Source organism: Ruegeria sp. CE9 (genome assembly GCF_056537425.1).
The window spans coordinates 1-57,671 of sequence record NZ_JBQFRO010000016.1; the positions used below are offsets into that span (position 1 = coordinate 1).

Consider the following 57,671-nt stretch of genomic DNA (forward strand, 5'->3'; position numbering starts at 1 on the left):
AGCCCAGTTTTTGCAGCTGCAAAGCCGAGTCCGGCGTCATCGCAACCCGGTTCTCGCCCTTAAACGTTTCCTTCGGCGTTCCTATTTTCACAATATCACTTCCCTATTTTCGCAGCTCTCTGGTTTCAGCGTGACGCAGCGCTGGCCATGTCTGGTCGAACCTCAGATTAGTGCGGTCTCTCTTTGTTGGACAAGACACCTTTCATGGCTCGACTTCAGTCACCCCTTTGCAAGGCTGTCACCAACACGGTTGTTCTGTTATTTAGCATTGATTTTTAATTTTAGAAAGAATAAATCTTATTCAAATCGCGAGAGGAGCGCGAAGTAAATCGAAACCCGACGGGAGGAATCAATGAAAATTACCAAAGCCGTCAGCGCGTTGGCGCTGTTCGCCGCATCATCGACACTGGCTGAAACCACGGTCATTCACGAAGGAGCCCTCTTTCCCGAGGGTGCTTTGCATAAGGACGGAACCCATTTTTTTGTTGAACTTGTCGCTGACAAGGTGATGAAAATTGAGAATGGTGAAGTCTTCGCTCTTTGGAACGGTGACGGGTGTGCTCCGGCGTCAGTGATTGACCGTGCCGAGGGGTTTCTTGTCGCTTGCAACGGTGGGAGCAAGATTGTTCAGCTGGATGCAGACGGCAACCAGCTCTGGGAGAAAGGCGAAGATCAAAACGGCGTCGCTTTGAACCAACCCAACGATCTGGCCCATGGCCAAGAGGGAACCCTGTGGATCACCGCGAGTGGTGCCCCGGATCCCGCACAACAACCAGGCGGTCAGGTGTTTTACATGGCTGCAAATGGTGACGTAAGCCTGGTGGCTGATGGGCTGTCCTACGCCAACGGCTTGGCGCTGGCACCGGATGGTGAAACTCTGCTGGTCGCCGACATGTTCAACAGTCGTATCCTGGCTTACCCGGTGGATGGTGACCAACTGGGTGAATCTTCTGTTTGGGCCAACATGGCCGAAGTTGCGCCGAACCCTGAAGGGGGATTGCCGCCATTCCCTGATGGAATGGAGTTTGGCGCAGATGGCAAACTTTATGTGGCTGTTTGGGGAGGCCAGAAGATAGTCGTTTTCAATCCGGACGGCAGCGTTGCCTCGGAAATGGAAACGCCTCTACTGGGCACTACCAACCTTACCTTCATCGACGACAACACTCTGCTTGTGACCGGTGTCGATGATATTTCTGGGCCTCCGTTCGAGGGCCGGATATTGGAAATGAGCCTCAACTAAGCTTGAAGCAACCCTGGCAACACGTCAGCAGGTTGTCAGGGTCAAAGGGCTTGGGTGTCACGCCTCTTGAAAAGAACCAGATTTACGGGTTAAAACTCCTTGTTTACTTGAACTGGTGAGCAGGGAACTTACCTGTAAAACATGGCAAATCTGGTCGCAAAATCGGCAAGACTTCCAGCGGGTGGTGGTTCTTACGCGCTTTCAGAGTTGACGCTGGGTGTATTCCTTAACGATCAACCGCAACACCGGTTTTCCGTGGGTTCAGATAGAACCGTTCTTTCCCCTTTGAAAAAGCATCAAGGCTGGATTTTACCGGCGGGTAGTCAGGGAATATGCAATTACCAAGAGGACTTGGAATTTCTGTCCGTATCCCTCGACAACGAGATTCTTTCGGAAGTCGGGTTTGACCCAAGAAGCGAATTTGAACCGGTCATCGGGGCATTTAATCCGCTTCTTCTAGAGCTTTGCCTTGGGGCTGAGAGGTTTCTATCCGGCCCAATGCTGTACCGCGAAACAATGCAACGGGCCCTTGCTGCGCAACTGAAGGCTTCGATTCTGCCTGAAGAGCTCAATGACCTACCCGATTGCGACAATCGGTTGCGTCGCGTTTTGAGCTACGTGAAGGATGAACTTCATACTGATTTGAGCCTGACAAAAATGGCGAGTATCGCAGCAATGAGCCCGACAAGCCTGTCCCGGTCATTCAAGAAGGAACTTGGGGTTTCGCCTTTGCAGTTTGTAATCGCGCAACGTCAGGAAAAAGCTGCGTTTCTTTTGCGTTCAACACAGAAAAGTGTGGCTGAGATAGCCGCGCAAGTTGGCTACAATGATCTGGGCCGCTTCGGCCAACACTTCAAGCGCCGGTTCAAAATGGCACCAACGGACTATCGCAAGCAGTAAACAACTGCCCTAGCGATAGAAATGTTGGCGAACGTGGTGCTTGGGCTTTCTCCTATTTTGAAAAGATTCGCATAGCAGTTGGTAGGAATCGCAGATCAACAGATGATCCGCCGCGCTTATTCTAAGGGCGTAACTTGATAGCCCATTCAGGAGGACATCAAAATGACTGATGACGCAAAGACAACTCGCCGTGCCATTCTGACCGGAGGCGCAGCCGTTGCCGCAACCGTTGCCGCGACCGCCGCAACCGCGAACAGCTTGAACCCGCAACCATTCGCGGATGAAGTGAACCCCAATGGCCGCTTCAAAGGCAAGGTCGTGGCCGTCACCGGTGGCAACTCTGGTATCGGTGCAGCGACTGTGCGCGCCTTTGCCATGGAAGGTGCGCAGGTAATTTTCTGTGCCCGCCGTGACGAGCTGGGTAAAGACGTCGAAGCTCAGATCCGTGAGCGCGGCGGGGACGTCACCTGGATGCAGGCTGACGTGCGTGATCCGGCGCAGGTTGAGGCGTTCATTAAAGCCGCTGTCGATACTTATGGTAAGTTGGACGTTCTGTTCAACAACGCAGGCATCTTTATGACGCCTAACCTGATCGAAGACATCGACATCGATAACTTCGACGACATGATGAAGACCAATACCTATGGTGTCTTCTATGGCATGAAATACGCCGTGCCTGTCATGAAGGCTCAGGGCAATGGTGTGATCGTGAACATGGCCTCGGTCGCGGCCCATCGTGGTTTTCAGAACACCGCGCATTACAACGCGTCCAAGCATGCCGTGCTGGGCATGACACGCGCGGCTGCACAGCTGGCCAAAGACAACATTCGTGTCACGTCGATCTCGCCGCTGGCCGTTGACACACCCATGCTTGAGGAAAGCTTTGATCACCAGGGTCTGACCTATGAAGGCATGGCCGGGTTCTTTGTAACTCCGCGCGTCATGGATGCCAACGAGATCGCAGAAGGCGTGATGTTCCTGGCATCGGATGCTGCCACCGCATTCAATGGCATGGACTTTGATGCCACCGGAGGCCAGTTGGCCTAAGCAAACCCAGCGAGTAAACGACAATGAAGCAATATTTTACAACCGCACTTGTCGCTTTGGCGTTGACCGGTGGATCAGCTTTTGCAGATCCCACTGAAATCAGCAGGTCAATCACCGACATCGCTGCAGGCGCAGATCGCGGCGACTGGGATCGTGTTCGCGGAGCTTTCGCAGACACCGTGACCACGGACTATACCGGTCTTTGGGGCGGTGATCCCGTCACTCAGCCCGCAGATGAACTTGTCGGTATCTGGTCCAGCTTCTTGCCAGGCTTCGACATCACGCATCACATGGTGACCAATCACACCATCACTCACGGATCTGATGCGACCGCGGTTGCAGAAGCCGACTTTACGGCGACCCACCGCATCGATGACGGGCTCTGGGTCCTTGGAGGCCGCTACACCTATGAGCTGGTGCAAGATGGAGACCGCTGGCTGGTCACGTCTCTTACGATGACGCCACTTTGGGAAACCGGAGATCGGGGTCTCGTCGCCATCGCTGGTGAGCGCGCCGCGCAGAACTAAGCGCATGGGCAGAGCGGAAACATGCGTTTTTCGCTCTGCTTTTTCAAACTTCAGATTGGAATTCGGCAGCCGACTCCACTCGGCCGCCTGAATCAGGCATCTTCAAATGATCATAAATGTCGTCAAGGGATGGGTTAAGCCCGAGTTCAAAGAGGTCTTTCTTAAGCATATGGCCGAGTTGGCTCCGATTGTGCGGGCCGAAAAGGGGTGCATTGCTTATGAACAGAACATCTCTGCTCAAAACGGACTTGAGCTGCTTCTCTACGAAGAATGGCGAAGCCGCGAAGACATCATCGCGCACATAAACTCGCAGCATATGCAGGATCATCTTGCCGAAGCGCGGCCATGGTTCGATGAAATTGAAATGAAAACCTACGAAGCAACCCAGTCAAAACTGTTCGAGGACTGACATGGATAGCCAGATCATTGGAAGCTGGGCGCTGATCGGCTTTAGGCTGATCGCAACTGCCGACGGCAAGATCGTTCATCCCCTTGGGCAAAAACCGGATGGGATGATCACCTATACCGCTGACGGGTATATGAGCACCGTTCTCCACAGCCGGGACCGCGCCAGATTTGCGACCGACGACATTCAGTCGGGAACCGAGGCAGAGCTTGCCGCGGCCATGCAGACATACAGCCACTATGCTGGTCGGTTCGAAACCGAAAACGGCACCGTGCGCCACATCATCGAACATTCGTTGTTTCCGAATTGGGCCGGTCACACGGAAGAACGAAAATACAAAATCGCGGACGGAATTCTGACTCTCGAAACACCGCCGTTCTACGTTGCAAATGCTGAAAACGTAGGCATCGTCGAATTTCTCCGTCGAAGCTGAAAAACAAGGGAAGGAAAGTTCATGACCTCTGAACGTATCACTCTTCAGAACTCCACAAATCCGGACGTCAAAGAACGCGCAGTCTCATTCAAAAGTGGCGACGCGATGCTGAAGGGCGTCTTGTTCACTCCTGTTGATGCCGACGATGCCCTTCCTGCCGCCGTGGTTACGGGTGCATGGACGACCGTAAAAGAGCAAATGCCGGGGACTTATGCGCGGGAGCTAGCTGCGCGCGGCATGGCAGCGCTGGTGTTCGACTTCGCAGGTTGGGGCGAAAGCGATGGCACACCACGCTTTGTCGAGGATCCGGTAAGGAAAACACGCGATATCAATGCTGCGATTGATTTTCTGGCGAAGTTGGACGAGGTCGATCCCGAGCAGATAAGCGGACTGGGTATCTGCGCTTCGTCCGGCTACATGGCCGCCGCAGGTGCCGACAATCCAAAGGTCAAGAAAATCGCTCTGGTTGCGCCCTGGCTGCACGATCCAGCCTTGGCCGAAGGTATCTATGGTGGTGCTGAAAGCGCCGCGAGTTTGATTGAGTCTTCTGAGGCGGCCGGAGCTGCGGACAAAACTCTGGTCGCGGCCAGCGCGACTGACGACTCTTCGCTTATGTACCAAGCGCCCTACTATACTGAAGAGGATCGCGGCCTGATCGAGGCTTATGACAACAAATTCAGCCTGGCCAGTTGGAAGCCCTGGCTCACTTATGATGCCATCGCTTCGGCTGATCGGCTGGACAAGCCCATGCTGATGGTTGGATCACCTTCGATCGCCCTACCAGATGGAGTTCCGGCTTACGAAGCACGCATGCATGCACCCTTGGAAAAACTCTGGCTGGGCGACGACGTCACGCAGTTTGACTTTTATGATCGGATTGATGCGGTGACAGCTGCGTCTGACGCCGTTGCAGAATTCGCCAAAGGCTGACCTGAGGCATTGCTTGCCGGATTAAATGATATGAGCGACACAGTTCAGATTGCCAATACAGTGGCTCAATACTTTGGTGCAGTCGACAAAGGGGACTGGCAGACGGCGCAGTCCTTAATGTCCAACCCTTATCATCTGGATTATTCCAGTTTTGGCGCGGGTCCTGCAGCAAACCTTGAGCCAGAGAACATTCTTAATTCCTGGCGAGATTTCTTGCCGGGGTTCGACGCAACACACCACCAGATCGCGAACCTCAACATTACGAAAGATGGTGATGTTGCGGTTGTGGACTGCTACGGAACTGCGTCGCATTTCATTGCCGATGCTCCTGGGGGTTCGGTTTGGAACGTCATTGGTACCTACACACTCAGCCTTGCACGTACGAACGGCGTCTGGACACTGACTGGAACGGTCTTTCACTTCAAGTTTCAGAATGGCAACACGGATTTGCCTACGCTGGCTTCGGAACGTGTCGCACAAGGTAAATAGGAGAACAAAGATGCTCAGAAGTTTTGGTTTTCTGACTGCAATTCTTGCAACGCAGGCCGCTGCTGAAGGCGCCATACCAACGGCTATCGACTGTTATCAAACAGCGACCAACGCAAAGAATATCGACGCCTATATGGGATGCTTTTCGGATAACCCCGAAATGATTGATGTCCGACGCACTTTTAAGGGCCAAGATGCCATTCGTGTATGGGCTCAAAGAGAAGTCATTCCAGGCGGTGAGAGCTTTAAACATCGCAAGATTTTGGAGTCTGACACAGGATACGCAAAGACAGAGGTGAATTGGTCTTCTTGGGTCGCACACTATTACTACTGGTGGGACGAAGAAGGGAAGATCACCAAGATGTCCTTGCAATATGCGGACTAAGTCAGCCTAAGTGAAAGAAAGCCCGCAGTTACAGCTGCGGGTTTTCTTTCACTTGTCGCTCTAAATAGCTTCAGCGACCTCATGGATGTAAGCAGGTTTTATCACTGTGCGGCTGATCCGCCAGCCGCCTACAGTTCGCTCAAACCCCAGATCGTAATGGGCCCCTATCTGCCAAAAATAGGTTTTGCCTTGGTCGTCGATTTTTTTATGCGTCGAAATCCCGGCAGCCCCTCCTGAGGCAGAATCCCCGTCCAAATCGACAAAAACATTGCTGAAGTGATGATGAAGCGCAGACACGTCCGACATTCGACTGCTCCACTCATTAACAAGCTCTTCAGCCGTAATCTCTTGTCCTGGCGCATCGGGCCTCAGCGCCGAATAGTCCGCAAAAACTCTTTCTGCGAGGCACTTATCTAGCAAAGCGCGCCATTGTTTAGTGTCGATGTAAGTAACGTATCGAGCGACCAGTTCGTGAATCTCGATCCGATCACTCAGCAGCTGAAGCTTTTCTGTCATGGACGAATGCCTGATTTTGTTGGAATACACCCCGGGTTATCCTTGGGGTGTATTGGTTGATTAACCGTACATTGAGTAAGGAAGCCACAGGACCAGCGCTGGGAAAGCAACGATCAAGGCGACGCGTATGAAATCGGTGAAAACGAACGGCCAAACGCCTTTGTAGATTGTTCCCAATGACATATCTGGCGCCACGCTTTTTAACACGAAGACATTCATCCCGTAGGGCGGCGTGATCAGGCCGATCTCAATAACCATGACCAGTAGGATACCGAACCAGATCGGATCGTATCCCAGCCCTGTCATGACCGGATACATGATCGGCACGGTGAGCAAGATGATGGCGAGGCTGTCGAGGAACATACCCAGCAGCAAATATCCCAGAATGACGACCCCTAGAATTGCCAGCGGTGTCCAATCCAGCATCGAGACATAGTTTGCCAGGTTCTGCGGCATGCGGGTGACTGTCAGAAATCGACCAAACAGCACTGCGCCTATAGCAATCACAAAGATCGCGCCGGTCATCCGGGTGCTTTCGATCAAAGCCTCTTTCATCAGCGAAAATGTCATCGTGCCGCGCAGGATAGTCAGGATCAGCGTTCCACCTGCTCCCATTGCTGCAGCTTCAGTTGGGGTGAACATACCAGCGTAGATCCCGCCGATTACGAAGACAAAGAGGAGTGTAACAGCCCAGATGCCGCGCAAAGAGCCAAATGCTTCGCGAAGGTTGAAAGTACCGACGCCGGGCGCTGCATCAGGGTCCAGCTTTGCCATGCCCAGAATGATAATCAAATACAGAAAAACTGCCAGCAAACCGGGTATCAGACCCGCCATGAACAGCAGTGCGATGTCTTGTTCGGTGATAATGCCATAGATCGCCAGCACGACCGACGGTGGGATCAGGATACCTAGCGTACCACCGGCCGCGATTGTCCCCGTAGCCAACGAAGTTTTGTACCCAAACTTTTGCATCTCTGGCAGCGCAACTTTGCCCAAGGTGGCGGCAGACGCGACCGAAGACCCGCAAATTGCTGCGAACCCACCACAGGCCAGGATTGTTGCCATTGCCAGGCCGCCCTTCTTATGGCCCACCCAAGCGTGAGAAGCGCGGTACAGTTCGGTGCTCATCCCTGTTATCGACGCGAACGTCCCCATGAGGATGAACAGTGGCACAACGCCAAATACTTCGTCGGTGGCGACCCGAAGGGGTACAGTGGCAAGTTGGCTGAGCGCAGGTTTAATGCCAATGATCATTGCAAAACCGGCTGAGCCGACGAGGATCATCGAGATACCAATCGGCACCCGCATCAGCATGAGCGCGAACAGGGAAACAAAGCCTAGGAGAGATGCGATTTCACCAGACATCACTCAGTCTCCTCGTGATCCGCGTCATTTTTTAGGGTGAGAACGGCCTGGCCAATTGCGATACAGACCGCCAGGAACAGAGCCAACGTCGCGACGCCGTAAAAGGGCCATAGTCGCAATCTGAGGTCGCTTGTGCTGACCTTGTTGCCGAATGCGTCAAATACGGCCGTACCTGCCTGCCAAGCAACAAATCCAAGTACAACGGCCGTCACTGTGGCTGCAAAGGCGTTTATGAGGCGGCGTCCGGTCGGACCCGCGATGGCGAACAGTGCATCCACCTTGATCATCGAGTTTTCAGCGACCGCAAGTGCGATACCCCAAAAGATCAATATCCCAAGAAGCATGCGTGAAAGATCATAGGCGTCGGGAATAATGATACTGAAAAAGTACCGGAGCATAACGGCGGCGAAGACCAATGCCATCACACCGAACAAAGCAGCGGCCCCAATAAAGCCTGAGATCGAAACAAGCCTTTTCAGCATCGAAACCTCCCAAGTAGTAGATTTGGAAAACTCTTGGCCGGAGTCAGCAAACCCCGGCCAAGTCATTGTTCATTGATATCAGTAGCGAACGCCTGCTTCGTCCATTGACGTAAGCAAAGAGTCCAGCGCCTCATCCGCATTGGGTACGCGGTCCTGAACAAGTTCAACCCAGCCGTCATGTAGGGGTTTGGCTGCGTCCAACCATTGCTGACGCTCTTCATCGGTCAGTTGGTAAATGACGTGGCCGTCGGCCAGAAGTTGAGCCCGACCCTCTTTCTCCCAATCATACCACAGCTGGTTGATCTGCTGGCTCCACTCCGGGCTGCAATGCTCGTCGATCACAGCCTGATCTTCGGGCGCCAGACCTGCGTAGGTATCTTTGTTCATCACGATCGTCGCGGCGACAGCGTAGATGATCATATCCTGATGGTGTGTCGTCGAGCGGTCCAGCCCCCAAGGATACAACGTGCGCCACGGGAATGCGATGCCTTCGATCAATCCACGGTCAAAGGCTTGCGGTGCCTCAGAAGCCGGAATGGCAACAGGAACAGCACCTAGGTCCTTGACGTATTGTGTCAGGAAAGTTCCAACCGGGCGAATCTTCAATCCCGCCATCTGATCGGGTGTGCGAATTTCCTTGTCTTTGAAGTTCAATGTACCTTCCGGTGCCATTGTAATTGCGCACAGCTTCACCTCGGACATCTCTTCGGGTGCATAGTTGTTGTACCAGCTATGCACGACGTTCGAGGCCTTGACGGCGTCGTTTGTCAGGAATGGCAACGAAGTGACTTCGAAAATCGGGAAGCGATCAGGCTCAAACGCGGGGACCGACCAGGTAAAGTCAGCAATGCCGTCGCGCGCCATGTTGTAGTGGTCGCGCGCATTGCCCAGCTGACCCGAGTGGAAGAACTCTACTTTCAGTCGGCCGTCAGATGCTTCTTCAATTGATTCACCCCAAGCTTGGAAACCGGGCGAAGGATGGGTCGTCTCTGGAATCCAGCTCGAAAAGCGCAAAACGGTCTCTGCGCTCAAGGTAGATGATGTTGCAAGAAGGCCAGAGACGCCGACGGCGATCCCAGCAATGGTTGAAAGGCAACGTGCCATGGTTTTTCCTCCTCAATGTTCTATATAACAGGATACATATCTAAAATTAGAAAACAAGAAAAATGATCTAGCGCGCTAATTTTTGCTATTCTCATGTCATAGAATGAGGAATCATGTCCCCACCTTTTGTGTGCATATGTTTGAAAAATCAGTATATTTCAGGCAGCACCGGTTTGTTTAGCGTTTATTTTCAGCTGCCAAACTCAAGAGGCAATCATCGATGCCAGCTTCTCGGCAATCATGATCGTTGCTGCATTCGTATTGCCGCCAACTAATGTGGGCATGATTGACGCGTCCGCCACGCGCAGGTTTCCGACGCCGTGGACACGCAAGCTGTCGTCCACCACCGCTGTTGAGTCGCTTGCCGGGCCCATCTTGCACGTCCCGACCTGATGGTGGCAGCTGCTCAGGCTTAAGCGCACATAATCTTCGACTTCATCATCGGTTTTGACCTCCGAACCGGGCGCAAGCTCCACATCCCGGTAGGGCGTGAATGCGGGTTGTTGCGCAAGGAAACGTGCCTGATGAAATACGCGCTTGAAGAACGTCATGTCGTCTGAATGCGACAAGTAGTTTGCCATAATCTTTGGCGCTAGAACTGGGGTTGGCGATCGCAGAGAAAGGCTGCCGACGCTGCGCGGCCGCAGTAAACACGGGGCGATTGTATATCCGTCCCGGTCAAACTTTCCACCGCCGCCAACGAACGGAAAGCGCATGCGCTGCAATCCGAGCGCTGTCGCAAAATGCCATTGCGTATCTGGCACTTCCAAGTCGGGACTAGACCTGGTGAAACCGCCGCATTGCACCGGAAATTCAGAGAACACACCTCTTCGGAGCAAAACCGCTTGTATCATTGCCATCGCCGCACGATCGAAGCGGATCGCCTGATACATCGTGATCGGTTCTTTGCAGCCGTACATGAGCGCAATTTGAACATGGTCCTGCAAGTTTTGACCGATCCCCGTCAGGTCCTGGACAACTGGAATGTCGTGTTCAGTTAAAACGGCTGAGGGACCTATCCCAGAAAGCATCAACAAATGAGGCGAGCCGATCACTCCGGCACACAATATGACCTCCTTTTCTGCAAGAAACACTTGATCCTGCCCGCGAACTTGCGCCTTGACGCCCACAGCGCGGCCATCTTCGATGACCAACCCTGTCGCTGTCGCATGTTTTATTATTCTCAAATTCGAACGGCGCTTGGACAAAAACGCGCGCGACGTACTTTGTCGGCGACCGCCAGCAGTTGTGAAGTCGAACCGGCCAAGTCCTGACGGTTCGCTTGCATTCAGATCGGCTGCCCGCCCAAATCCAGCTTGTTCGCCCGCCGACAGAAAAGCATCGAACAAAGGATTCTGCATCGACCCTTCGGTCACTTTGAGCGGACCCCCTTGTCCATGAAGCGGCGATTTCCGTGTCAAATGATCTTCGGACTTCAGGAAGAACGGCAGCACATCTTCATAAGACCAACCGCGGTTTCCCAATTGGGCCCAATGATCGTAATCCGATCTGTGTCCGCGGATATAAACCTGTCCATTGATGGAAGAGGAACCTCCCATAACTTTGCCGCGCGGCCAGAATAACGTACGATCCTTTAGCTCAGCTTCTGGCTCTGTGTGATAGCTCCATCCATAGGCTCCGCGACGAATCAAGTCGCCACTTGCGGCGGGAACACGAATCATTGGCGACCAATCGCTTCCTCCAGCCTCCAGCAAACACACTTTGTTTTTGGGATTTTCACTCAGTCTTCCGGCCAAAGTGGCACCAGCTGATCCGCCGCCAACCACGACATAGTCCATTTCATTCCTCCAAAAGCCCGTTTGGCCTTTTCGTTGACTATTACATTAACTGGGATTAATGTCACTATTTAGAACATTAGGGAGGAAAATCAGGTTGCCAACCAGTGTAATTCGAGAAAGAGACCGCCTCGGAGTCGGGACGCCACTCAACTTTGTGGACAACAAGTGGGTTGAAAGCGCCGAATCGACGTTCGAGCAGGTGCATCCTTCTACGAACGAAAAAATTGCCGACATTCTGGAAGCTGGCGCTGGCGGAGTAGATGCCGCCGTGCGCGCAGCGCGCCGCGCTTTAGACGAAGGACCCTGGCCGCGCATGGGCGCGCGTGAACGCAAGAAAATCCTCCAGAGTATTGTCGACCGGATCAGCGCTGAGGCTGAAGACCTCGCTTACTTGCAAACCCTGGACAACGGGATTCCGATCAATTTCGGCTTGAACACCCGTGTTTCTGCAACGACAGCAGCAGATATTTTTGACCATTATGGCGGTTGGATCGACAAGATCACTGGTGAAACTTTCCCGCAATACACGGACGCCCAGAACCTGCATATGACAACCTTCCGCGAACCGGTGGGTGTTGTGGGCGCAATCATTCCCTGGAATGCGCCTTTGATGATGTTCGCTCTCAAAGTCGCCCCCGCTCTGGCGACCGGGTGCACGATCATTCTGAAGGCCTCCGAACTGGCGAACGTCGCTTGTGCCCGGCTCGCAAAAATAGTGGCCGAGTCGGATCTTCCAGAAGGTGTTTTCAACTTTGTGACCGGTGGCGCAGCAACCGGTGCGGCAATTTCAGACCATCCTGGTATCGACAAGATCACATTTACCGGCAGCCCGGTCGTCGGGGAAAAGATTCTGGCGGTTGCCGGAAAGAACATGAAGCGCGTTACCCTTGAATTGGGAGGAAAGTCCGCATCTCTGGTGTTTCCGGATGCGAGAAACCTTGAAACCGCATCGAAAACGGTGATGGGTCTCTGCTCGACGTTCCTGTCCGGCCAAGTCTGTTCTACGCCAACTCGCGCAGTCGTTCATCGTTCCATCTATGACGAGTTTCTGGAACACGCCCAGGCGCAGCTTGAAACCGTCAAGTTCGGCGATCCGTTCGACATGAGCACAACTTCGGCCCCAATTATCTCAAAGGCTCAAAAGGCCAAGATTTTGGGATACATTGAAAAAGGCCGGGCTGAAGGTGCTAGGCTCATAGCGGGCGGTGGTGTGCCAGATGATGAGGGTTTGAAGGACGGAAACTGGATCAATCCGACACTCTTTGCCGACGTCGACAACAAGTCGACCATTGCGCAAGAAGAGATTTTTGGCCCCGTCCTGTCGGTCATTCCCTTTGAAACCGAAGAAGACGCCATCGCGATCGCGAATGACAGCGACTATGGGCTGTCAGGCGGCATCTGGACAGCTGACCTGACACGCGCATTCCGCGTTGGGAGAGCGATGCGCACCGGTTCGGTTGGAATTAACGGATACTCTGTAATGCCAAACTCGCCAGCCGGGGGGATCAAACGTTCCGGCATAGGTCGAGAAGGCGGTCGGGCGACGATCGAAGCATTTACCGAACTCAAGACCTTTATTCTGAACCTCGATGGTTAAAACCTGAGAGGCGCAGGACAAGAGATCTCACGTACCATCGAGGAGGATGACATGTACGGAAAGACGACTCTCGCAACAGTTCTGGCAATCGCATTGGGGGGACCTGCGATCGCCGAGACCACATTAGTTTACGGTTCCTGGGCTCCGGCAAACGATCCCGCATCTTTGGCAATGGATAAGTTCAATGCCGAGGTTCAGGAACGATCCGAAGGATCAATCTCCTTCGAGACGCATTACGATAGCGCAGTTGTTCAAATGCGAACTGTTCTTGGCGGCATTGGCGACGGATTGGTGGATTCCGGGTACATTGCTGGCGCAATCTATCAGGCAGAATTGCCAATTGACTCGATGATTACCCAGTATTCGACGCTTAAGGCTAATCCATACTCGATCTCAGCGGCAGTGACCGATGCGGTTCTCAACAACTGCGAGGAATGCATCGCTGAAGCGGAAGCGCATGAAGTCAAACCCTTGGCTTACGCAGGTACACCACATTTCTATCTGATGTGCAAAAACCCGATTAGCAGCTTCGATGAGCTTCAGGGCAAATCGGTTCGGGCAGCTTCGGCCAACTTGCGTCTGGTCGAACGCATGGGGGCGACGCCTGTTAACACTCCTACCGTCGAAGTCATGGACGCAATCAGTCGCGGACAGGTGGAGTGCGTTGTCGGTTCTGTTTTCTGGCTACAATCCTATTCTCTTTGGGATGCCGTAGGCTATGTGCTTGATTTGCCAGTAGGACAATACAACAACGGCCTCGTGTTCGGTATGAATTCCGGGCTGTGGGCTGACATGTCCGAAAGCGATCAAAAAGCCATTCTTGACAGTCTTCCGACGCTGATCTCAAGCGCAGCAGCCAATGGTGTTGGCAAAGCGGATGAGGTGCGCGCCCTGTCCGAAGAGAAGGGCGTCGTCTGGGGTGAACCGACTGCTGAAATGTCGGCGTTTATGGATGACTGGTTTGCGTCTGAGCGGGAAGCGGTCCAAGCTTGGGGCGAAAGCAAAGGTATCGCGACTTCAGGCGCAATTCTGGACGGAATAGAAGCATCGCTGGAAAAATGGAACGGCATCGTTGAAGAAGCCAATGGGGATGAGGCCCAGATCCGCGAAGCTATCGCCACTGAAATCTATGCAAATCAGTAGAGAATTGTGGCCTCATCGGGACGTCCGGTGAGGCCCGTTTTACCATGACTTATCTTGAAACAATTGTGGGTAAGCTCACAACTGCCACTCTGTGGCTCGCAGCGCTCGCGACCACTGCAATGATGGTCCATGTCGCCTCTGATGTTGTTGCTAAACTCATCTTTCGGCACCCGATCATTGGCACCTTGGAAACTGTTAGTCTCTACTACATGGTCGCCGTCGTCTTCCTGCCACTCGCCGCCGTACAGCGCGATCGAGCACAAGTCTTCATCGAGCTTTTTACGCAAAACCTAAATCCACGGATTGTTCGGGCATTGGACGCGTTCGCACTGCTGCTTACGTTTCTGCTGGCCGCAACGCTCTTTTGGCACGGGTTAGAAGTAGCCTGGGAGAAGACGCTGGTTCGAGAACTGTCCACGAATATCGAATTTCAGGTCGAAGTGTGGCCAGGGCGCTGGCTGCCAGTAATCGGGTTCTTTCTAACCGCAGCGTGGTGCCTCTTACACTTTGTCGGCGATCTGATCGCAATCGTGACCGGCCAGACTCTCCCCCCAAAAGAAATGGATGACGCGTTGTGACCAATATTGAAATCGGCTTTTATGGCATCGGCTTGATGCTGGGTCTGCTGGCCATCCGCGTTCCGATTGCAGTGTCGCTGGCGACGGTCTCAATTGGGGGGATCTGGTTAATGCGCGGCGAGAGGGCGGCCTTTGGAACCTTGGGAGAGGTACCCTATGATTTCGCAGCCTCGTGGACGCTTAGTGCCGTACCAATGTTTCTTCTCATGGGAACATTTGCGCAAAAGTCAGGTATGGCGACTTCCATGTTCCATGCAGCGAGGGTGTTGATCGGATTTGTCCCTGGTGGTTTGGCAATCGCTACGAACTTGGCGGCTGCTGGGTTTGCAGCAGTATCGGGCTCTACGCTCGCGACCACAGCGGTCATGGGGCGGCTCGCGCTGCCGGAAATGCTCAAGCACAAATATGACAAGGCGTTGGCGACGTCGACCGTTGCTGCCGCTGGTACGCTTGGTGCCTTGATCCCACCTTCGGTCGCCTTTGTTCTTTATGGTTGGTACGCAGAACAATCGGTCAGCAAGCTGCTGCTTGCAGGTATCATCCCAGGGCTTATGACTGCCGTCATTTATTGTTCGATGATCTACCTTCGTGTGCGCAGAAATCCTGCGCTGGCGCCCATGCCAGACGAACCGTTTTCGCGCGGTGAGAAGGTAAAAGCGATCATTGAGCTCTGGCCGTTCCCGGTCATTATCGCGTTTGTTGTTGTTGGCATCTATACAGGCACCACGACACCGACTGAGGCGGGTGCCGCCGCTGCTACTGTGACGCTTTTGGTGGCATTGTCCCGACGCCAGATGAATTGGCAGATATTCCGAGAAAGCGTCGTGGACGCGAGCAAAACAACTGCAATGTTGTTCTTCATCGTTATCGGAACTGTTTTGTTCACCAAGTTCTTGGCCTTAACCGGTGTACCATGGTTTATCGCCGGATACATCGAGGCCACCCAAACAAGCCCGCTATTGGTTTTGTTGTCGATCTGCGTTTTCCTGCTGATCCTTGGCATGTTCCTTGAAGGAATTGGCGTAATGCTGGTTTCGCTCCCCATTCTTCTGCCGGTGGCAAACACAATGGGTTACGACCTGATCTGGTTCGGCGTCGTTGTTGTGAAATTCATCGAGATCGGGCTACTGACGCCACCCGTCGGCTTGAACGCGTTTGTCGTTAAGTCAGTTGTCGGAGACCAAGTCCCCTTGGGGACCATCTTCCGCGGGCTGCTTTGGTTCCTGGGGGCGGAACTTGTCATCATGTCGCTGATACTGGGCTTCCCTGACATCTCTCTGGTGATCCCCAATAATCTGGAGTGATCACAGAGCGCCAGCGGTCGTAAACAGTTGGATCAACTACCTCCTTACCTTCGATCCATTTCTCTAACTACCGCTGGCAACTACCTTTTGTCTGAGCTTATGAAAAACTGGCAATAAAAGAAGAGCGAACGCCGATAACACGACACCTGCCCACAAAGGAGCGGCCAAACTTTGAGTGACGTCTCCGATACGGCCGGCTATGGGCGGTACAATGGAAAGGCTCGCGTAAAATATTAGGTAGAATACTCCCATTGAAATGTTGCGCCGCGTATTAGGAAACGCGGACACGATCAATGCAATCAAAGGCGGGATTGGCAATCCGCTGGCCAATCCAATCAGTATCAATGTTGGTGTAGATGTCCCGGATCGAATGAAAATGGCCAGACCCATTGCAAGAATGATACTGCAAATCGCGGTGGTTAACACTGGTCGTCCAACAAAATCGTTAATGCGGCCGGACATCAGAGTTGCCAATCCGTTGGACACCAATGCGGCCGTCATAATCAAACCAGCCTGGACGGCGCTGACTGGACCACCTTGGACATGTACTGGTCCGAAACTCAGGAACAAAATGAAGCTGCCATTGAAAACTGTCCATAAAAGCGCTGCAGCCGTAATCAGTTTGACCTCTGAACCTGTCAAATCGGTTACACGCACGCGTGAGACTGTTGCTTGGCCATACGGTGCTTGAAGTCCTCTTCTCCACAACTTCGCATAGATGAGCAGTGGAACTGCAGCGCTGAGACCGGTCAGAAAAAACGCGCTGCCAACCCCGAAAAAACTGGCTACTGAAGGGATGGCCGCCAGCGCAATTCCGATCCCCAACGGCCAGCTGAACATCGACACCGCCATCGCTCGCGACAGTGCGCCACCCGTAAACCAACGAGATAAGACTGTCCCGGTTACCAATGTGATCAAAGTGGCGCCAACCCCCGATAGAGTTCGACCCACAAGCAATACTGTGTAGTTTTCCGTCACGGCGCACAAGCTTGCCCCTGCCAACAAAAGTCCAAGTGCCGCCATCGCCGGAGAGATGTCGCCATATCGCTGACTGATGGCGCCACCCGGAAGCGCCATGACAATTGCCGGTAGCGTGAAGAGTGAGACCAGCCAACCCAATTGGCTTAGCGTCATATTGTACTCAACGATCAGTGCCGCACCCATCGCTCCGACTGCACTGTATTGAAATGCCATAGCAAACCGCGCAAGCATCGCCGCTGAAAGAACAACATTGGAAGTGTTGACATGCATACTCTTAAATCGCTCCTAAAACATTTTTAAGCGATAAGGGCGGCACTCTTCAGCGCCGCCCAACACATTCAGAATTTATGCGGTGAAGCTAACACTAACTGCGATCGGCATGCGCTTTGGCGACACATGCGCGTCGCGCGGGCGCAAACGCAGCCTGTCCAGTTTGCTTGTAGATTGCATTACTACGGTCAAAGTGATCAACAAGGCCACCGCGAAGTACGCGTTCAATCGGACCGTCCGGGTAGCCCAGCCCAAGCTTGCACGTGGTGTCTATACCTTCTGCATTTGCCAGGCCTTCATCCAGGAAACGCAGCGCGTCATTGTATTTTGGCCGCACAAGGCGATCAATAATTCGGCCCGGCTGATCGGCGCTGACAACGACGTCGAAACCTGCCGCTTCGAACACGGCCTGCGCCGCCTCCAGCGCGGTAGCGTCTGTCGCAGGCTGGCGAACAAGTTCGATCAAATTCGAAGGTGCATCAAAGCCATTGCGATAACGGGCAAAACCAACAGTGTTTGAACCTTCGTCACCGTAGCTTTCACCTGTGTGTTCACCAAGGCATTCGGTCGTCAGTTCGACCAATACGCAGGTTCGGCTGGGATCCTCTTTATAGGCCCCACCAAGATACATAAGAACCGGCGCACCCGGCGTACTTTCAACTGCAGAAGCTTGTTTTTCCGGGAAGGATTGGCTGTCTTTGCCATGAACAATTTCAACTTTCGGGCTTTCTTCTGCCTTGCTTCGCTTTTCGCCACTGAGCAGACCGCCCCCGGACTTATTGCCCAATCGGCCAGCTGCGACCATGCGGCGGACCAATGCGGGTACAGCAGCCCGGGGGTCATGAGTGATCGGGAAAAAGGCTTCGCCCAAGCGTACCTGGGTATCCAAACCAATGAGATCCAGCAGCGTGCAAGGCCCCATTTTGTACCCCAAACCCGATGTAATCGCTAGGTCGATATCCTCGGGTGTTGCGACGCCTGCATCGATCGCCCGAAGCACATCATTGTTAAAGGGAACCAGCAGCGCGTTCAGGATAAAGCCCGGCTTGTCTTTGGTCTCAACAGGTAGCTGGCCCGCAGCCTCGGTCCAGGCCCAAGCCGCTTTAAAAGCCGCATCCGACGTGCGGATACCCCGAGACATTTCGATCAGTTTCATCAGTTGGGCCGGCAGGCAGAAGTGCATACCAACCACCCGCTCTGGGATCTTGCTACCAGCGGCTAGTTCCGTGATCGACAGCGTCGAAGTGTTAGATGCGAAGATGGTGTCTTCGCGGCAGATGTCATCCAACTTACCCAGCAACTCTTGCTTGACGCCAAGGTCCTCAAACACGGCTTCGATCACCAGGTCGCAGTCGCTCAGATCACTCAGGTTCGTGGTGACAGTCATTCGCGACAGGGTCGCATCCCGATCTTCTTGACTCATCCGGCCGCGAGCGACTGATTTATCAAAGAAATTCTGGGCATTACCTAGTTGGGCGGCCAATGCGTCGGCTGAAAGATCAAAACAGATCGTTTCAAACCCCGCACGGGCAGACACCATCGCGATGCCTGCGCCCATTGTTCCACCTGCACCGCAAACGGCTACTTTGCGAATTTCACTCACGGTCACAACTCCTCAAATTCTATTGGCATCTATGGATGGTGCCGTTCACTTCTGACGAAAGCTTCGACCGATCAGTTGTCGGTGGATTTGGTTGGTGCCTTCCCAGATCTGCGTAATCTTGGCATCGCGCATCAGGCGCTCGGCACGGAAGTCGCGGCAGTATCCGTATCCTCCATGGAACTGCACGCATTCCAGCGCCATTTTCATCGCCAGATCGCTTGCACGCAGCTTTGCCAATGAAGCTTCCATACTGAAATCGCTGGCATTATTGTCGACCAGATGGGCGACATAGTCCATCCATGCTTCCAGCATGACCAATTCACCGGCAAGGTCCGCCACCGTGAACTGATTGCCCTGAAAGTCCAGAACTGCACGTCCTGATTGCTTGCGTTCATTCGCATAGGAAATCATGTCGCGGAACGCGGCACGGGCGATGCCGCGAGCGTGAGCAGCAACTGACGGTCGAGAAAGGTTCAACGACCGCAACAGAATGCGTAGGCCGTCTCCAGGTTTTTTGAGAAGATTCGCACGCGGAACACGCATGTTGTCGAAGGAGAGCGTGCAAGTATGCGATGCGTTCAGACCCATCTTCTTTTCGACACGGACGACCTCAAGGCCTGGCGTGTCTTTTTCGACGATCAGTGCAGAGATCGACGCTTTTGGGTCGTCGATTTCGCTCCACTTGCCAAAAAGAAGCATAAGATCAAAGGCGTCGCCATTGGTGATAAAGATCTTGCCGCCATTAACGACAATGTCGTCCCCGTCCGGAGTGAAGCTTGTGGTCATGCCGGTGGCATCAGAACCAGCCGACGTTTCGGTAATGGCAAGGGCGCCCAGCCCACCCTCGGCGATCCGGGGCAAAAGACGTTCGCGTTGATCGTCGCTCCCGTAGTAGATCAGGGGCTTCATGCCGTGATAGTTGGTTGCGTAAACAATCCCGGTTGACGCACATGCCTCTGAAATCAGGGTCACGACTTCCAGATAAACGGCATAGGACATCCCGACCCCGCCATATACCTCGGGAACAAACAGCGCATTCAGTCCGATCTCGTTTAGCGCGCGAACGTTATCCCACGGAAATTCGTGGCTTTCATCATACCGCTCGGCATTTGGTTCGATTACTTCTTTTACGACACGCCTGACCTGATCCAGAACCATGTGTTCTTCTTCGTTCCAATGTCGATCAGCCAGCTTTCGTTCAAGCAAATCCGTTATCAATTGTCTTTCCTCGTTTCCTGTCGGCTCTGGCTTGGTCGCGGCCGATATAGCGAGCAGAAAGCACGGCCAACCGGGGCCGCGCCAACTGCTTGGATTTCATGTCTTCAAACGTCTTGGAAAACCGCGTCGCGCTTTTCCGAAAACGCGGCCATGCCTTCTTCGGCGTCTTTAGTCTGATATGCGAGCGTCGAAAGATCCGCTTCCAGTGCCAACCCATCTGCCAGTGAGAGGTCCCCGCCCCTTTGAACGGCGCGCCGCGCCATGTTGAGCGCGGGCAGGCCAAAGCGCGTGAAACGCCGTGCGAAGGTTTTGCCTTCGGCGATTAGGTCATTCATGATAACTTTGTTGACCAGCCCGATGTCTTCGGCTTCGGCGGCACGAACCGTGCGTCCGGTCATGATCATTTCCAGCCCACGGGATTCACCAATCAACCGCGGAAGACGCTGTGTCCCACCATAACCCGGGATCAACCCCAACTTGATCTCTGGCAACCCAAAGGCAGCATTTTCGGACGCCAGCCGGAACGTGCACGCCAAGGCAAGCTCGCTGCCGCCACCAAACGCATAGCCATTTACCAAAGCGACAGAAGGAACCTCGAGTTCATCCAATTTTGCAAAGACAGTTTGCCCAAGACGGGCGCCCTGCAGCTGTTCCGTGAGCGTTCTTTCCCGCAACTCGCCGATGTCAGCGCCGGCGCAGAATGACTTTTCCCCTGCGCCGGTGATCAGCAAAGCACGGATTTCCCGCTTGGCAGCCATTTCACCGACCTGATCGAAACTCTGCCCAATTTCGCGGATCATATCGAAGGACAGAGCATTCAGTGCCGCCGGCCGATCCAGTGTTAGGACTGCAAATTCTTCGTCCTGAACGAGTTTGACAGGCATCTTCAGCTCCTCGCCTTGAAGCGAACTGGTTGGGGCACCAGCGCACCAGCTTCAACCATCTTTGTCAGTTCTCGTTTCAGGATTTTCCCGCTCGCGGTAAGGGGCAACTCTTCCACCACGATATACCATTCCGGCATATCGAACTTGGACAGGCCTTCAGCATCCAAATGTTGCAGCATAGCGTCGGCTTCTACGTTGCCAATAACCGCCAGGCACACTTTTTCACCAAGCCGGTCATCCTTTATTGGAAAGGCCGCCGCCTTTTCGATCTCGCTGTGCGCGATGGCACATGCTTCAATGGTCGAAGGATAGATATTGTGACCACCGCGAATGATGATGTCCTTGGCCCGACCCACGATGCGAAGGTTGCCTTTGTCATCAAAGGCCCCGAGGTCGCCGGACATAAGATAACCATGCGCATTGAATGTTTTTTCAGTGGCCGCTTGGTTCGCAAAGTAACCCAGCATCATGACCGCACCGCGGCCTCCGATTTCGCCAGCTTCACCTTGCGCAACTTCTTGGTCCGGGTTTTCGGGATCCCAGATCTTGACTTCATAGCCAGGACCGCCGCGCCCACAGGTGGACACCCAGGTTTCTTGGCTGTCGTCAGGATGCGTGTATTGGTGAGAGGAGCACTCGGTCATTCCGTAAATGTTCTGCGGTGTTATGCCTTGATTCACAAAGGCTTGCGCAACAACTTCGGGAATTGGCGATCCCGCCATGTAGAAAATCTGCACATTTCCCAAACGTTCGATTTTCCGGCTTTCCTGCTCGGCAAGAATGTCCATTGCGTGCGTTGGAACACCAAGGCAGTAAGTTGCTCCGGTCTCAATGATCCAATCTATCCGGGACATACCATCGGCGGGATGGTCCGTGACAAACTCTCCGCCGCAGACCAGCCATTGAGCGATCCCAACCCAAGCAATGTGATGAGAGAGCGGGCTGATAGAATAAATCACTGCCGTGTCGTCCAAGGCCCAGTCACGCACCAAATCCCGACCGTTCGCCAATAGGGTATTGCTTGAGTGCATGACGCATTTCGGGCGACCTGTTGTGCCCGACGTAAATGCCAAATACGCAACCGAATCCGGATTTTCATGCACCGCTACTTCTGGCGCTCCAATCGAAGCGAGGGCGTCTACATCATAGACAACCTTTAGCGACGGCACGTCTTTGAGCATTTCCACAAAATCGGATTGCTTACGATCAGCGCCCCAACCTTCTTGCGTCAACAAAGCTTTCGCGCCAAGTTCGTTCAGCAGGGTAACAATCTCTGCGCAGGTATGGGTCCTGTGCAACGATGGATTACACGCCACGCCCAAACGGGAACACGCCAGAAACGTGACGATGGCCTCAATCCGGTTTCCCATCCAAAGCGAGACGCGATCACCGGCAACGATACCGCGACCCGCCATATCGTTTGCCATCGCATCAATGGCAGCCAGTAGCTGCGTCCACGTCAGCCGTTTCAATCCATCTCGCAGCGCCGCCGTATCCGCAGCGCGTTCCGCGTGCTTTGCCGCCAGTTGATAGAAGGTTTCATCTTGCCACAGACCAGCCTTGTAATAGCTGCGTGCAGCTTGCGGGTCGTGAAGTGTCAGCACTGGTCTCATGACGTCAATTCCCAAATTTGGTTGCGTCAGGGGCGCGGCGGCCTTCAAAGCTCTCTTTGAGCTCTTTGGACTCCTCGGTTTCAAGATACTGGCGCAGCAGCAGATCGTGTGTCACGCGGGACAAGCCACTGACACCACCGTGGCGCGCTAGGAATGCCCCTTTGATTGAGGCCAGCGCCAATGCACCGCGATCCGCGATTTCCAGGGCAAAAGCCTTCGTCGCCTCCGCCAGTTCAGCATCTGGCACGACGCGGTTGATAAGACCCATATCCTTGGCCTCAGCGGCTTTGATCTTGGGGTTGGCGTACCAGATTTCCTTTGCGCGTTTCTTGCCCACCAGGTCTTCCAGATACCACGTGCCATAGCCCGCATCGAAGGACCCCATCATCGGGCCAACCTGGCGGAAGATGGCGCTTTCTTTTGCGATGGTGACATCACAGACCATCTGAAGAACGTTGCCACCGCCGACCGCGAAGCCGTTTACCGACGCGATCACCGGTTTCTGAAGTTTGTCGATGGCATCGTACATTTCCAGCGTCGGCAATGTGCCGGAATAGGTCAGGCTGTCTTCCATCCCGTCCTTGCGGCCGCCGATGCAGAAAAATTTATCTCCGGCACCCGTCAGAACCATCACACGAGTGCGAGATTCCCGGCGGCTTTGCTCGATGCAATCGCGGATTTCGTGGCACATGGTTTCGGTGAACATGTTGCCATCTTCAGGTCGATTCAACGTCAGCGTGCCGATCGGGCCATCTTCTTCATAGCGAATTGTTTCATAGGTCATGTGCTAATCCCTTCGTATCCGCACACCGATCAGACGGTGCCGCGGGATTTGAGTTCGTTGATGCGGTCTTCGGGATATCCGAGCAGATCGCGCAAAACAGAGTTGGAGTTTTCACCCAGTCGTGGCGGGATAGAGGCTGGCAGGCTTGGTTTCCCGTCGACCTGGATACCCAAGCCAACCTGCGGGACACGGCGTTCGTCATCGTCAATCTCAAACAAGAAACGCCGATCGCTCAGGGCTTCGTCCTCCACCAGATCCATGACCGTGTTAATCGGCCCGGATGGCACGCGCGCATCCGCCAACAACTGCAGCCAGTGATCCCGTCCCTTGGTTTTCAGAAGGGCCTGAATGTAATCCACGATTTCAGACCGGTGTTTCCGGCGATCCGCATTGCTCGCGAATTCGGGTCGCTCGGCATAACCCGGCTGCCCTACGGCTGCCCAGAAACGCTTCCAGATCCCGTCATTGCCCAGACCCAAGGTCACTGGCGCATCTGCGGTGTCGAAAGCCTGATAGATTGCAATCACGCTGTCCCGCCCGCCCGAACGTGCGGGAACCTCACCTGTGCCCATGTAAGGCACGATGCGGCAACTCATGAAACGCGACATGCTTTCGACGAGGCTGATATCCAGCTGCCGCCCCTGCCCCGAGCCGCGACGTTCATAAAGTGCCGCCAGAATAGCCATAGCGGTGTCTTGCCCGGCCAGCATATCCGCCGCTGGCGTTCCAACCTTTTGCGGCGGGCTATCCGGTTCTCCGGTCAGGTCCATGACGCCGGAATAACCTTCGGCGATCAGGTCATAGCAGGTGCGATCTTTCCTTGCGCCTTCAAGTCCAAAACCTGTGATAGAGGCGTGGACGAGGTCAGCCTTTACGTTCTTAAGTGTTTCATAGTCTAACCGCAGCTTGTTCTGGACGCGGATTGGCATATTCAGAACGATTACGTCACAATGCCGGACCAGATCACAAAGCACCTCGTATCCTTCGGGCGATGCGTAATCCAAGGTGACGCTTTGCTTGTTCCGGTTCATCGACAGGTACCAAAGCGACACACCATCCAGAAACGGGGGCCCCCAAGCGCGACAATCATCGCCGGTACCGGGTCGTTCAATCTTGATCACCTCGGCCCCAAAATCGCCAAGCAGCATGGTTGAGGATGGTCCAGCGATCGAGGTCGTCAGATCCAATACCCGAACACCGTTCAGCAAGGAAAATGGGCCCGATGGATCGGGTTTTATCGGAACAAGATGAACTGAATCCTTCGACATCCGGTCCTCCGTCAGTGGTCACCCTGCATCTGAAAACGACAACGATGATGTCAGTCTTTGATTTCTGAGTGTTCTATTATTCTATATTTATCCCATTTTTAAAACAAATGGCGCGCGCCGTCAATTACTGGACAGACGAATTCCAAACAAAAAAAGGACCCGCATGAAATCATGCAGGTCCCAAAAGCTTTTCAGCGGGGTAGAGATTTACCGCGTTACGCAGGCTTAGCCGATGTTGCGCACAGCCTGCGCAACGTCCTGCACCATTTTCTGTACTTCGGTAATGCCCAGCGACGGCCACTGGCACCGCAGGATAAGCGGTGCGGCGCCCATCTCAAAATACTCTTCCATCAGGGCCGAGCAGTCATCAATATCGCCAACGATCACACGCTCGCTGATCGCCTCGCGCAGAGAACCTGCCTCACCCAGGGAATCATCAAGCCCCTGGCTCAGATACAGCTCATACTTCTCTTCGATGAAGGGTCCAGACAGTTCCCAGGCCTTGTCACGGTCTGGAACAACAAAGACGTCACGGCGTATGGGCAATGTCGCGGTCGGGTCGCCCGTGATCTCGCGATACATCTTGATCCATTCACGCACTTTGTCCTTCGGAACCGAAGGGCCAATATACGGGGGATGCTTCATCTTGGCGGCCCGCTCGATCGACTTGGGCGCCATCGCAGCCATCCAGATATCCGGATGCGGCTGCTGAACCGGTGTCAGGCTTGCACCGTCGGCTTTGATGGTAAAGAAGCGTCCTTCGTGGTCGATAGGATCACCCGTCCAGAGCTTTTTCATCACGTCCAGCGATTCAAGCATGCGCGGAAGACGCTCTTTTCGGTTGACGCCGAAGGCTTCGAACTCAACGTCGCGATAGCCCAGCCCGACACCCAAGATAAGGCGTCCACCACTGATGACATCCAGGGTAGCCAATTGGTCTGCAGCTTCTACCGGGTTCAAAAGCGGCAGCAGCATGATCCCGAATGTCAGGTTCATGTCACCCGTTTCCGGAGCCAGTCGCGACATCGCCGCAATCGGGTGCAGGTATTGCAACGGGCGCGCCAGGAAGTGCTGGCCAAAGACCATGTGGCCGAGCCCGGCATCACGCGCTGAATGTGCAATGATCAGTGACTCTTCAAACTGCTCCATCCCTGTACTACGTTCCGGCCGAACACCGGCGAGCGTTACACCGATCTGTCTCAATTTATCGGACATATTTCTCTCCTTAATTCCCCGTATCAGGACGCAAGGCCATCAAACCGCAAAGGCGCCAGAATATCGGTCACTTGTTTTTCGTTGGATTTCCCAAAGCTCAGGATCTCTCCTGCAAGCGTTTGGGTAGAGGCTGCGCCCAATACAGGGGCACAGTTTGCTTGGAATTTGTTCTTCAGGTCTGCCTCGGTCAGGACCGGAGTCGCGCGGGCATACTGGGTATATTCTTGACCGTTTTTCAGTTTCACACGAACACCGCCGGGGTATTCGGCGGGAAACTCTGGATAGTCTTCTTGCACGTAAGTCACGCGCTTCGCGAACGCGAGCGTTTCGCCATCCGTAAACGCGGCTTCTTCGAAATCCTCAAGCGTCGGCGGGCCTTTCAAAGCTGTTCGCGCGATGCAGTACGGCATCGAAAACTTGGCCTCGTAACCAGAGCGAGGGTTCAGCTTTTCATCACGGCTTTCGAACAAGACAGGGATATAATAGTCAGGCGCCATACATGTGATTTCGTCGATCTGGTCGGGATGAACATCCTTGTCGCGCGCAATTGCGAGATATGCGTTGACCGTCGCGTGGCTCAGGTGGCAGGCCGGATATTGCTTATACGTGATCTCCAGCCCGGTCCAAAGTGAACCCAGTTCTTCAGCCATTCCGGAACAGGACACTTCATCCCGACCCATGTGACTTGCAAAAAACCCTTTCGGCCCTTCGAACACAGTTGCGGGCCCGGTAAGGCCGCGAGAGGCCAGGAAGGCGGCGGTCACTCCGGCATTGGCCGCCCAACCTGCATGTAGCTGTTTTGCATCTGTACCATCGGTCAGAAATTCGAGAATACCTGACGCCTGACTGCCAACAAGCCCAAGCGCATTCTTGTGGCCTTCCTCATCCAACCCCATCAGAAGTGCGGCAATGGATGCAGCTGCAAAAGCCCCTGCGGTAGAGGTGGAATGGATGCCCGCATCCATCAACCGTCGGCCTGCTACAGCGCCGACCCTGTTGTTGATCTCATATCCTGCGGCAAGGGCCACCAGTGTTTCTTGGGCCGACGCTCCGGTCATTTCAGCAACAGCTAATGCGGCGGGGACCAATACGGCAGTCGGGTGCGTGATCGAAGGGCTATGTGAATCGTCGAAATCCAGCGCGTGGCCCAACATCCCGTTTGCCAAAGCGGCGGAGGTAGCCGGGACTTTATCCGGCAAACCAATGGCCGTCGCATGTCCGGCACCGCCATTGACAGCGGCCAATAGAGCCCCCTGCGTTCCGAAGGACGTGCGCATGGCCGCCACCATCACCCCTATTCCATCAAGGATATGACGACGCGTTGCCACCTGAACCTCGTCTGGAATGTCGGCAAGGGTCAGGTTAGCGGCGAAGCTGGCGTATTGACGGGCGATGGGCTCTGAAGACATCTGAACTCTCCCTACCAGCCGACCATGTCGGAGGCTGGCAAATAGCTTTCCAATCCGGTCCGCATACGCGACATCTCTTCTGATTTGAGTTGCCGTAAGGGGCGGCGCGGGATCCCCAGTGTCCGCCCGGCGATTTCTGATGCAGCCTTCAAATGCGGAGGAGACATATCGCCCAACAAGCTGACGATACGGCTGACTTTGTGCTGTAAAACAGCCGCTTGCGCCATGTCGCCTGACTGAATTGCGGCCAGAAGCTCAGACAACATACCCGGCGCGACAGTGCCCAAAGGGCTGAACCATGACGTGACGCCGATCTGAGAGGTCGGAAGCAGGTAGGCTGTATCTGTCGTCAAACGGGCCTTTGTTCCCTCAAACAGAGAATAGAGCTGTGACAGATAGAGATAGTTCAAGCTGTTTTCGACAACGCCGCCGAAATTCGGGATCGCCTCAAGACACTCGGTCACGACCGGAATGCTGACCCCGACATTGTCGCTGTAACGCGGCACATTGTAGATAAACAAATCTACATCAATTGCTTCGGCCACTGTTGTGAAATGGCTAAGCTGCTCTTTTTCCGACAGCCGCCAGTAATAAGGTTTCGACAACAAAACACCTTGGGCACCCAGCTTTTGCGCGTGCAATGCAAGTTCTGCCGACATGTGAGTTGCAGACGTGCTGACATGCGCGAACAGTGGAACCCGACCAGCGGCTGCTTCGGCCATGATCTCCATCGCACGATGTCGTTCCTGACCGCGGAGGTTGAACATTTCGCCGCCATGAATGAAGGAACACAGCCCGGCAGCGCCCTGCCCGATCAGGAACTCGACCTGGTGTGACAACGCCGTTTCATCCAACCCAGCGTCCCCGTCGAACGGCATCAACGGAGAATAGATTATCCCATTGGGCAAACCCATCATGCAATCTCCTGTTGAAACTCGTGGCCTTGGTCTGACAGATCCCAGCCGCGCGGCTCATCTTTCAGAAACTCAAGTGCTGCCAGCTTTTCTCGAATTTCACGAACGGCTGACCCCGACAGGGGTTCTTGCGGAGGGCGCATCGGACCGACCGAGCGTCCCATCATGTCCATTGCGACCTTTAGGCTGTTGGGAAACGCCGGATAGATCACGCCCCAAAGCCGTCCGAATTTGACAAACGCTTTTCTTGCTGCGCCCCAATCACCGTTTTTGGCTGTCTCGAACAACTCTTGGGACAGATTAGGGGCAATAGACGCGATGGCCGTGTGCGCAGTTTTTGCGCCAAGCGGCATGGTCGTCACGTACCATTCAAGGCTGGCACTTGTTTCGAACTGTTTGCCAAGCTCATGCATTGCAGCCTGTAGCTGGCAGAAATAATGCAGATTGAAACTGGCGTCCTTGATCCCGACGACATTGTCGACACGCTGCACCAGTCGGCACAGGAAATCCACGCTTAGCCCGGCACCGCCTTGCCAACTGGGAAGATGGTATCCTGTGATGGACAAAGGCGTGTTTTCGGCAACGGTGGCGAAGTAATCGAACAGCTCTTCGTCCCCTACCTGCCAATGATAGGGCGGAACGGCGAACACGGCTTTGGCACCCGCCTTTTCCGCAGCCTCGACAAGGCCAAGTGTCTCATCCAGGCTCGCGCTTGATACGCCGGAACACACATCAAGACGGCCCGCCGCCTGATCGACGATAACTTCGACAATCCTGTTTCGCTCATCAGATGACAAGTTATGCGGCTCTGCCAGGTTGGCCCCAACGTAAAGGTGGCTCGCATTGGGGAGACCACAATGAAATTCAACCAGTTTTCTAAGGGTTGGTTCGTCAATTTCATGATCCGGCAAAAGCGGAGTCAGTAGATTAGGTATGTATCCTTCCGGGACATGCCAGGTCATAATCTTCCTTCCTGCTGCGCGTTACACTTCCCGAAGGTTGTGAACCGGAACGCCGGTCGGGTATTTCTCGGTGGTTTCTTTCGAACGCGTCATCTCAAGCACCGCGCCTTCGGTTTTGGCAACGACCAGAGTAAAATGCGATTTCGGGATAACGGATCGGACGATGCACCCTTCGATCAGGTGACCCATATGGGTTTCCGGGTGCTGGCCAATTGTCAGATGCACGTGAATATTGGGCTCACCCGCCTCGTAAAGAATGCCCGACTTTTCGCGCGAGTCGAACGTATCAAGATTGTGGCCAATGGTTCCAAAGCCCGAGCACTCCATGAGGCCGCTAAACTCTTCAATACCTGGCTGCACAAATGCATTTGTATCACTGGCCAACGGGGTCGACAGGCGCGCTTTGGTCAAACCGCCGACAATGTTCAAGACAAGGCCGGTCTTGATCTGCTTTTCTTTCGCGACTTCGATCAACGAATGGTACAGATCCGCACCCTGGTTCAACTGCACCCAATAGACGTCAGTTATTTTAGACGTGGCGATAGTATCGATGTTCGGCAAGGAGGACATGTCAATTGGTCTCCGGGTTTGGTGTGTGTTTCGCTTTGACCGGAGCGAAGCTGTCCAAAATGTCGACAGCTGCGTTCCGGATCATAATCGTGTCAGTGGCGTAGATGAAGAAATTGACGCCACGGGCGATCCATTCTTCAGCGTCTTTGGGGCCATAAACGCCGATACCGGCTGTTCGACCTTCAACGCCGTGGGTCGCCACAGCATCAACAATCTTGTCCGTCGCATTCAGGACCTTCGGGTCATTCACCTGCCCCGCACATCCAAGAGATGCTGCAAGATCTGCCCGCCCAACGACGATAACGTCTGCGCCAGGCACGACTGCGGCGATCTCTTCGGCATTTTCTACGGCTTCGGCGTCTTCCAATAGCGCCACAACCAATGTTTCTTCGTTCAGGCGCCGGGCGTGTTCGACAAATCCGCCCCGCAAGGCGCCAAAACGCGACGATCGGCTGGCGGTACATGTTCCGCGATTGCCTTCAGGTCCGTATTTCGAGGACAGAGCAATGGACTTGGATTGTTCCGCCGTGCTGATCATTGGAACAACGACTCCAGACACACCCAATTCCAACGCTTCCAAAATGGATTTTTCGTCCATATCGCGCGTGCGGATCAAGACTTCGGTACCGCCGCACTCACCGGCGCGCACCATGTGCTGAACCGTGTCCCAATTCTTGGGGCTGTGCTCCAGGTCGATAATGACAAAGTCGAACCCGGATTCTGCCAGAATCTCCACCAGCGACGGACAGGACAAAAACGAGAATGTTCCAAACAGAGGTTCACCCGCTCTAACCCGTTCCCTCAAACTGCGTTTCATTTTTGCCTCCTAGCACATTGTTCTATTAAGCGGGATTTATCCTGCATAGTCAAGCACGACTATGGAAAATGATGCACTATTCCGCCACCGAAAGTTGGCTTCAGATCCCGATTAAATCTTTGTAATCATGAATTAATAACGGCTTATGCCGCTTGAGACTTCCATTTTAGGTAGTCTTCGGGAGTATCGATGTCCTCACGCAGAGGCGAATCGAACATGGTAACAAATTCATGCCCCAGTTTTTCGAGATGGGACTGATGTCGGCCCAAGCTGGCTTCCCCGAACAGGAAGGTCATTTCCTGTCTTGCCGGCAGGTACACTGCATTGGTTCCGCAGCCGGATTTGTCAGCGACCAGAACAACTCCTTCCGATCTCCTTCCCACGGCTATGACGTTCTTAACGGCAGACACTGAGGTTCTTGGGATATCCGAATGGAGAACCACAATTTCGTCGGCCCCTTTGCTTCGGGCGACGCTTACACCAAGCTGGATTGCTGCGTTCAATTCGATCGGATGTGGTTCGCGAACCGCGCTTGCCCCTAACTCAAGTGCGAGTTTATGCGCAAAAGGGCAATTGGACACGACGATCACCAGCTTCGGGCCGGTCACCCGAGTGGCAACTTCAAGTGTTCGGCGCAGCAAATCAAGGCACAGGTCGGACCGGGCAGCACCCGAAAGAAGGCTGCTCAGGCGACTCTTGCCCGTTGCAACCGACCGGAAGGGTATGACGAGGCCGACAGTCATCTGCTTGCTCGCAACCCTTCACCAAACCCTAAAACTTCCTGGGCCAGCAGGCGTTTTGCATCATCGTCATGCATTACCGTATTCGACACAAGGACCTGAATCCCCAAATCCTCGATCTGAGATTTTTGGGCGAAATCGATTTCGTCCAGAACAAAACCATCCAGCAAATCCCCATAAAACTTGGCAACCGAAAGCGCGCTGACCTCCATACCCTGTTCGCTCATTATTTTTGCCAGCGGGCCCTTGATTGCAGTTCCGCCGACGATGGGCGATACAGCGACGACCGGTGCTTTGGCATCTTTGATTGCTGCGCGCGCGCTCGGAATGGCAAGGATAGGGCCGATGCTGAGCATCGGGTTGGACGGGCAAATCGCGATAAGGCTGATATCGGGATCTTGTAAAGCAGCACATGCGTCAGGCGAAAAACGTGCCTTTGCCGCCCCTTCAAATGTTAGGCTTTTGAGCCGCGGCGCGCATTGCCGACCAACAAAGTACTCCTGAAACCCCATAGTCCCTTCGTCGGTTACAACCATGGTTCTTACCGGGTCATCACTCATCGGAAAAATCTGAGCGTTGACGCCAAGTTTGGTCGACAAAGCGCGAGTCACTTCCGTGAGGGTAGCTCCATTTGCCAGCAACTCACTACGCATCAAGTGCGTTGCCAGATCGCTGTCGCCCAGCAGGAACCAGTCCGGACCGCCCAGACGCTTCAGCGCCTTCATCATTCCCCACGTTTCACCCGCCAATCCCCAACCACGTTCTTGGTCATTCAAACCAGAAAGCGTGTACATCGCCGTGTCGAGATCTGGTGAAATGTGCAGTCCGAGATGACGAAAGTCATCACCGGTGTTCACGATGACCTTCAGTTGATCTGGCTTGCTGATATCGGCAAAACCTTTGGCCAGTTTCGCACCACCGACGCCTCCGGCGATGGCGCATATTTTGCCGTCTGCCTTTTTCATCGGAACAAATCCCGTTCGCGGGGACGCAGCAGGTCCGACGCTGCACCTTTGCCGGGAACCCCGGGAATGCCCCGGATCAGAACAACTGGACGGCCTTCGTCAGTTTGGCCCATCAAAAGCGATGCTGTTGCCGAAATCTCATCGGCCAGCCCGATCTGTGTTGCAACCAATTCGCGGCCGTCGCGGTCGTATCCACCGCATCTGTCGTCGAGGGCTGCAATGCCAGATACACCCAATGCTACGCCCATCGTACCGTTTCGCCAGGCACGGCCATGGCTGTCATTGATCAAAACGGCAACGTCAGCGCCGGTTTCCGCATGAATGCAATCCCGAATGTCAACGCAAGTGGCATCCGGGTCTTCGGGCAACAACAGCGCCACATCTTCACCGGGAACGTTTGACTGATCAATTCCGGCATTGGCCATGACATGACCCAGCCGGTGCTCTACAATCAAGACGCCCGCAACGGCGCGCAGCACGTCTTTGGACTCCCGCAGGATCAGTTCGACCAAACGGGAGTCCTTTTGTGTAACTTGCGCCAATGCCAGAGCTTTTTCCGAGGGGGCAATCCGTGTCAGGTCAACGGTCTTGCCCTCGGCTTTTGACACAATTTTCTGAGCGATTACGATCACATCACCAGTTTGCACGTGCATGCCGGCTCGGGCAATCCCGTCAAGGATCAAGCCGGTCAAATCGTGGCCGGGCATAACTTCCGGGATCCCTGGAAGCGCAACACATTCGAACCGTGCAACTTTTTGATCGGCGCCCAAACCTGCCATATCGCTCAGATCACGCGCCATTCAGATACCGGTGATACGAATGCCGGCACCCGGAATTTTATAGGTGCGATTGATGCCGATCAACAGCGATGTCAGCGCTTCTGCAGCTGCGGAATTGCAAATCGGACCCGCGTGAATACCCCTAAGGTTCAGATCGCCAGCCAGCCCAATGACCTCTTCCCGGGCATCCTTGCTGTCACCGCAAACAAGAACGTCCGTTGGGGATTCTCCACCCGGCTCAAGATGCGAAAGATGGTGGGCAGACAGGTTTTGGAAAGCCGAAACAACCCGGACACCTTCGCCCAGAACCTCCTGAAGCTTGGCAACGGCAGAGCCGCCATCGGGCAACTGCACCCGTCCAACCTTGGGCGGAACCAGAGGTACCGTAACATCGATGAGGATTTTTCCGTCCAAAGCCGAAGCAACTTCCGTTGCCGTGGCCTGTTGTCCTTTGAAGGGAACCGCCAGAACAACGATGTCTCCAGCGGCGGCTGCATCTAGGTTGCTTGCTGCCGTCACCGGATGCGCAGGGTTCATTTCATTCAGCTCGGCAACAACTGCCGCGGCTTTTTCCGGCGAGCGCGAACCAATGACCACCTTGTGTCCGGCTTTCGCCCAGCCGCGCGCAAGCCCGCTGCCTTCAGCCCCTGTTCCGCCAATGACAGCGATTGATTTTGAAGTAGAATCTGAGCTCATTGCATTACCTCTTCCCTATGAGCCAGCCTTCGCTTGGCTACTTTGATACGCTCGTATTTGACTGGTTGCAGGTCTACTGCGTGACGGGCAGCCAACTGTCTTTCTTCAGAAACACTGGCGTAGAGCGTTGATCTGCGTTTGGGCATGCGCGCCGCGCCCTCGATCAGTGCCTCAAGGCGCTCGACACCCATTTCCTGGCCGTGTTGCGTTCCCGCTGCGCGCGATATGCTTTCATTCATCAAGGTCCCGCCAAGGTCATTGACGCCACCATTCAGCAATTGACCGATACCTTTCGGCCCAACCTTGACCCACGAGGCCTGGATATTGGTGATGTGCGGATGAAGCACGAGGCGCGCAATGGCATGCATGAGCCGCACTTCGCGGAACGTCGGCCCCATCCGGGCCTCGCCTTTCTTGTAGACCGGGGCGTCCATATGCACGAAAGGCAGCGGGACCAGTTCCGTGAAAACGCCTGTACGCATCTGAATACCACGAAGATGCAGCAAGTGACGCGCCCAATGCACGGGCTGTTCGACATGACCGAACATGATCGTAGCCGTCATGCGCAATCCGACGTCTGCCGCAGCCTCGGCCACATCCAACCATTGTTCCGTGTTCACCTTGTCTGCACACAGAATATCTCGGACATCGTCATCCAGAATTTCGGCTGCGGTGCCGGGCAGACTTCCAAGCCCTGCATCCTTGAGCTGCTCCAGAAACTCCCGAACCGTAAGGTCAAGCGTTTCTGCGCCATGCGTGACTTCGAGCGGCGAGAATGCATGGATATGCATGTCCGGCACCGCCTCTTTGATCCATTTGCATATCTGCAGATATACCTCGCCTGTGTAGCCGGGGTGGATACCGCCTTGCATACAAACCTCGGTGGCTCCACGCGCCCAGGCCTCAGCTGCCCGGCGTTTGATTTCAGCCTCGCCGAGATTGTAAGGGGACTCACGCTCGGTCGTACGAGCGTTCGCTTTTGAGAAGGCGCAAAAACTGCAGCTATATTTGCAGATATTGGTGTAATTGATGTTCCGGTTGACCGCATAAGTGACGGTGCCACCACATGTCTTCTGGCGCAATTCATCTGCCGCCTGACAAATGACTTCGACATCATTTCCACGGGCTGCAAACAAGCGTGTAACCTGGGCCTCATTCAAAAGAACGCCTGCTTTCAAATCGCTCAGTACTGTCTCTATTGCAGTCGACGCGGCCCGGACCGGACCAGGCTGTGCAGCCGGGGCGTTATCCACCATTCCCACATGCCAATCCGTATCCCGAGGGAAACCTTCGGCATCCACCCGACGCGTTACACTGGTGCGCATCGAAGCATCCAGCCATTTGTCCAGCTGCTGCACATAGCGCGGATAGATCGGCAACCGCGGCTCCAGATGGAAACCTGCGTCTTCCGTTGCATCCTGCAACCGCGCAATTTCTGGCCACGGCGCTTCGGGGTTTACAAAATCCGGAGTGAGCGGGGAAATCCCGCCCCAATCGTTGATGCCCGCGCTCAGAAGTTCGGGGAAATTGGAACTGCTGAGGTTCGGCGGAACCTGCAAAGAAATATCCTCGGACAGGATGATACGCGCAGCAGCAGCAGTCCACAACAACTCGGTCATGTCCGGTTCGGCGGCATTGTGCATCAGCGTGTCCGTCTTGGCGCGGAAATTCTGAACAATCACTTCCTGAATGTGACCGTATCTCTGGTGCAGCAATTCCAGTGCCAGCAACGAGGTTATTCTATCCAGAACAGTTTCCCCAAGGCCAAACAGGATCCCGCTGGTCATGGGGACATTCAACCGACCGGCGTCAACCAGGGTCCGCATTCTGACGGCGGGAACCTTGTCGGGTGACCGATAGTGCGCACGCCCCGCCTGCAACAGCTCGGACGACGTGGTTTCCAGCATTAGACCCTGAGATACGGAAACTTCGCGCAGCGACGCGATTTCATCCCAGGTCATCACGCCCGGATTGACATGCGGAAGCATCGTCGAGTTTTCGAGGATCAGCTTGCTGATCGCGTGGACATATTCGATCGTGTTCGAATACCCCAATCTGGCAAGCGATTTCTGCGCGCTCTCGTAGCGTCGTTCCGGCTTGTCCCCAAGGGTTAGCAGCAGTTCGGTACAGCCGCGCGCTTCGGCTTTGCGCACGACCTCCAAAACCTCTTCCGGAGACATATAGTCGGGCGCGGCATCGCTGGGCGCCTCGACGAATGTGCAGTAGTGACACCTGTTTCGACACAGCTTGGTCAGAGGGACAAAGGCCTTTGGCGAATAGGTAACGATGTTGCCAAAGGCCTCATCACGTTTTGCGCGGGCTGCCTCAAGCAAGGCATTGTGGGACTGCGATGACAATTGCTCCAGAACAAGCGGTGCTTGTTCTGCCGCCGTTCGGAGAATGTCCGCGACAATCTCTCTGGTCCCATAAATATCCCGCGCATGATGTGTCACTTTAAAACGCCTCTTTCAACAGGGCCAGATATTCAGCCTCGGTGGGGGAGCGTGGGTTGGTTCCGTGGCAATGATCTTTCATTGCACCCGCCGCGACGGCTGGCAGATGCTCTTCAAGAACGCCCATTTCACTCAACCGCGAGGGCAGCCCCAGATCCGCGTTCAAAGCCGCCATAACTTCGTCCGGCTCACCGCCCAGAATTGCGGCCATACGCTCCCATTTATCGCCGATGACAGGGCGATTGAACCGGAGCACCGCAGGCATGAGCACCGCATTTAGCGTGCCATGATGAAGCGTGAGACCGTCAATCGCACCAAGCGGATGTGACAGGGCATGAACCGCGCCCAAGCCTTTCTGGAAAGCCAGCGCACCCTCGAATGCGGCAACCATCATGTCAAAGCGAGCTTGCTTGTTTTGGCCATCCTTCACCGCAACACGGATAGCTGCGTAACCACGGCTCAACCCTTCCAGCGCAATTGCATCGGCAGGCGGGTTTGCCGCCGCACCCATGAAAGTCTCGAGACAGTGCGAGAGCGCATCCATGCCGGTCGCTGCTGTCAGCATAGGCGGCAATCCTAAGGTCAGATCGGGATCGCAGACCGCCAATGACGGAAAGAAATAGGGGCTCAGGACACCCAGTTTACGGCCATCTGCCATCTTAAGAACCGCCGCGCGGCCAACTTCGGAGCCGGTGCCTGCTGTGGTCGGAACAGCGATCAACGGGCACATATTGTTCTGAATTCTTGCAACACCACCTTCTACGGCTGCGTATTGCGCCAGAGGCCCCTCGTGGCTAGCCATAAGGCGAACGCCCTTCGCCAGATCGATGGGAGACCCACCGCCCAACGCGATGATCCCGTCGCAATCATTGGCTTTGAAGACTTTCAAAGCCTCTAAAACCGCCTCTTCCGTGGGGTTCGGTGGCGTGTCCATGAATTGCGCCAGTTCGCTGTCAAACAGAGCAGAGATTTTGGCAACCACACCTGCAGCCACCAGCCCTTGATCTCCGATCAGCAATGGGCGGGTCATTCCGAATTCCGCGCAAAACTCGGGGAGTTTTCCAGCAATGCCATGATCCAGCTCGACACGGGTAAGATAATTGATAGTAGCCATTTCGTGTATTCCCTCTGAACCGATTAGCCTGCGAAGCTGTAAGCTGTTTTCACTGTTGTGTAGAACTCGGCAGCATAGCTGCCCTGCTCGCGCGGCCCAAAGCTCGATCCTTTGCGACCACCGAACGGCACATGGTAATCAACCCCCGCGGTCGGGAGGTTGACCATAACCATTCCGGCTTCGCTGTTGCGTTTAAAATCTGTCGCGAATTTCAGCGACGACGTGCAGATACCAGCCGACAGGCCAAACTCGGTATCGTTCGCGGTCGCAAGGGCCTCGTCATAGTTGGCCACGCGAATGACACTGGCAACCGGGCCAAAGATCTCTTCACGCGAAATTCTCATGTCATTGGTCGCTTCGGTGAACAAAGTTGGCGCGATAAAGTGCCCCTTTGTCTCGCGTGTCAAAGCCTCGCCGCCAAAGGCAACAGTTGCACCTTCAGACTTGCCAATGGCGATGTAATCCAAGTCTTGCGCCAACTGGCTGGCATCGACCGCCGGACCCATCTGAGTGGCAGGATCCAACGCATCCCCAACAACCAGATTTTCCAGGCGCGTCTTGAGGGCGCCGACAAACTCGTCATGAATTCCCTCTTCAACGATCAGACGGCTGGAGGCTGTGCAGCGCTGGCCTGTTGAGAAGAATGCTCCGTTAACGGCGCAGTCAACGGCAACGTTCACGTCAGCATCGTTAAGCACGACCATCGGGTTTTTACCGCCCATTTCAAGCTGGCACTTGCGCATCTTTTCGGCACAGATCCGGGCAACCGACCTGCCAATCCCGGCGGAACCGGTGAAGCTGATCGCATCCACGTCATCGGATTGCAGCATCGTTTCTCCAACAGTGCCACCGCCACCCATCACCAGGTTGAAAACACCATCGGGCAAACCGGCACGCGACAGGATATCAGCGATAGCCCAGGCACAGCCCGGCACAAGGCTGGCTGGTTTGAATACGACGCAGTTGCCATAGCAAAGTGCCGGCGCGATCTTCCAGGCCGGGATCGCAATCGGGAAGTTCCAGGGCGTGATAATACCTATGACACCAACGGGCTCGCGCGTGATTTCCACACCAAGACCGGGACGCGTGGATGGCACAACTTCACCAGCCAGCCGCAGAGTTTCACCCGCGAAGAAGTCAAAAATCTGGGCCGCGCGGATTGTTTCACCTATACCTTCGGCAAGGGTCTTGCCCTCTTCGCGCGCCAGCAATTGACCCAACTCTTCTTTTCGGGCCATCAGCTCGGCTGCTGCCCTGGCAAGAATGTCATGGCGCGCCTGAATCCCTGTACGTGCCCAAGCGGGTGCGGCAGATTTTGCCGCTGCAATTGCGGCTTCTGTGTCTTTTACACTCGCACCAGCATAGTGACCGATAACGTCATCCAGATTCGAGGGGTTCACGTTGGGCGTAAAGCTCTCACCGCTAACCCATTGACCTGCGATGAAATTTTCATGCTGACTCATATTCTCTCACCTTGTTCTGGCTCTCGCGGATTTCGCGTTTTGCCTGGAAATTTCGCAACTCACTTTGATCTATAATACGATCTGTATCTCATTTTTCAAATCATTTATGATATTTTTCACAGCTTTCAGCGTGCAATATTGTTATAATAAACGGGATTGCTATCATTTTATGGTACATATATCCTAATGATCAACTGCAGATTCAGGCATAGCGGGAGCATAAAATGCCAAGCAAACAAGCATTGGTGCCTGTGGGAACCATTGGCGCTGGTACGATGGGTGCCGGGATCGCTCAGGTCGCGGCGACCGCTGGCCATCAGGTTCTCATATACGATGTCGCCGAAGGTGCGGCGACCGCCGCAAAGGAACGCATAATCGCAATTCTCAAACGTCAGGTCGAAAAAGGCCGCATGTCGGCAGAAGATTGCGCGGCCTCCTGCGATCGGCTTGGTGTCGCGAACACTTTGGAAGAATTGTCCACATGCGGCCTCGTCGTCGAAGCAATTGTTGAAAATGCCGACATCAAGATAGATCTGTTTCGGAAGCTCGAAGAAATCGTGCCGCAAGACGCAATCCTCGCCACGAACACGTCATCAATCTCGGTTACAGCTATCGGTGCCGGGCTGAGAAACCCTTGGCGGTTTGTTGGGATGCATTTTTTCAACCCTGCGCCTTTGATGAAACTAGTCGAAGTTGTCCGTGGCCTTGCGACCAGCGACGACGTTGTCGCCGAGGTTGCGCAACTTGCCGTGTCTTGGGGTAAGAAACCTGTTGAAGCTGTCTCCTCCCCCGGCTTTGTCGTCAACCGCATTGCGCGCCCCTTTTATGGCGAAGGGCTGCGCATTCGCGAAGAGGGCTTTGCCGACTTTGCGACCATTGACGCGGTCATGACCGAAGGTGCCGGATTCCGCATGGGGCCGTTCACCCTTATGGATCTGATCGGCAACGATGTGAACTTTTCGGTTAGCCAATCCGTATTCGAGGCCTATTTCGGCGACCCCAGGTTCCGTCCTTCGCTACTCCAGCAGGAATATGTGCGCGCAGGCTGGCTGGGTCGGAAAAGTGGCCGGGGCTATTATGACTACGCCGAAGGCGCGAAACCCGAAACAGCGGCAACGCTTGAGCGGGCGGATATCGATCCGTTTCCCTTTGACCTCGCAGGCAACCCGACAAAATGCGGCGAAACCCTTGTTGCGCTGACTGACGGGCGAACAGCGAAGCAGCGGGCGCTGGATGAAGGGGCGCCAGTGGTCCTCTATGACCTCACAGTCGCAAACGCCAAAAGAATTTCTGTGACCCGATCCAACGGCGTGCCTGAGTCAGACTTCGACGCAATCGTCGCCAGCCTGCAAAGCAAAGGGTTTGCCGTAAGTCTGATCGGGGATTGCCCCGGATTGATTGCAATGCGCACGGTCGCCATGTTGGCAAACGAAGCTTTTGATGCCGTTCTGCAGGGCGTTACAACGGCAGAAGGTGCCGACGAAGCGATGAGATTTGGGGTGAACTACCCGAAGGGTCCAATCACATGGGCGCAAGACATTGGCCTTCATCATGTCGCGACCACGTTGAAGCATCTCGAAGCCGCCTATGGCGACCCGCGCTATCGCGTTTCTCTGGCGCTTGCGCAAGCTGCGCTGTCCTGAAAACGATCTTTGAAAACCGGAGCAATCTATGTCCGAAGCATTCATCTGCGATACGATCCGTACACCCATTGGTCGATATGGAGGGGGCCTGTCCGGCATTCGCGCTGACGACCTGGCAGCCATTCCCCTAAAGGCGCTCATGTCGCGGCACGTGGACCTCGATTGGTCATCCGTAGACGAAGTTATTTTTGGCTGCGCCAATCAGGCCGGAGAAGACAATCGGAACGTGGCGCGTATGGCTCTGTTGCTCGCAGGATTACCCGTGACCGTGCCCGGCACCACCATAAACCGACTATGCGGATCAGGGATGGATGCCGTGGGCACAGCGGCACGGGCGATCAGCGCGGGCGAGGCGGATCTGATCATTGCAGGCGGGGTCGAAAGCATGAGCCGTTCTCCGTTTGTGATGCCCAAGGCCGCCAGCGCGTTCTCCCGCGCGGCAGAGGTGCATGATACAACAATCGGATGGCGGCTGATCAACCCGAAGATGGATGCGCAATACGGGACTGACTCGATGCCTGAAACGGCTGAAAATGTGGCCGAGGACTTTGGTGTATCCCGTGAAGATCAGGACCGGTTTGCACTGCTGTCTCAGCAAAAGGCAGGTCGCGCGATGCAGGACGGGACATTGGCCGCTGAAATCACACCCGTTACCATACCACAAAGAAAAGGACCGGACATCGTCGTGAGCGAAGACGAACATCCGCGTCCGCAAACCACTTTGGAAGCGCTGGCAAAACTACGCGCCCCGTTTCGTGAGGGTGGTTCGGTGACGGCCGGAAACGCTTCTGGCGTGAATGATGGCGCCAGCGCGATGATCCTGGCCTCGGAAAAAGGTATCGAAAAACACGGCCTGACACCAATCGCAAAAGTTGTGACGACGGCAACGGCAGGCGTGGCCCCTCGCGTCATGGGCATTGGACCTGTTCCTGCGTCACGAAAAGCGCTGGCCAAGGCGGGTCTTGGCATACACGACATGGATGTCATCGAACTTAACGAAGCTTTCGCCTCGCAAGGTATCGCGGTCTTGCGTGAACTTGGGGCACCAGAAGATGCGGATTTTGTGAACCCGAATGGGGGTGCAATCGCGTTGGGCCATCCTTTGGGCATGAGTGGTGCACGCATCGTCGGAACAGCGGCATTGCAACTGCAGCGCAGCGCCGGACGTTTCGCACTTTGCACAATGTGTATCGGCGTGGGTCAGGGAATCGCTACAATTATCGAACGTGCTTGACAAAAAAGCGGCGCGAAGACTGTGTCATTCGCGCCGCTCCGGGAGATGGCAACCGATACCGGTTGCCAGGGAGTGTTCCGTTATTTCTTAATCTGCTTGGCCCAGGCGCCCGCCCAGCGGGGGCCGGCCGTTGTCCCAACCGGCGCGATCTTGTCCAGACGCGCAACATCTTCTGCGGTTAGCTCAATGTCCGCCGCCTTGGCATTTTCCACCGCCCAGTGGGCGCGCGGTGCGCCGGGGATCGGGATAGCCTGTTTCGCGATAAGCCAGGCAATTGCCAGTTGCGCAGAGGTCGCACCCTTTTCTTCGGCCATATCCCGAACAGCATGGGCAATGGCCATATTCTGTTCGTAGTTCCCTTTTTGGTACCGGGGATCCAAACGGCGGTAATCGTCTTCGGGATAGCTTTCCGCTGGTTGAGCATCGCCTGCCAGAAACCCACGACCCAATGGTGCGTATCCGATGAAGCCGATGCCGCGTTCCCGGCAAAAATCAATCTCGCCATTTTCGACTTCTCGCTCCCAAAGTGAATACTCACTTTGCTGCGCGGCGATTGGATGCACGGCATGGGCACGTTCGATCTGCTCAGCGCTGGCCTCTGACAATGCCAGATGCCCGACTTTCCCGTCGCGCACAAGATCCGCCATCGCCCCTACGGTTTCTTCAATCTCAATATTGGGATCGACCCGATGCAGGTACAACATGTCTAAGTAATCTGTGCGCAACCGTTTCAGGCAGCCATCCACTGCGTTCTTTACATGCGCGGCGCTGGCATTCTGGCCAATACGCTTGCCGTCAGGCTCATGCGCAAAACCGATTTTTGTTGAGAGCACGACCTTGTCACGGTATCCGACCAATGCGTCGCCCACCAACGCTTCATTCGCCCAACCATACAAGGTGCTGGAGCCATCAGGCGCGATTTTGATTGGCCCATAAATCTCGGCGGTGTCGACCAGCGTGACACCCACGTCGATTGCGGCGTGAATTGCCCGGTGCGCGTCTTCGGCGTTGACCGCACCATAAGTTCCACCCATACCCATGCAGCCGATGCCAACGACGCTAATCTTCGGTCCATTGTCGCCAAGCGTTGTATAGCGCATAAGTCGCCCCAATATTCAGTATTAATCCCCCATTCCATAACACAAGCGACAAGTGTCTGTCTAGTTTGGCTTGCATTTTTGATCTATTTTAAGGTATGTTTATCATTATTCAGATCAACTAGTGGAGATAATATGGCGCATCCCCGGTCTTGGGGGGTTGCCCAACCCCTGACCCACAGCCCTTTCGCAACACTTTATGCCGGTTACTTTCTGTCATTTGTTGCAATCACTATGGTCGAATCAACGGTCATGTGGGCGGTTGCAGACAGCGGTGCATCGGCTGCCATCGTCGCGATGGTTTCCACGGCCGGATTGTTGCCGATCGTCTTCCTGATCCTGCCATTTGGTACTTTGGCTGACATCCTGAAGCCAAAAACCATTCTTCTGTCCTCGCAAATCTGGGCCACAATTGTCTCGCTTGCTTTGGCCGCAGCGGTGCTTCCGAGTGAACCCGACCTGATGATCCTCCTGGGCTTAACAAGCGCATTCGCCATTGCCACGGCAGCCCGCCTGCCACTGTTGAACGCAATGGTTCCGGTTAGCGTCACACCCGATCAGTTACCCAATGCGATGACGCTGTTTGGAATGGCCATGTCCATGGCGCGGCTGTTTGGACCGGCAATTGCCTTTGTCATTCTTACCCTGTTCGGGAAGGTGCCTGTATTTGTAGCCGCAGCGGCAATTTCTGCTTTCGTTTACGTCTTGCTGCGCCGCGCGCCTGTTCGACCCAACCAGCAATCGGAACCTTTTACACGCGCCCTGCGAACCGCAGTTCAGTTCGCCGCCAGTACACCAGCGTTTTCAAGGCTATTGGCGCTGAGCGCCGGTTTCTTTGTATTGGTGACTGGCCCTGCCGCTCTGGCACCACTTCATGCAAAACTTGGATTTGGGCATGAGCCTTTCGTCTTCATGTCAGTCGTCGTGACCTTTGGGGCCGGCGCGCTCTTTGGCGGCATATCGCGCCCTTGGTTGGCGGGGCGTTTTGATACTCCGCGGATCCTGCGCATCTCAATCGTTTTGACGTCCATAGGTGGACTCGCAATCGCCTTTGCGCCGCTGCAAGCTGTATTGTGGGCGGGCTCAATCATCCACGGAGCGGGTTGGATTATTGGCTTGTCGTGCCTGACGACCCAGGCGCAAACACTGTTACCGGAATGGGTCCGCGCACGCGGGATGGCACTGATGCATATGTCAACAATCGGCGGCGTTTCTATTGGTGCCGCAGTTTGGGGCGGCGTTGCAGAGGTATCCAGCACACAAATCGCGCTCATCGGTTCAGCCCTGGTCAGCCTACTGGCCCTGCCTCTGCCGCTATGCGCGCTTTTCCGTCAACGGGATCTAAGCAAATCAGAGACACTAAAATACTGGTTTGAACCGACGATTGAACTTTCGGTTACGGAACAAAACACGCCGGTCGAAGTTTCGATTGACTATGATGTCAAAACCGATTGTATTCACGAGTTTCTGAACCTCTTGGCCAAATCGCGCCGCGCGCGCCTTCGCGAAGGGGCAACGGATTGGTCAGCCTGGCGGTCTGCCGACGATCCTTGCGTCTTTACAGAAAAGATAGGGTTTGCATCCTTGCGTCATCACAAGCTCAGCGCAGAGCGTACGACCAAAGGTGACTACGAGCTGAGAGCCCAGAAAGTTGCGCTTCTGAAAACAAAGGAGCCGCAAGTGCGTTTCAAGATCGCGCAGCAGCTGCGGCCTCTGCGCGATCTGGACAGTTAGTGTTCAGACATCCGTGTTGAACATGATGGTCTTCAGTTCAGTGAAGGCCTCGATCGAGGTAAAGCCGCCTTCCCGACCCAGACCAGACGCCTTGATGCCGCCAAAGGGTGAGTTGGGCATGAACGTATAGCCGTTAATGCCAACGGTGCCTGCGCGAATACCTTCTGCCATACGCCAGGCACGCCCGATATTTGTGGTGTAAACGCCGCTCGCCAGCCCGTATTCAGAATTATTGGCCAGCGCAATGGCCTCTTCTTCGGTTTCAAAGGTCGTCAATGACAGGACGGGCCCAAAAATTTCCTCTTGGGCAAGACGAGAGTTGGGGTTTACGTCCGTAAACAGGGTTGGATTCATCCAGTTACCTGCTTTAAGCGCCTCTTCGGTCGGCGTATCGCCGCCGAATGCCAGGTTTGCACCTTCCTCCTGACCAATTTTCACATATCCCAGCACTTTAACCAGCTGCGCAGGGTTGATCATAGGCGCGGACGTTGTGCTGAGGTCAAACGGATCACCATACTTGACCGACTTCGTCTGCTCTTGCGCATATTTGACGAAATCATCGACGATATCCTTGTGCACCAGGGCGCGGCTGGTGATCGAACAAACCTGACCTGAAAGGCCCATGTCCATCATGCCCATCACGCCATGCGCAGTTTTTTCGAGATCTGCGCAATCGGGGAAAACGATGGCCGCGCTTTTTCCGCCCAGTTCAAGCGTCACCCGCTTGAGCCCGTCAGAAGCAATCCGGTGAATATGCTCGCCGATCTTCCGGCTGCCGGTGAACGAAATCTTGTCGACGCCTTCCGCACGGGTCAACGGATCACCGGTTTGACCGTCGCCAGGCAGGAACTGGAACACACCCGGGGGAAGATCTGCTTCGTGGATAAGCTCGGCCATGCGATATGCCGAAAGCGAGGCATATTCGGAAGGCTTCATGATGATACAGCAGCCCGCCGCCAGAGCAGGCGCAACTTTTTCCGGAAATTGCAACAGGGGCGCATTCCAGGGTGTAATGCCGACGCAAACGCCAACTGGTTCACGAACCGAGATAAAGCGGATGTTCACCTCATCAGAATATTGCGGGAAGGTTTCACCGTTGATCTTGTCGATCCAACCTGCCTGATGGCGGAAAACGTCTGCAGCCAAATGACCCGAAACGCGGTAAAGCTGGCCAAAGCTCATTGGGATTGCGTTGTCCAGCGTCTGAAGAGCCGTTAGTTCGTCAGCATGCTTAGTAAACAGATCTGCAATTCGCAGCAGAAGCCTTGTGCGATCATTGGCCTTCATCTTTGTCCACGGGCCGTTGTCAAACGCATCGCGGGCCGCAGCGACCGCAGCTTTAACATCCTCTTCTGATGCCATCGGAATTTCTGCCAGCACCTCATTGGTTGCAGGGTTGCGATGCTGATGGAACCGGCCCCCGGTCGTCGGGCGCCATTCGCCGTTGATTAGAGCACCTGGAATGCTGATGTTAAGTTCATCGCGCTTACTCAGAAGAGAAAAGGTCATGGTACACCATTGCTAGTTTGCTTCTTGATCTACATTACTGGATATATACCATTTTTTCAAACAAAACATCTTGCCGCCCCGAATGCGCGGATTCTTGACCCTCTGCCTGTTCGCGTTATGGTATTTGGGACAGCAGGAGAAAAAAATTGCTATTAGCAGGCGATCAGACAGAACGAAAATCAATTAACAAGGCAACCAAGCGCGTATTGACCGTGCTGCAGGCATTCATAGCAAGCAACGAGCCGCTTGGCCCTTCAGAATTGGCACGCCGTTTGGATATGTCTCGGAACATGGTGTATCGAGCTCTGGCAACGCTTGAGAAAGAAGGTTTTCTTTTTCGCGTTGAAAATACCGGCCGTTTCATACTTTCAAACAATATTTCTCAGCTGCAAAACGCGACCAATCCACCGCCCAATTTTCGAACTATGGCCACGCCTTATATCGAGAAAATTGCGCACTTAACTGGCGAAACAGTGCAACTTTTAGTTCTCTCCGAGGACGTCGCCGTCGTCATCGATGGGATCGAAAGCACCAATGCCCTTTCGCTGGCGGTGAAGTTCGGACACGCAATTCCATTGCACGTTTCAGTCGGGTCTCGCGCTGTTCTTGCGGCTTTACCTGATGAAGAGATCGAAAGCTACTATCGCAGAAACAAACCTCTGAAATCCTATACAGCGACCTCGATTACCAAACTTGCAGAGTTGAAAAAGGAAGTCGCCTTAATTCGGGAAGAAGGTTTTGCCCGCTCTTTCGGGGATTACAGTCCAACTACGGCCGGGTTTGCCTATTCCATTTTGGACAGCGATGGAAAGCCTCACGGCGCCGTGGGTGTGGGAGGGCCAAGACAGCGTATCTCTGATGAATGGTGTGATGAGATGCGGGAAAAGGTACGCCCCTGGATAGACGAACTGCGAATGATCGCTGCACTTTATGAGGCCGACTAATGCCGACCAACCCATTGACCAACACATCGACGCAGCATGTCATTGAAACGCTGCGCGTTCTGGCCAGCAACAATGAACCTTTGGGCTTGCCCGAGGTATCGAGTATGCTGAACCTTCCGCACAGCACAGCCCATCGCGCATTGATGACGCTTGAGGAGGCCGGTTTTGCCGAGCGGACCCGCTACGCTGTCCAGTTCCAGACAAGCCCGGTTGTACATCATCTCATCCGTTCGATGGTGCATCAGTTTCCCGCGCGAAAACTGGCTGCGGATATGTTTCGGGAAATTTCAAAAGAGCATGATGTCACGATTACACTGAACTGGCGCGTTGGTTGGTACTGTATGCGCTTGTACAGCGTTGAAGGTGTACAGGAAGCTCACCAACGCAGGCGTATCGGAGAGCAACGTATGCTGCATGACGGTGTGGGTCCTTCGACGATTTTGGCCTCGCTGCCAAAATCCGAGTTGACGTCTTACGAGAGCCAGGTTGACGCATTGCGCCGACCCAGCGACAGGAAATACGACCCCAAGCAAGTTGCCAAGTTTGACAAACAACTATCGGCTGAGAACTACACAAGTTACGAAGCCCCAAACCAATATGGGTTGGATTGGGTATCCCGTCCGATTCAAAACCACGACGGAGACACGGTCGCTTCGGTCAGCATCGGGATTGGTAAGGTTACTCACAATACAGCATCGGCAGAACTGGCGAAGCAGACAGTATTGAGCAAAATTGACGATTTCCAATCCACTATGTCGAACGCGAACGGAAAATTTGCGTCGCCTTATGATGCGTGCGATCCAGATTCATTCAATACGCAAAGCAGCCCATCGCTCTATCGAATCGAGCAGACAGAAGGAAGTTGAAGCTGATTTCCTTTGTGACCCCAAGCCAATCCACCTAAGCCTTCGTGGTGCATTCTGCCTTTAGCTAAAACAGGATTCGAAATGCAGGCTGACACCAACGAGAATGCCGACCTGCCTGACGCGTATCGGCGCCTTAGGCAAGCCGAACGCGAAGGGTTGCGATTGGCGATCATGGCGCGAACTGCGGTCATCACCGTTGCGCTGATCGGATATGGGGTTGGTCCCTTTCTCACAACGGGGGACAGCCCGCGCTTGTCGGTTGTGGCGCCTTTGTTCCTTCTGGCCATCATTGGATTTTCCCATATCGCAGTGATTGGCACGAAGTTCGACGCGCCTTGGATCAAGTACGGGATCTATGGAATAGACGTGATCGGGATTTGCACAATCTTTGCGCTGGTCCCAATAAGCAGCGTGGATGACGTACCTCAGATTCTGGCGTTCCGCGCTTACGGGATTTATTTTCTTTTTCCGATTTTGATGATGTCTGCTCTCAGCCTATCATGGCCGCTTGTGGTATGGACCGGCACCATAATTCTTGTGGGATGGTGGAGTGCGTTTGAGTTTGTAGTCGCCCAGATGGATCGTACGCTCTCGTGGGGCGACATGCCGCTGGACGCAACCACGGCAGACTATGTTTCGATCTTTCTTTCGATCGATTTTATTGGTCGCGGGAACAGGATGGAAGAATCCATTATGATCCTGTTTTCCACCCTGATACTTGCGCTGGCAGTTTATCGTGCCAGACACGTCTTTTTCCAACATGTAGAGGCAGAGCGCATTGCCGAACAAGAGCGCGAAGCGACACATCGCGTTACTCAGCTATTAGGTCAGCATGTTCCGACAGGAGTCGTGGACGCCCTGATCAAGGCACCAGAAAAACTCGCCCCGAACCTTGTAACCGGAACTGCTCTTGTGCTGGACATGGAAAAATTCACCCCTTGGGCTGCCAAACGCGAGCCGGTCGAGGTGATCAAAACTCTGGATGAGTTTCTAGCCGCAGCGTCCGATATTGTCGCATCCGAAGGGGGGACCGTGATTTCATTCATGGGTGATGGATTGCTGGCAACTTTCAATGCACCAAGCTCAAACAAAGATCACGCGCTGCATGGCATCAAAGCAGCAGAAAGCTTGCAAGCGGCCGCAAAGAAATTCGGGTTCAGTGTTCGTATCGGCGTTGCAACCGGTCCGATCGTCACCGGCGTCATCGGTTCCAACACAAGGCAGACCTTCACCGTCTATGGTATGACGATCAACATAGCGGCCCGTTTGGAGGCGTTGAATAAGTCTCTAAAAACAAAAATTCTTTGTGACAGAGCCACGGCTGAAGTTGGATTGGATAAAGCGAAAATTGAACCAGCGGTCGTCCTTCCTGGTGTTCCGGATGACGTTGCATACGTTATTGTTGCGCGTTAACTCTTGCCGGGTTTGCTTTGGTCGATCCTGGTGACGAAATTGGCGATTTCGCCAATGGCGCTTGCGGCCTCGGGAATAACAGCACCCATTCCGAGAAAGCCGTGGATCACTCCCGGATAGTGCACATGTTTCGTCCCGACAGCGTGCGCGGCGACGCGTTCTGAGTATAGGGCCGCTTCATCACGCAATGGATCCAATCCAGCCGTAATGATCAACGAAGGCGCAATTCCACTCAAATCCGGACAAAGGCCGGGAGACGCCATTAGATCGTTTTTATGGCTTGCTTCTTGGAAATACTGCTGGTCGTACCAGTTCATCGCTTCGGTATTGATTGGAAACTGGTCAGCCAACTTAGCGCGCGATGGCAGGTCGGTAACATGATCCAAGGCGGGGTAAATCAGAACCTGACCCATGAGCCTTTCAGGTTGCCCGGCATAGCTTTGCGCCACTACGGCGGCGAGTGTCCCGCCCGCACTATCCCCAGCCACAATTACGCGGGCAGGATCAACCCGTTCATTTGACCAGTCGTTGATCAGATATGCGAAGGCTTCGATTGCATCATGAACCGCACCGGGGAATGGTGTTTCAGGCGCTTTTCGATACTCAACCGAAACAACGGCTGCGCCAGCCTCTTCACTGAGCCGGCGACAGATTGAATCGTGGGTTTCCAAATCCCCGATGACCATCCCGCCGCCGTGAAAATAAACCATCAACGGAAGAGAGTGGGCGCTGGATTGTGGAATATAAAGGCGCGCTGGCAATTTCCGACCGGCAAGCCGGATCACCAAATCATCGACCTCGCCCAATTCACGTGTCGGGAACGCGCTGGCGCCTGCGCGCGCTCTGTATTGCGCACGCGCTTCCAGCGGTTTCAACGTATGGAGCGCTGGTAAATCTGCTTGGGCAACAAGATCTAACAAAGCCTTTGTCTCGGTGGTCGGATCATCAATCGACTGTATAGTCTTGGTCACTTGGATCGATCCCGCATCCAGTTGGCGATCGCAGGAGCAAGTTCATTTTGTGCCCGTTTCCCAACGAATACACCAATATGGCCGCCGGGAAACTTCAACTCAGTGTAGTCATCCGTTCCAACCATATCCGCAAGCGCCGTTGAACAGACCGGTGGCGCGATGACGTCATGTGCACCATAGACATTTAGAACCGGGCATTTGACATTTTTCAGGTCAACGCCGTGATCGCCAAGTTTCAACGTTCCCTTCACCAGACGGTTTTCTATGTAGAAGTCTTTCAACCACTGGCGCACGGACTCAGCAGTATGGTCCGGCTTGTCGCTTAACCAGTTTTCCATGCGCAAGAAACCTGCCAGCTGGTTTTCGTCCTCGGCCAATTCAAGCAGGTCCAGGCCAAATTTCGACATGCTGGATACAGGCGTCATGAAACCGAAGGCTTGGGCCATTGTCTCGCCGGGCAGATTGCCCATCGCGTCCACGGCTTCGTCGATGTCTTTACCATCCAACGCCTTGGACCAAAAATGGATCAAGCCCCGACCCAACGTCGTGTCGTCAGAATTGGCATGGAAATCGTAGGGCGCGACAGCGGTGGTTACGGTGTTGACCCGATCGGGAAACAAGGACGCATAGCACGTTAAGAAAATGCCGCCCTGACAAATGCCGAACAGGTTCACTTTTTCAGACCCTGAATCTTCGCACGCAATCTCGACGAAATCAGCAATCGTCCCACAAATATAGTCCTCAAGCGACTGGTAGCGATCTACCGGTCGCGGATGCCCCCAATCGATTATGTAAACGTCCAAACCCTCGGCCAACAACTTGCGCACCAAAGACCGGTCGGGCTGCAAATCGGCCACTGTGTAACGACCGACCAATGCATATGCAAAGAACACAGGTGTCGACAGAGGCTTTTTCACAAGCGGGCGATAACGGTAAAGCGTCGCCGTCCCATCCCGCGCGATTTCATCTTTTGGCGTCGTGCCAACTTCCAGATCGGCGGGGTCAATATCGCTTATCTTTTCTCTGAGGGCATTGAACCTCAACCAAAAGTCCGAAAGCTGCTTTGAGCTGCTGGTTGCCAAATTAAAGAGACCCTGGGTCATTTTTCAGCTCCCTTTTTGGCCTGGCTTGTCTTGGTTGCACGCGACTTGGGTGCAGCATCCTGTTTCAACTTGCGCACCTGCATCCGCAACGAACGAACATCGCGGCGAAGTTCTTGAATTGCCTCATAGGCGGCGTTGATTTCGTTTCGCCCCGGCAATTCTAAAGTTTCAGCGAATCTGTTTAGCAGTTGAGACTTCAGCTTTACGTGACGGGTGGACTTTCGAACAAAATCCGCCTGAGCTTCACAGAACTCATCAGAGCGCAGCATGTTTTGGAGAATAGGTTCCGCAGTTTTCACCCAAAGCCGGTGAAACTCACCCATTTCCGAAATGTCTACGTCTCCCTCTTCAAGATCAGTTATAGCAACCGAAAACTCGTGCGAGGCATGCAGCCATGCGTCACTGATCGTTTTGTTGAGTTTCATGCTGGCATTTTGCGCCTCGGTCCAGGCCATCATGCAAAATGCGATTTCGTTTGCGATCTTCAATCCGTTGTCGTCGTTCACACCAAGCGAACGCAACGCGACATGCGCCGGGGACCAATCCGACGACAGCGCCTTTAGGGCTGTGTCCTGATCGACACCCATAAATCCGCGCAACCCTTGGTCAAAGGCCCCGGTGAATGCCTTGATTTGCTGTTCCTGCAAGCTCAGAAGCTGATCCCAGACCTTGGACCCGGATCCACTCAACGCCTCAGACATTGCAGAAAACTGCTTTAGCTGGGTATTCAGAACGTCAATGGCAGGCTTCGCGACCTCTTCCGCCGATGCCGCTTCACCGTCGGGCTGCGGAAAACCGGAATTCTGCACAAGGTCCGAAACGTCATGACCAAGCGCATCGGCAATCCCATACCAAGGCTGATACAGCGCTTTCAAAAGCTTGCGAGTATCTTCGGATTGAGGGGATTCCATGAGGCTCTCCTGTTAGCTGACACGATCCGCGTTACGAATGAATTTCGCCACCTTCGGGCAGATTTCTTCACGCCAGGCCGCACCGTGAAAGACGCCCATATGGCCCACGTCTGATTGGAAATGCCGTTCGCGCAAGGTGTCCGGAATTTTTGGGCACAGATCGTGCGCCGCATCCGTTTGGCCGCGCCCGGCGATGTCGTCTTTGCCCGCTTCCACCGTCATAATTGCGGTTTTGTCGATGCGAGATAAGTCGACGGCCTCTCCGTCATATTCAAACTCGCCTTTGACCATCAGATGATCACGGAACACCACCGAGACGGATTCCATGAAAAACTCAGCCGGCATGTCCATCACCGCCATGTATTCCGAATAGAACTCATCATGCAGGCGGATCTGTTCTTCAGCGTCGGCGACGATATCCCAAAAGTGCTGAAAATGCGCTTCGACGTGGCGCTCGGCGTTCAGCATCACAAACCCGGCCAGCTGCAAAAAGCCGGGATAGACGCGGCGCAGAGCCCCTGGGTATCCATACGGCACGGTCTGCACGAAGAACGATTCCAAAATACGATCCGACAGGCGCATTCCCATTTGTCCCGGCACGGTCGGGTTCACACGCGTATCAATCGGGCACGCCATCAATGTCACTGACCGGGGGATTGTTTTTGCGTTGCGGCGGGTCAGAACCTCGGTCGCCGCTAAAACAGCACATCCCGGCTGCGACACGGTAACGATATGTGTACCCGGCCCGCATTGGTCCAAGAACCGAATTACGTAATCGACATAGCTGCTAAGGTCGAAACGCCCCTCGCTAAGCGCCACGTCCCGCGCGTTTTCCCAATCCGTTACATAGACATCATGCTCGGGCAGTAGCCCCTGAATCGTGTCACGCATCAAGGTTGGAAAGTGGCCGGACATGGGAACCACCAGCAAGACCGGAGGATCCTTGCGCTCTTTTCTGTTGGCAAAGTCTCGGCGAAACCTGACCAGCCTTGCAAATGGCAGCACTTCGACAACTTCTTCGATGACCGGAACTTCTTCACCATCTACCTGGATTGTTTCGATGCCATACCCCGGACGGTCATATCGTTGCGACAACTTCACGAACATCTCATTCGCGGCACGCGACATTTCCGTTGGATCAAGCCCGAACAAAGGAACCATTGAGAAAGCTTTTGAAGCACTCCCATAAGACTGGATGCTGTTCATCATCTCAGCAGCCATCGTCATCGGAGCCAAAGCGGTCCGAAACATTTCATATCCGGAGTAGAGCATTTACTTTTTCCAAGATTCCAGCGTCATCGTGTTGTTTTGTTATTTGATATCTATCCTGATTTTCAGCAAAATACAATCGAAACCTGCCTTGGCCTACTTGCGGACGGTTGGCTCAGGCTTCGTCTGAGCTCGCCCAGGGCACCCCACCGGCGTAGCTCCGGTAAATCGTAGCGGCGCGCCACCCTGCGTCTACGGGAACCATCGTGCCCGTGATGGCGGCGGCCTGTTCCGAGCAAAGGAAGGCTGCAACGTCGGCAATATGCTCTGGTTTCACGAACATTTTCAAAGCACCGGCATTTCGGATCACATTCGGATCGCGGTCACCGGAATCGATACGGGCTTGGATGTTTTGGGTCAGCACATATGTTGGCGCGACCCCGTTGACCCGAACACCGAACCGACCCAGTTCGACCGAGAGGATTTCAGTCAACCTCGCGATGGCGGTTTTCCCCGGGCTATAGGCCGGAAGTGGAAACGCCCCCATGCCGGTAATGGATCCCAGGGTCAGCACCGCCCCCTGCTTTCGATCAGACATCGCACTTGCGAAAGATCGCACCGCATGAATCGTGCCATTGTAATTCACATCCCAGACACGCTGATGCTCTGCCAGATCCATCTCGAGAACGGTCTGACTGTTGTTGATTATCCCGGCTGATGTCACGAGAGTAGAGACAGGGCCGATATCCGCTTCGACCTTTTTGGCGATCTCGTCCAGTGCTTCGGCATCCGTCACATCACACTGGATGGAAACGCAACTGCCCCCCTGAGACTGCAATGCTTGTTCTGCTGCGATCAACGCGTCGGAATTGTAGTCCAGCAGAACAACTTTATCATGGGTGCTTGCCATTCGCTGCGCACAGGCAAGCCCGATTCCGCTGGCACCACCGGTAACAACTAGTACCCCCATTTTCACCTCTCGCTTTCTTATGTATTGGCTGGATCAATTCCGCAGAACCAGGCGAATGACGCCTAGGGCAGCAGCACGATTTTCCCTGTAGCCTGACCGTGTTGCAGTTTTCTCAATGCGCTTGCGAACTGTTCCAATGGCAACGTTTCGCTGACCAACGGATCGAGTTTGCCCGCAACCCAAAGGGCAAAGATTTCTTCCTGAGCGTGACGCACCCAACCCGCAAAGCGGTCGCGGTAATCTGTCCATTGAAGGCCCGAGACGGATATATTCTTCACCAACAGGTAGTTCGTTTTGATCGTCGGAATTTGCCCGGCGGCAAAGCCGATGGCAACAAGACGACCCCGCCAAGCCAAAGCGCGCAAAGCCGCACCGGTGACGTCTCCGCCAACGGGGTCAATTACGACGTCTACGCCCTGCCCATCCGTTACAGCATACACAGCCTCGCGCAGGCCATCGCGCAAGTTGGCCATTTCCAGATCGATAACATCATCGCACCCGGCCTGACGCGCGATACCCACGTTTTCCTCTCCGAGCACGGCACCGATCACCCGCTTGGCACCTTTTGCCTTGGCCAACTGAACCGCAGCCGAGCCAATACCCCCGGATGCTCCTAAAACCAGAACACTTTCCCCAGACTGAAACTGTGCGCGGTCAGTCAGAGCGAAATAAGCCGTCTGATATACCAGCCCAAAAGCAGCAGCCGTTTCAAACGGCATACCGTCAGGCATTTTGTAGCAGTTTTCCGGCGTCGTGATCAGCCGTTGCGTGTATGCCCCGTGATCGGGATGCACAGCAACGTGATCACCTGCAGAGAACTCAGTCACGCCTTCGCCGACGGCTGCGACCACACCGGCGCCCGCCTTACCCGGAGTGAACGGCAGGACCGGTTTTACTTGGTACTTCCCTTCGATCACCAGGATATCGGGAAAGTTCACATCGCATGCGCGCATATCAATTGCGATTTCACCGGCCGCAGGGTCACGCGGTTCAAACGCCTCGAACGCTGCGTCTTCGAAGGGTGCAAATTCTCGAACAACGACCGCTTTCATTTTGCCGACTCCACCGACCCGTGGTTTCGAAGAAGAATATCGTCTGCTCCCAGCGCCGGGGCTTCTTTGGCGCCTTCTTGCTCACGGAACGATTTCGAGATTGGTGTCGGAAGGCCCTTGATCTCAGCTCCCTCAGCATTTGCCAGCTGCGTGTCGAAAACTCCGCGCGATGCAAAATGCGGGTCGCGCATTGCTTCCTGGACGGATTTTACAATTGTGCAGCAACAATCCGCGACCTCAAATATCGCGTCCCATTCTACCGCAGTCTTGGAGGCTATGATTTGCTCCACTGCTTGCGTCGTGGCGGCCGGGTCAATCGAGTCATCTCGGAGAGCGTCAGGCAGTCCAATCGCGTCGGTGAAAGCGACCCAGAACTTTTGTTCGATCGGGGCGGCGGCCAGAAACTTACCGTCCGATGTTCCGTACAATCTGTATCTGCAAGACCCGCCGGTCACGAGGGCATCACTGTTGCCCGGCCACTGCCCGGCCACCTGCCCTTCGCCCATTGCCCAATAAAGGAATGGAAACAGGTTGTCAGACATCGAAATGTCCAAATGCACTGGCTTGCCGGTCCGATCCCGGTCGCGCAAGGCCAACAGAATATTGAACACCGCCGGGTATGTTCCGCCCGCGATGTCTGCAATCAGTGCCGGAGGAATGACCGGGTTCTGCACTGTACCGCAGCTCAGAGACAGCATCCCTGCATCGCCAATGTAATTCATGTCATGTCCAGCGCGCAGCGACTTGGGACCATCCTGCCCATATCCTGTGATCGAGCAATAAATCACGTCGGAGTTGATACTCAGCACATCCTCATAGCCCAAACCCAATCGCGACATGACACCCGGGCGAAATTGCTCGACGATTACATCAGCACTTTCGATCAAAGGCCTGAGGCGGCCCAACTCGTCTGGGTCTTTCAGATCGACCGCGACGCTTTTCTTTCCGCGGTTCAGCATGTTGAAATTCGCGCTGTCTACGCCCCATTTGGGAACGTAACTGCGCATTTCCTCGCCACGCCCCGGGCGCTCTACCTTGATGACCTCGGCACCGGCCTCGGCCAGAAACAGCGTCGCCATCGGACCTGGCAACAAGGTGGAAAAATCAAGTACGCGAATGTCGCTCAGGGGGCCGGGCATGATACCTTCTCCGTAAAAATGAAAATTGGCTCTGCTCTACGCAGATGAAGCTTTTCAAGTTCAGTGGTGCATTCCCTGACCGCCATCGACATAGATCGTCTCGCCGGTCATGAAGGGAATTTTCATCTGAAACACAGCGGCCACCAGCCGCGCGATTTCATCGACAGCCCCTGCGCGCCCGACAGGAATACGTTTTCCCATCCATCGCTGCGTGCTTTCTCTGGCAAGGTAGTCCTTGTTCAGGTCGGTCTCGATATAGCCCGGGGCAACATTCAAAACCGTAATTCCATCCTTTGCCCATTCAACGGCCAGGCAACGCGTCATTGCCCCAACAGCCGCCTTCGAGGCGCAATAGGCCAGGTTATCTACGACCCCCAACTTGTCGAAGAATGAACCGATATTCACAATTGCACCACGGCTATCTTTGAGGTGCGGATAGATCTCTCGGCAAGCAACCATGACAGACGTAGCGTTGAGAAGCATGACCTTGTCATAGTCTGCCGTATCCAGCGTTGCGCTGGGACCGCCTATATGAACGCCCGCACAGTTGACCAGACCATTGATTGGGCCTTCGGCGGCCAGCTCTACCAACACCGTTTTCACCCGCTGTTCATCCGTCATGTCGCACGCGACACCACGACCAACTGGCGCGTCCCCCGAACGAGACAGACAAATGACTTCGAAACCGCCACGGTCCAACTCTTGCGCGATCTCGCGCCCGATGCCCCGACTGGCTCCTGTTACAACAATTCGTTCTTTGCCCATCATTCGTGCTCCAGCAATCTGCGGTTCAGTGCACTTTGAGCGTCTTTCAGCATCACTCGATGACGGCTGAAACCCAGGGATTTGGCACCCTCCGACCGCTGCAGGTGAGGTATCAGGAGGGAAAAATCTGGATCGCACGCAGTGCAGT

At 54.5% G+C, this 57,671-nt stretch carries 54 protein-coding genes; 19 read left to right on the forward strand and 35 right to left on the reverse strand.

Features of this window, described 5'->3' with window-relative positions:
- The first annotated feature begins 352 nt into the window (after window positions 1–352).
- The 9 genes from ACR0B3_RS21975 (at window position 353) to ACR0B3_RS22015 (ending at window position 6,357) form a co-directional block, all read left to right on the forward strand.
- A complete protein-coding gene (locus ACR0B3_RS21975; protein WP_480810931.1) occupies window positions 353–1,240 on the forward strand; it encodes an SMP-30/gluconolactonase/LRE family protein in 888 nt (295 codons plus the stop codon).
- Between the two features lie 141 nt (window positions 1,241–1,381).
- Window positions 1,382–2,140 (forward strand): helix-turn-helix domain-containing protein, encoded by a 759-nt coding sequence (locus ACR0B3_RS21980; RefSeq protein WP_480810932.1) that lies wholly within the window; start codon window positions 1,382–1,384, stop codon window positions 2,138–2,140.
- Window positions 2,141–2,302: 162 nt separating this feature from the next.
- Window positions 2,303–3,187, forward strand: a complete 885-nt coding sequence (locus ACR0B3_RS21985; RefSeq protein ID WP_480810933.1) for an SDR family NAD(P)-dependent oxidoreductase — start codon at window positions 2,303–2,305, stop codon at window positions 3,185–3,187.
- Between the two features lie 23 nt (window positions 3,188–3,210).
- Window positions 3,211–3,714 (forward strand): nuclear transport factor 2 family protein, encoded by a 504-nt coding sequence (locus ACR0B3_RS21990; protein ID WP_480810934.1) that lies wholly within the window; start codon window positions 3,211–3,213, stop codon window positions 3,712–3,714.
- A 106-nt stretch (window positions 3,715–3,820) separates the two neighbouring features.
- Window positions 3,821–4,123: a putative quinol monooxygenase gene (locus ACR0B3_RS21995; RefSeq protein ID WP_480810935.1), complete on the forward strand. Its 303-nt coding sequence runs from the start codon at window positions 3,821–3,823 to the stop codon at window positions 4,121–4,123.
- 1 nt (window position 4,124) lies between these two features.
- Window positions 4,125–4,553, forward strand: a complete 429-nt coding sequence (locus ACR0B3_RS22000) for a lipocalin-like domain-containing protein (protein WP_480810936.1) — start codon at window positions 4,125–4,127, stop codon at window positions 4,551–4,553.
- 21 nt (window positions 4,554–4,574) lie between these two features.
- Window positions 4,575–5,483 (forward strand): alpha/beta hydrolase, encoded by a 909-nt coding sequence (locus tag ACR0B3_RS22005; protein ID WP_480810937.1) that lies wholly within the window; start codon window positions 4,575–4,577, stop codon window positions 5,481–5,483.
- 30 nt (window positions 5,484–5,513) lie between these two features.
- The gene (locus ACR0B3_RS22010; protein ID WP_480810938.1) at window positions 5,514–5,972 is read left to right on the forward strand and encodes a nuclear transport factor 2 family protein; all 459 of its coding nucleotides are present in this window, start codon (window positions 5,514–5,516) and stop codon (window positions 5,970–5,972) included.
- A gap of 10 nt (window positions 5,973–5,982) precedes the next feature.
- Window positions 5,983–6,357, forward strand: coding sequence for a hypothetical protein (locus ACR0B3_RS22015; protein ID WP_480810939.1), 375 nt, complete (start codon window positions 5,983–5,985; stop codon window positions 6,355–6,357).
- A 60-nt stretch (window positions 6,358–6,417) separates the two neighbouring features.
- Here ACR0B3_RS22015 and ACR0B3_RS22020 read toward each other — a convergent pair whose 3' ends face one another.
- From ACR0B3_RS22020 to ACR0B3_RS22040, 5 genes are all read right to left on the reverse strand, one after another.
- Window positions 6,418–6,873 carry a nuclear transport factor 2 family protein gene (locus tag ACR0B3_RS22020; protein ID WP_480810940.1) on the reverse strand — a complete coding sequence of 152 codons (456 nt, stop codon included), beginning with the start codon at window positions 6,871–6,873 and terminating at the stop codon, window positions 6,418–6,420.
- Window positions 6,874–6,933: 60 nt separating this feature from the next.
- Complete coding sequence (locus ACR0B3_RS22025) at window positions 6,934–8,238, reverse strand: TRAP transporter large permease (protein WP_480810941.1); 1,305 nt, start codon at window positions 8,236–8,238, stop codon at window positions 6,934–6,936.
- Entirely contained in the window at window positions 8,238–8,720 is a 483-nt protein-coding gene (locus tag ACR0B3_RS22030; protein WP_480810942.1) for a TRAP transporter small permease, read from the reverse strand. Before ACR0B3_RS22030 ends, ACR0B3_RS22025 begins: the two co-directional genes overlap by 1 nt.
- A 78-nt stretch (window positions 8,721–8,798) precedes the next feature.
- On the reverse strand, window positions 8,799–9,824 hold the full coding sequence (locus ACR0B3_RS22035) for a TRAP transporter substrate-binding protein (RefSeq protein WP_480810943.1): 1,026 nt from the start codon (window positions 9,822–9,824) through the stop codon (window positions 8,799–8,801).
- Between the two features lie 203 nt (window positions 9,825–10,027).
- Window positions 10,028–11,623: a GMC family oxidoreductase gene (locus tag ACR0B3_RS22040; protein WP_480810944.1), complete on the reverse strand. Its 1,596-nt coding sequence runs from the start codon at window positions 11,621–11,623 to the stop codon at window positions 10,028–10,030.
- A gap of 94 nt (window positions 11,624–11,717) precedes the next feature.
- On the opposite strand from ACR0B3_RS22040, the gene ACR0B3_RS22045 reads away from it, so the two are divergent.
- From ACR0B3_RS22045 to ACR0B3_RS22060, 4 genes are read left to right on the forward strand one after another with little or no spacing between them, the layout of a single operon-like run.
- Window positions 11,718–13,220 (forward strand): aldehyde dehydrogenase family protein, encoded by a 1,503-nt coding sequence (locus tag ACR0B3_RS22045; RefSeq protein ID WP_480810945.1) that lies wholly within the window; start codon window positions 11,718–11,720, stop codon window positions 13,218–13,220.
- A gap of 51 nt (window positions 13,221–13,271) precedes the next feature.
- Window positions 13,272–14,363 carry a TRAP transporter substrate-binding protein DctP gene (dctP, locus tag ACR0B3_RS22050; RefSeq protein ID WP_480810946.1) on the forward strand — a complete coding sequence of 364 codons (1,092 nt, stop codon included), beginning with the start codon at window positions 13,272–13,274 and terminating at the stop codon, window positions 14,361–14,363.
- Window positions 14,364–14,407: 44 nt separating this feature from the next.
- On the forward strand, window positions 14,408–14,941 hold the full coding sequence (locus ACR0B3_RS22055) for a TRAP transporter small permease (RefSeq protein WP_480810947.1): 534 nt from the start codon (window positions 14,408–14,410) through the stop codon (window positions 14,939–14,941).
- The gene (locus tag ACR0B3_RS22060) at window positions 14,938–16,245 is read left to right on the forward strand and encodes a TRAP transporter large permease (RefSeq protein WP_480810948.1); all 1,308 of its coding nucleotides are present in this window, start codon (window positions 14,938–14,940) and stop codon (window positions 16,243–16,245) included. The genes ACR0B3_RS22055 and ACR0B3_RS22060 overlap by 4 nt, the downstream gene beginning before the upstream one ends.
- A 63-nt stretch (window positions 16,246–16,308) precedes the next feature.
- Here ACR0B3_RS22060 and ACR0B3_RS22065 read toward each other — a convergent pair whose 3' ends face one another.
- From ACR0B3_RS22065 to ACR0B3_RS22160, 20 genes are all read right to left on the reverse strand, one after another.
- Complete coding sequence (locus ACR0B3_RS22065) at window positions 16,309–17,496, reverse strand: MFS transporter (protein ID WP_480810949.1); 1,188 nt, start codon at window positions 17,494–17,496, stop codon at window positions 16,309–16,311.
- A 94-nt stretch (window positions 17,497–17,590) separates the two neighbouring features.
- Entirely contained in the window at window positions 17,591–19,099 is a 1,509-nt protein-coding gene (locus ACR0B3_RS22070) for a 3-hydroxyacyl-CoA dehydrogenase family protein (RefSeq protein WP_480810950.1), read from the reverse strand.
- Window positions 19,100–19,144: 45 nt separating this feature from the next.
- Entirely contained in the window at window positions 19,145–20,317 is a 1,173-nt protein-coding gene (locus tag ACR0B3_RS22075) for an acyl-CoA dehydrogenase family protein (protein ID WP_480810951.1), read from the reverse strand.
- A gap of 104 nt (window positions 20,318–20,421) precedes the next feature.
- Complete coding sequence (locus ACR0B3_RS22080) at window positions 20,422–21,201, reverse strand: enoyl-CoA hydratase/isomerase family protein (protein WP_480810952.1); 780 nt, start codon at window positions 21,199–21,201, stop codon at window positions 20,422–20,424.
- A gap of 2 nt (window positions 21,202–21,203) precedes the next feature.
- Window positions 21,204–22,814, reverse strand: a complete 1,611-nt coding sequence (locus ACR0B3_RS22085) for a class I adenylate-forming enzyme family protein (RefSeq protein ID WP_480810953.1) — start codon at window positions 22,812–22,814, stop codon at window positions 21,204–21,206.
- A 4-nt stretch (window positions 22,815–22,818) separates the two neighbouring features.
- Window positions 22,819–23,598: an enoyl-CoA hydratase-related protein gene (locus ACR0B3_RS22090; protein ID WP_480810954.1), complete on the reverse strand. Its 780-nt coding sequence runs from the start codon at window positions 23,596–23,598 to the stop codon at window positions 22,819–22,821.
- Window positions 23,599–23,627: 29 nt separating this feature from the next.
- Window positions 23,628–24,866, reverse strand: coding sequence for a CaiB/BaiF CoA transferase family protein (locus ACR0B3_RS22095; protein ID WP_480810955.1), 1,239 nt, complete (start codon window positions 24,864–24,866; stop codon window positions 23,628–23,630).
- Between the two features lie 225 nt (window positions 24,867–25,091).
- Entirely contained in the window at window positions 25,092–26,081 is a 990-nt protein-coding gene (locus ACR0B3_RS22100; protein ID WP_480810956.1) for an LLM class flavin-dependent oxidoreductase, read from the reverse strand.
- 23 nt (window positions 26,082–26,104) lie between these two features.
- Complete coding sequence (locus tag ACR0B3_RS22105) at window positions 26,105–27,490, reverse strand: MmgE/PrpD family protein (protein ID WP_480810957.1); 1,386 nt, start codon at window positions 27,488–27,490, stop codon at window positions 26,105–26,107.
- Between the two features lie 11 nt (window positions 27,491–27,501).
- Window positions 27,502–28,407 carry a dihydrodipicolinate synthase family protein gene (locus tag ACR0B3_RS22110; RefSeq protein ID WP_480810958.1) on the reverse strand — a complete coding sequence of 302 codons (906 nt, stop codon included), beginning with the start codon at window positions 28,405–28,407 and terminating at the stop codon, window positions 27,502–27,504.
- Entirely contained in the window at window positions 28,404–29,366 is a 963-nt protein-coding gene (locus ACR0B3_RS22115; RefSeq protein ID WP_480810959.1) for a dihydrodipicolinate synthase family protein, read from the reverse strand. The genes ACR0B3_RS22110 and ACR0B3_RS22115 overlap by 4 nt, the downstream gene beginning before the upstream one ends.
- Window positions 29,367–29,387: 21 nt before the next feature.
- The gene (locus ACR0B3_RS22120; protein ID WP_480810960.1) at window positions 29,388–29,936 is read right to left on the reverse strand and encodes a PPC domain-containing DNA-binding protein; all 549 of its coding nucleotides are present in this window, start codon (window positions 29,934–29,936) and stop codon (window positions 29,388–29,390) included.
- A 1-nt stretch (window position 29,937) separates the two neighbouring features.
- The gene (locus tag ACR0B3_RS22125; protein ID WP_480810961.1) at window positions 29,938–30,753 is read right to left on the reverse strand and encodes an HpcH/HpaI aldolase family protein; all 816 of its coding nucleotides are present in this window, start codon (window positions 30,751–30,753) and stop codon (window positions 29,938–29,940) included.
- 143 nt (window positions 30,754–30,896) lie between these two features.
- Entirely contained in the window at window positions 30,897–31,496 is a 600-nt protein-coding gene (cofC, locus tag ACR0B3_RS22130; protein ID WP_480810962.1) for a 2-phospho-L-lactate guanylyltransferase, read from the reverse strand.
- The gene (cofD, locus tag ACR0B3_RS22135; RefSeq protein ID WP_480810963.1) at window positions 31,493–32,458 is read right to left on the reverse strand and encodes a 2-phospho-L-lactate transferase; all 966 of its coding nucleotides are present in this window, start codon (window positions 32,456–32,458) and stop codon (window positions 31,493–31,495) included. Before cofD ends, cofC begins: the two co-directional genes overlap by 4 nt.
- Window positions 32,455–33,258: a coenzyme F420-0:L-glutamate ligase gene (gene cofE, locus ACR0B3_RS22140; RefSeq protein ID WP_480810964.1), complete on the reverse strand. Its 804-nt coding sequence runs from the start codon at window positions 33,256–33,258 to the stop codon at window positions 32,455–32,457. Before cofE ends, cofD begins: the two co-directional genes overlap by 4 nt.
- Entirely contained in the window at window positions 33,259–33,933 is a 675-nt protein-coding gene (gene npdG / locus ACR0B3_RS22145) for an NADPH-dependent F420 reductase (protein ID WP_480810965.1), read from the reverse strand.
- Window positions 33,930–36,386 (reverse strand): 5-amino-6-(D-ribitylamino)uracil--L-tyrosine 4-hydroxyphenyl transferase CofH, encoded by a 2,457-nt coding sequence (gene cofH, locus ACR0B3_RS22150; RefSeq protein ID WP_480810966.1) that lies wholly within the window; start codon window positions 36,384–36,386, stop codon window positions 33,930–33,932. The genes npdG and cofH overlap by 4 nt, the downstream gene beginning before the upstream one ends.
- Before the next feature lies 1 nt (window position 36,387).
- The gene (locus tag ACR0B3_RS22155; protein WP_480810967.1) at window positions 36,388–37,500 is read right to left on the reverse strand and encodes an iron-containing alcohol dehydrogenase; all 1,113 of its coding nucleotides are present in this window, start codon (window positions 37,498–37,500) and stop codon (window positions 36,388–36,390) included.
- 23 nt (window positions 37,501–37,523) lie between these two features.
- On the reverse strand, window positions 37,524–38,963 hold the full coding sequence (locus ACR0B3_RS22160) for an aldehyde dehydrogenase family protein (RefSeq protein WP_480810968.1): 1,440 nt from the start codon (window positions 38,961–38,963) through the stop codon (window positions 37,524–37,526).
- Between the two features lie 224 nt (window positions 38,964–39,187).
- Here ACR0B3_RS22160 and ACR0B3_RS22165 point away from each other — a divergent pair, with 224 nt between their 5' ends.
- Entirely contained in the window at window positions 39,188–40,606 is a 1,419-nt protein-coding gene (locus ACR0B3_RS22165; protein WP_480810969.1) for a 3-hydroxyacyl-CoA dehydrogenase NAD-binding domain-containing protein, read from the forward strand.
- 28 nt (window positions 40,607–40,634) lie between these two features.
- On the forward strand, window positions 40,635–41,840 hold the full coding sequence (pcaF, locus tag ACR0B3_RS22170) for a 3-oxoadipyl-CoA thiolase (protein WP_480810970.1): 1,206 nt from the start codon (window positions 40,635–40,637) through the stop codon (window positions 41,838–41,840).
- Between the two features lie 80 nt (window positions 41,841–41,920).
- Here the strand turns inward: pcaF and ACR0B3_RS22175 are convergent, their stop codons facing one another.
- Window positions 41,921–42,940 carry an aldo/keto reductase gene (locus ACR0B3_RS22175; protein ID WP_480810971.1) on the reverse strand — a complete coding sequence of 340 codons (1,020 nt, stop codon included), beginning with the start codon at window positions 42,938–42,940 and terminating at the stop codon, window positions 41,921–41,923.
- A 132-nt stretch (window positions 42,941–43,072) separates the two neighbouring features.
- Between ACR0B3_RS22175 and ACR0B3_RS22180 the strand changes: the two genes are divergently transcribed.
- Window positions 43,073–44,671, forward strand: coding sequence for an MFS transporter (locus tag ACR0B3_RS22180; RefSeq protein WP_480810972.1), 1,599 nt, complete (start codon window positions 43,073–43,075; stop codon window positions 44,669–44,671).
- 3 nt (window positions 44,672–44,674) lie between these two features.
- Here the strand turns inward: ACR0B3_RS22180 and ACR0B3_RS22185 are convergent, their stop codons facing one another.
- Entirely contained in the window at window positions 44,675–46,180 is a 1,506-nt protein-coding gene (locus tag ACR0B3_RS22185; protein WP_480810973.1) for an aldehyde dehydrogenase family protein, read from the reverse strand.
- A 146-nt stretch (window positions 46,181–46,326) separates the two neighbouring features.
- Between ACR0B3_RS22185 and ACR0B3_RS22190 the strand changes: the two genes are divergently transcribed.
- The 3 genes from ACR0B3_RS22190 to ACR0B3_RS22200 all read left to right on the forward strand — a co-directional run bounded on the left by ACR0B3_RS22190 (window position 46,327) and on the right by ACR0B3_RS22200 (window position 49,403).
- The gene (locus tag ACR0B3_RS22190; RefSeq protein ID WP_480810974.1) at window positions 46,327–47,124 is read left to right on the forward strand and encodes an IclR family transcriptional regulator; all 798 of its coding nucleotides are present in this window, start codon (window positions 46,327–46,329) and stop codon (window positions 47,122–47,124) included.
- Window positions 47,124–47,990, forward strand: a complete 867-nt coding sequence (locus ACR0B3_RS22195; RefSeq protein ID WP_480810975.1) for a helix-turn-helix domain-containing protein — start codon at window positions 47,124–47,126, stop codon at window positions 47,988–47,990. Before ACR0B3_RS22190 ends, ACR0B3_RS22195 begins: the two co-directional genes overlap by 1 nt.
- Before the next feature lie 81 nt (window positions 47,991–48,071).
- Window positions 48,072–49,403: an adenylate/guanylate cyclase domain-containing protein gene (locus ACR0B3_RS22200; RefSeq protein WP_480810976.1), complete on the forward strand. Its 1,332-nt coding sequence runs from the start codon at window positions 48,072–48,074 to the stop codon at window positions 49,401–49,403.
- On the opposite strand, the gene ACR0B3_RS22205 is transcribed toward ACR0B3_RS22200, so the two are convergent.
- From ACR0B3_RS22205 to ACR0B3_RS22240, 8 genes are all read right to left on the reverse strand, one after another.
- Complete coding sequence (locus ACR0B3_RS22205) at window positions 49,400–50,374, reverse strand: alpha/beta hydrolase (RefSeq protein WP_480810977.1); 975 nt, start codon at window positions 50,372–50,374, stop codon at window positions 49,400–49,402. The two genes, ACR0B3_RS22200 and ACR0B3_RS22205, sit on opposite strands and share 4 nt — an antisense overlap.
- The gene (locus ACR0B3_RS22210) at window positions 50,371–51,477 is read right to left on the reverse strand and encodes an alpha/beta fold hydrolase (RefSeq protein ID WP_480810978.1); all 1,107 of its coding nucleotides are present in this window, start codon (window positions 51,475–51,477) and stop codon (window positions 50,371–50,373) included. The genes ACR0B3_RS22205 and ACR0B3_RS22210 overlap by 4 nt, the downstream gene beginning before the upstream one ends.
- Entirely contained in the window at window positions 51,474–52,388 is a 915-nt protein-coding gene (locus tag ACR0B3_RS22215) for a poly(R)-hydroxyalkanoic acid synthase subunit PhaE (protein WP_480810979.1), read from the reverse strand. Before ACR0B3_RS22215 ends, ACR0B3_RS22210 begins: the two co-directional genes overlap by 4 nt.
- 12 nt (window positions 52,389–52,400) lie before the next feature.
- Window positions 52,401–53,660 carry a polyhydroxyalkanoate depolymerase gene (gene phaZ, locus ACR0B3_RS22220; RefSeq protein WP_480810980.1) on the reverse strand — a complete coding sequence of 420 codons (1,260 nt, stop codon included), beginning with the start codon at window positions 53,658–53,660 and terminating at the stop codon, window positions 52,401–52,403.
- A gap of 112 nt (window positions 53,661–53,772) precedes the next feature.
- On the reverse strand, window positions 53,773–54,567 hold the full coding sequence (locus tag ACR0B3_RS22225; RefSeq protein WP_480810981.1) for an SDR family NAD(P)-dependent oxidoreductase: 795 nt from the start codon (window positions 54,565–54,567) through the stop codon (window positions 53,773–53,775).
- A gap of 62 nt (window positions 54,568–54,629) precedes the next feature.
- Window positions 54,630–55,619 carry an NADPH:quinone oxidoreductase family protein gene (locus ACR0B3_RS22230; protein ID WP_480810982.1) on the reverse strand — a complete coding sequence of 330 codons (990 nt, stop codon included), beginning with the start codon at window positions 55,617–55,619 and terminating at the stop codon, window positions 54,630–54,632.
- A complete protein-coding gene (locus tag ACR0B3_RS22235) occupies window positions 55,616–56,758 on the reverse strand; it encodes a CaiB/BaiF CoA transferase family protein (protein ID WP_480810983.1) in 1,143 nt (380 codons plus the stop codon). Before ACR0B3_RS22235 ends, ACR0B3_RS22230 begins: the two co-directional genes overlap by 4 nt.
- A 60-nt stretch (window positions 56,759–56,818) precedes the next feature.
- Window positions 56,819–57,523: an SDR family NAD(P)-dependent oxidoreductase gene (locus tag ACR0B3_RS22240; protein ID WP_480810984.1), complete on the reverse strand. Its 705-nt coding sequence runs from the start codon at window positions 57,521–57,523 to the stop codon at window positions 56,819–56,821.
- Window positions 57,524–57,671 lie beyond the last annotated feature (148 nt).

Excerpts from the sequence above, each read along its gene's own strand:
- ACR0B3_RS21975 (WP_480810931.1), top strand. The coding sequence starts at position 353 with ATGAAAATTACCAAAGCCGTCAGCGCGTTGGCGCTGTTCGCCGCATCA.
- ACR0B3_RS21980 (WP_480810932.1), top strand. The coding sequence starts at position 1,382 with ATGGCAAATCTGGTCGCAAAATCGGCAAGACTTCCAGCGGGTGGTGGT.
- ACR0B3_RS21985 (WP_480810933.1), top strand. The coding sequence starts at position 2,303 with ATGACTGATGACGCAAAGACAACTCGCCGTGCCATTCTGACCGGAGGC.
- ACR0B3_RS21990 (WP_480810934.1), top strand. The coding sequence starts at position 3,211 with ATGAAGCAATATTTTACAACCGCACTTGTCGCTTTGGCGTTGACCGGT.
- ACR0B3_RS21995 (WP_480810935.1), top strand. The coding sequence starts at position 3,821 with ATGATCATAAATGTCGTCAAGGGATGGGTTAAGCCCGAGTTCAAAGAG.
- ACR0B3_RS22000 (WP_480810936.1), top strand. The coding sequence starts at position 4,125 with ATGGATAGCCAGATCATTGGAAGCTGGGCGCTGATCGGCTTTAGGCTG.
- ACR0B3_RS22005 (WP_480810937.1), top strand. The coding sequence starts at position 4,575 with ATGACCTCTGAACGTATCACTCTTCAGAACTCCACAAATCCGGACGTC.
- ACR0B3_RS22010 (WP_480810938.1), top strand. The coding sequence starts at position 5,514 with ATGAGCGACACAGTTCAGATTGCCAATACAGTGGCTCAATACTTTGGT.
- ACR0B3_RS22015 (WP_480810939.1), top strand. The coding sequence starts at position 5,983 with ATGCTCAGAAGTTTTGGTTTTCTGACTGCAATTCTTGCAACGCAGGCC.
- ACR0B3_RS22020 (WP_480810940.1), bottom strand. The coding sequence starts at position 6,873 with ATGACAGAAAAGCTTCAGCTGCTGAGTGATCGGATCGAGATTCACGAA.
- ACR0B3_RS22025 (WP_480810941.1), bottom strand. The coding sequence starts at position 8,238 with ATGTCTGGTGAAATCGCATCTCTCCTAGGCTTTGTTTCCCTGTTCGCG.
- ACR0B3_RS22030 (WP_480810942.1), bottom strand. The coding sequence starts at position 8,720 with ATGCTGAAAAGGCTTGTTTCGATCTCAGGCTTTATTGGGGCCGCTGCT.
- ACR0B3_RS22035 (WP_480810943.1), bottom strand. The coding sequence starts at position 9,824 with ATGGCACGTTGCCTTTCAACCATTGCTGGGATCGCCGTCGGCGTCTCT.
- ACR0B3_RS22040 (WP_480810944.1), bottom strand. The coding sequence starts at position 11,623 with ATGGACTATGTCGTGGTTGGCGGCGGATCAGCTGGTGCCACTTTGGCC.
- dctP (WP_480810946.1), top strand. The coding sequence starts at position 13,272 with ATGTACGGAAAGACGACTCTCGCAACAGTTCTGGCAATCGCATTGGGG.
- ACR0B3_RS22055 (WP_480810947.1), top strand. The coding sequence starts at position 14,408 with ATGACTTATCTTGAAACAATTGTGGGTAAGCTCACAACTGCCACTCTG.
- ACR0B3_RS22065 (WP_480810949.1), bottom strand. The coding sequence starts at position 17,496 with ATGCATGTCAACACTTCCAATGTTGTTCTTTCAGCGGCGATGCTTGCG.
- ACR0B3_RS22080 (WP_480810952.1), bottom strand. The coding sequence starts at position 21,201 with ATGCCTGTCAAACTCGTTCAGGACGAAGAATTTGCAGTCCTAACACTG.
- ACR0B3_RS22085 (WP_480810953.1), bottom strand. The coding sequence starts at position 22,814 with ATGAGACCAGTGCTGACACTTCACGACCCGCAAGCTGCACGCAGCTAT.
- ACR0B3_RS22090 (WP_480810954.1), bottom strand. The coding sequence starts at position 23,598 with ATGACCTATGAAACAATTCGCTATGAAGAAGATGGCCCGATCGGCACG.
- ACR0B3_RS22095 (WP_480810955.1), bottom strand. The coding sequence starts at position 24,866 with ATGTCGAAGGATTCAGTTCATCTTGTTCCGATAAAACCCGATCCATCG.
- ACR0B3_RS22100 (WP_480810956.1), bottom strand. The coding sequence starts at position 26,081 with ATGTCCGATAAATTGAGACAGATCGGTGTAACGCTCGCCGGTGTTCGG.
- ACR0B3_RS22105 (WP_480810957.1), bottom strand. The coding sequence starts at position 27,490 with ATGTCTTCAGAGCCCATCGCCCGTCAATACGCCAGCTTCGCCGCTAAC.
- ACR0B3_RS22110 (WP_480810958.1), bottom strand. The coding sequence starts at position 28,407 with ATGATGGGTTTGCCCAATGGGATAATCTATTCTCCGTTGATGCCGTTC.
- ACR0B3_RS22115 (WP_480810959.1), bottom strand. The coding sequence starts at position 29,366 with ATGACCTGGCATGTCCCGGAAGGATACATACCTAATCTACTGACTCCG.
- ACR0B3_RS22120 (WP_480810960.1), bottom strand. The coding sequence starts at position 29,936 with ATGTCCTCCTTGCCGAACATCGATACTATCGCCACGTCTAAAATAACT.
- ACR0B3_RS22125 (WP_480810961.1), bottom strand. The coding sequence starts at position 30,753 with ATGAAACGCAGTTTGAGGGAACGGGTTAGAGCGGGTGAACCTCTGTTT.
- cofC (WP_480810962.1), bottom strand. The coding sequence starts at position 31,496 with ATGACTGTCGGCCTCGTCATACCCTTCCGGTCGGTTGCAACGGGCAAG.
- cofD (WP_480810963.1), bottom strand. The coding sequence starts at position 32,458 with ATGAAAAAGGCAGACGGCAAAATATGCGCCATCGCCGGAGGCGTCGGT.
- cofE (WP_480810964.1), bottom strand. The coding sequence starts at position 33,258 with ATGGCGCGTGATCTGAGCGATATGGCAGGTTTGGGCGCCGATCAAAAA.
- npdG (WP_480810965.1), bottom strand. The coding sequence starts at position 33,933 with ATGAGCTCAGATTCTACTTCAAAATCAATCGCTGTCATTGGCGGAACA.
- ACR0B3_RS22155 (WP_480810967.1), bottom strand. The coding sequence starts at position 37,500 with ATGGCTACTATCAATTATCTTACCCGTGTCGAGCTGGATCATGGCATT.
- ACR0B3_RS22160 (WP_480810968.1), bottom strand. The coding sequence starts at position 38,963 with ATGAGTCAGCATGAAAATTTCATCGCAGGTCAATGGGTTAGCGGTGAG.
- ACR0B3_RS22165 (WP_480810969.1), top strand. The coding sequence starts at position 39,188 with ATGCCAAGCAAACAAGCATTGGTGCCTGTGGGAACCATTGGCGCTGGT.
- pcaF (WP_480810970.1), top strand. The coding sequence starts at position 40,635 with ATGTCCGAAGCATTCATCTGCGATACGATCCGTACACCCATTGGTCGA.
- ACR0B3_RS22175 (WP_480810971.1), bottom strand. The coding sequence starts at position 42,940 with ATGCGCTATACAACGCTTGGCGACAATGGACCGAAGATTAGCGTCGTT.
- ACR0B3_RS22180 (WP_480810972.1), top strand. The coding sequence starts at position 43,073 with ATGGCGCATCCCCGGTCTTGGGGGGTTGCCCAACCCCTGACCCACAGC.
- ACR0B3_RS22185 (WP_480810973.1), bottom strand. The coding sequence starts at position 46,180 with ATGACCTTTTCTCTTCTGAGTAAGCGCGATGAACTTAACATCAGCATT.
- ACR0B3_RS22195 (WP_480810975.1), top strand. The coding sequence starts at position 47,124 with ATGCCGACCAACCCATTGACCAACACATCGACGCAGCATGTCATTGAA.
- ACR0B3_RS22200 (WP_480810976.1), top strand. The coding sequence starts at position 48,072 with ATGCAGGCTGACACCAACGAGAATGCCGACCTGCCTGACGCGTATCGG.
- ACR0B3_RS22210 (WP_480810978.1), bottom strand. The coding sequence starts at position 51,477 with ATGACCCAGGGTCTCTTTAATTTGGCAACCAGCAGCTCAAAGCAGCTT.
- ACR0B3_RS22215 (WP_480810979.1), bottom strand. The coding sequence starts at position 52,388 with ATGGAATCCCCTCAATCCGAAGATACTCGCAAGCTTTTGAAAGCGCTG.
- phaZ (WP_480810980.1), bottom strand. The coding sequence starts at position 53,660 with ATGCTCTACTCCGGATATGAAATGTTTCGGACCGCTTTGGCTCCGATG.
- ACR0B3_RS22225 (WP_480810981.1), bottom strand. The coding sequence starts at position 54,567 with ATGGGGGTACTAGTTGTTACCGGTGGTGCCAGCGGAATCGGGCTTGCC.
- ACR0B3_RS22230 (WP_480810982.1), bottom strand. The coding sequence starts at position 55,619 with ATGAAAGCGGTCGTTGTTCGAGAATTTGCACCCTTCGAAGACGCAGCG.
- ACR0B3_RS22235 (WP_480810983.1), bottom strand. The coding sequence starts at position 56,758 with ATGCCCGGCCCCCTGAGCGACATTCGCGTACTTGATTTTTCCACCTTG.
- ACR0B3_RS22240 (WP_480810984.1), bottom strand. The coding sequence starts at position 57,523 with ATGGGCAAAGAACGAATTGTTGTAACAGGAGCCAGTCGGGGCATCGGG.